The organism is Nocardia nova NBRC 15556, assembly GCF_001613005.1.
In the GTDB taxonomy this organism is placed as follows: Bacteria; Actinomycetota; Actinomycetes; order Mycobacteriales; family Mycobacteriaceae; genus Nocardia; species Nocardia nova.
Genome location: NZ_BDBN01000085.1, coordinates 1 through 42,763, shown reverse-complemented (window position 1 = coordinate 42,763; position 42,763 = coordinate 1). Strand labels below are relative to the sequence as shown.

Here is a 42,763-nt window from a genome sequence, read left to right as displayed (position 1 = left end):
GCGGACACCGGGGCACCGCCGACGTGCCCGCCCGCACAGGTGGCAAACCCGCGCGCGAACGCACGGCGGCGGCCCCCGGCCGGACCGAGCGCGGCTCGTCCGCCCGCTCGACCGGCGGAACGAAACATGTTCAGGCGCATGCTCGTTCGGCCGGATCGCCGCGGCCGGCGCGCGGCAATCGATAAGTAACTTCCACCGACCGGCGGTCCCGGCAGGCGAGCGCTCACCCATCCGGGTGAACGTCGCGGCCGGGACGCCGCCGGCGGGTTCGGTGATCCTCGACCGGCTATCCGGTCAGTTTCAATCCCACGACGCTCGCAACGATCAACAGCAGCAGAGCGATCTTCACCAGCGACGCTTGTTCGGTCCCGGTGACCATCGCGTACAGCACGGTGAGCGCGGCCCCGATGCCTACCCACACCGCGTAGGAGGTGCCCACGGGCAGAGTGCGCATCGCATAGGCGAGACCCGACATCGAGGCCACCAGCGCAGCCGCGAAGACGACCGACGGCACGATGCGGGTGAAGCCGTGTGATTTCCCCAGCGCGGTGGCCCAGACGGCCTCGAAGACTCCGGACAGCACCAATACGATCCAGGCCATAGCCGGCATTCCCTTCGGAAATACCGTCTTGTCGGGGTCCGGGTACGGTTGCGATCGTCCGGTCGGCCGCAGAACGCGGCCTCACAATTCCAGCGCCCACGACCGGGCGAAAATTCCCGGTCGTCCGTGGTCGGGATGACAGGATTTGAACCTGCGACCCTCCGCTCCCAAAGCGGATGCGCTACCAAGCTGCGCTACATCCCGTTTCCGTCCAGCGGCTCCGCTGGCGCCTCCCGATGGACGGGATCCGGCGGCCGGGGATTGCCGACAATCCCCTCATCGGAGCGGGTGACGGGAATCGAACCCGCACCATCAGCTTGGAAGGCTGAGGTTCTACCATTGAACTACACCCGCAGGCATACGACACCAATGGGATCGCCACGATGTCGTCTGCGTGTAGGACTGTACCGAACTTCACTTCCGGAATGCCAATCGCGCACCCGGTTTTCGCACGGCGCGTCCGCCGGACTGCGCACCGGCGCTCCCGGCTCCCTCCGCAGCCGGCCCACAGCGACTGCACAGCAACCGCGTCGGTCGGTCGAGGTGACGCCTTCCGAGCGGTTTACGGCACGACCGCCGTCACCGCCGAAGGCAAGGTCGCCACCGGCGGTCGGGCGCACCCATCCGCCGCCGCCTGTTCCCACACCTGGGCACAACCCGGTGCCGCAGCGACCCCCACACGCAGGCGGAGCATCGAACGTTCACTCCACGACCGAACCTCGCCAGCTCGCTGTGATACTCGTCACCAGCGACTCGCCGCCGCCGCTCGATCCGGTGCGATGTCGAGCCCTCTGGCCTGCGATAAGAACGATTCGCGAAGACGCGCCCACCCGCGGGTGAACGTCGGCGCCAACACACCGGGCGCGACACGCTGGGGCAAGGTGTAACGCCGCAGGCCCGGCGTCGATCACACTGCCGATCGCCATTCGCGACGTATCGGAACAGGTTGTAAAACAGCGTTTTTCGGTGCCGAGTGGCTTGCTAGGATCCTTTTTGCCGGACGGGGGTATCTGGAAAGGGGGCGGTGAGCGTGCGCCGAAGGTGTACTCGACCGCGAAGCAGTGAGCGCGTTCCGGAGGGCGTGACCGGCCGGAGCGCCGGCGTCGACGACGTCTGCGCGAGGTGATCGGCGATGCCTGCCGAACTCGACACGCAGACCGCCGCCATCGTGGCGGCGACGACACGGGACTGGGTTCGTGCCGTCTATCCCGGCAGCGGGCTGACAGTCGGTCCGGAACACCTCGAGCAGGTGTTCGCGGCCATCGTCGACGAATTGTTGAATCTTGCACAGTCCGAACCGTTTCCGGTATCCGCCGCCCGCGCGATCGGGCGACGGCTGGCCGAGGCGCCCCTCGACCGCACCCGCATGCTCGCTCCTGCCACCAGAGCGCTGCTGGGCTTCGCGCCGGGTGATTCCGGCTCCCTGGTGGCGACCCGGTGGCCGTTCGTGGCCAGCCATGCCATCGACAGCTATGCCGAGGCCCTGCAGCAGCGCGCCCTGGCCCAGCAGGAGCGGAATCTGACGGCGGCGGTTTCGGTGCGAGTGCAGGAGATCGCCGCGCTGCAGGACCGGCTGCGGCACGAGGCGACGCACGACGCGCTCACCGACCTCGCCAACCGCTCCCTGCTGCAGGAGCGGGTGCGGCTGATGGCCACCGACCACACCCGCGGTGTCGGCTTGCTGCTGATCGATCTGGACGATTTCAAGCAGATCAACGACGGCTACGGCCATTCCGTCGGCGACGAGGTGCTGGTGGAGATCTCGCGGCGGCTGCGGGCGGCCTGCCCGGACGAAACGGTCGTATGCCGCTACGGCGGCGACGAATTCGTCATCGCCCTGCCCGCCCGCCGCAATACGCTCGCCGAGGTGGCGATGCGCGTGCTGACCGCCCTGCACGATCCGGTGCCGACCGATGCCGGGCCGGTGCCGGTGTCCGCGAGCGTCGGCACGGCGTTCTCCCCGCCCGGACGTCCGTGCGACTTCTCCGATCTGCTGCGCAGCGCGGACCGGGCGATGTACTCGGCCAAGACGGCCGGCAAGCGGCAGTTCGCACTGTCCGAACTGAGCGATTCCGACGGCGAGCCGGGCGGTTACGGCGCCGCCCGACTCGACTACGACGCAGCCGTCGCAGGCTGAGAGCAAGCCTCGGGCAAACCGTCTACGCGTACCCTGGTCGATGTGTGGCTCCTGCTGATTCTTCTGGTCGTCGTGCTGATCGCGTTCGTCGCGATGGCGGTCGCGGGGCGTTCGAACCAACGCACCCGGGAGAACAACCAACTCGCCGACGCGAAGGCCGACGCCCGCCGGTTGACCGAACGCCTCGGCGGCCAGGTCTACAACCTCACGGGGACCGATCAGGCCTCCAAGCAGGCGCTCGCGGATGCGGGTGAACGGCTCAACGCCGCCGGCTCGCAGATCGATCAGGCCACCACCGTCACCCAGGCGCGGCTGGCCAAGGAAACCGCGATCGAGGGCCTGTACTACGTGCGCGCGGCGCGGACCGCGATGAATCTCGACCCCGGCCCACCGGTCCCCGAACTGGACGGGCAGCGGTCCGCCGGACGCGTCACCGAGGACCGCACCGTCGACTTCGACGGCCGCCGCATCGAGGCATCGCCCACACCCTCCCCGCAAACTCCGAACTACTACCCGGGCGGCCGGGTCGCCGGTCGTCCGGTGCCGGCCGGCTGGTACTCCGAGCCGTGGTGGAAGACCGCACTGGTGGCCGGTGCCTGGGGCGTGGGCTCGGTGCTGCTGTTCGACGCGCTGTTCGGCGGCATGCACGGCGTCGGTTACGGCGCGGCCGGCTTCGAAAACGGTTACGGCGAAGGGTATGACGCCGGATTCGACGCGGGGCAGGACGCCGGTCAGGATCCCGGGCAAGGCTTCGACGGCGGTGACCAGGGCGGATACGACACCGCCGGATACGACGGCGGCGGCTACGACCAGGGCGGCGGGTACGACGGCGGCGGCTTCGATGGGGGCGGCTTCTTCGACGGCGGGGGTGGCTTCGACGGGGGCGACTTCGGCGGATTCGACGGAGGTTTTTAGCTTTCCGGTAACCGGAACTTGCGCCTCCGTTTACGTTGTGTTATCGATCTTCAGTGTTGATCGACCACGAGGCGAGGGTAGTTCCCTCGTCGTCGTTATCCGGGGGTGGGAAAAAGCCCCGACTACGGGCCGCTGCCGCATTCGCCGCCGCTGTGGCCCTGCTCACCATCGCCCAGGTGTGGGCATCCGACCACGGCGCCCTCGGGCCCTTTCGTAGTCTCCTCGCCGATTACGCGGCCGATCCGCAGTCGGCGTTCGTCTCCTGGGCGGGGCTGGGCCTGGCCTGTGTCGGTGTGCCCGCGCGCATCCGGGTCGTCAGCCTCGCCTCGGCGGCGGTGCTGGACCTGCTTGTACTCGGCGTGCAGGCGCTGTGCGGCTGGCACCTTTCCATCGGAACCGGACCCACGCTCGTCTTGACCGCGCTGGCACTGACCGTCGCCCGGTGGCATGGCCGGCCACGGCGGATCGCCCTGCGCGCCATCGCCTTCGGCGTGTTGCTGATCATGGCCTCGAAGCTCGCCGATACCTGGCTGCTGGTGAGCATTTCCGCCGGTCCCCGCGTACTGGATCAGTACGTGCAGTATGCCGATCGGGCACTGGGAGATCCGGCGTGGGCGGTGGGCAGCCTGCTCGACGCCGCGGGCCCGATTCCGTCGAATGTATTGCACGCGGTGTACATCCAATTGCCGGCGGCGGCCGTGGTGGTCGCGGTCTGGCAGCTGCGCCACGTGACGACGAGGCCGTGGCCGCGGCACAACCTGCTGCTCACATTCCTGGCACTGGGCATCGTCGGGCCGCTCGTCTACGTACTGTTTCCCGTGGTCGGCCCGGTCTTCGCCTACGGTCCACTGGGCCACGGCCTGCAGATCGGCGACTGGCCGCATACGGTGCCGACGATATCCGGCACCCCGGCGCCGATGCTCTTCGATTCCGCCACCGCTCGCAACTGCATGCCGTCGATGCACACCGCTTGGGCCACAGCGCTGTTCGTTCATTCCCGCTCCGGGCCGCGGTGGCTGCGCTGGGGCGGGGCGGTGTGGCTGGTGTGCACGCTGCTGGCGACGCTGGGCTTCGGCTACCACTACGGCTGCGATCTCGTGGCGGGGGCGGTCCTGTGCCTGACCGTGGAATCCGCACTGCGCGAACCCGAACGCGGCTGGGACGGCCACCGGATCCGGATGGTGACGCTCGGCGCCGGGGTTTTCGCGGGGCTGCTGCTGTCCTATCGTTTCCTCGCGGAGATCATGGCCGCCCACCCGCTGCCGTCCGGACTCGCCGTCCTGGCCGCGCTGGCCGCCGTGATCTCCCTCTTCTACACGACGTGGTTCGCCGCGCCCGAGCGCCGAACGGCGAACATCGAAAGGTCGGTCTCAGCTTCATGATCACGGTGCGGACGGAGCGGCGCCAGCTGCTCCGCCACCAGCATTCGGACGACACGAGATATTTCCCCCGCATTCCGATCGTGATCGGAATTCTGCTCTCGGTGTCGGCCGCCCTGCTCATCTCGGCGCTGCACGGTTTCCTCGATCTGCAGGTCTATCGGGTCGACACCCTGGCCTGGTTGCACCGCGGCGCACTGTACGGTCCGCCGCTCCCGGTGGCCGGCCATACCGACCTGCCGTTCACCTATCCCCCGTCGGCGGCGGTACTGATGGCGCCACTGGCCGTGATGCCGCTCTGGCTGGCGGAGATCGCGGTGACGGCCAGTTCGCTGGCCTGTCTGTCGGTGACCGTCTGGCTCGTGCTCTCCCGGATCCGGCCCGATCTCAGCCCCCGGTCGAAAGCAACCCTGACCACTCCCGTCGTCATCGCGATGGCGGCGCTCGAACCGGTGCACACGACGCTGTGGTTCGGGCAGATCAACATCATCCTGATGGCCGCGGTGGCGCTGGACTGCCTGACCGTGAAACCCCGCTGGCCCCGAGGAGTGCTGATCGGCATCGCGGCCGTCACGAAACTGACTCCGGCGGCCTTCGTGCTGTATCTGCTGATCCGCCGGGACTGGAAGGCGGCGGGAACGGCGGTGGCGACCGCCGCGGGAGTGGTGCTCGCCGGATTCGTGCTGTTCCCGCGGACGTCCACGCAGTACTGGCTGCACGCGATCGTCGAAACCGGGCGCATCGGCGCGCCCTACTACGCCGGTAACCAGTCCCTCAAGGGCATGATCTATCGACTCGGCCTGCCCGAATCCGCGGCCGTGGCGGTTTGGCTCGGACTCGGGCTCGCCGTCGTCGCCGCCGGCGCGGTCGCGATGCACCTGCTCCTGCGCGCCGAGCGCACCGCCGACACCGGCCCGCTCGCATCCGGGAATGCCCCCGCGATCACGAAATTCTCGGTCGCGGCCCTGCTGCTGAATGCCGCAGTGCTGCTACTGGTTTCGCCGGTCTCGTGGACCCATCACTGGGTCTGGGTGGCGCCCGCACTGGTGACCGCCGCCCTGTGGTCCGCGAGCAGATCCGCGGTGGCGGTGGCCGGCGCGATCGCCGCCGTCACCGCCCCGTTCCTGATCGGACAGGTGCTGGTGCCGGGCGGCGGGGACCGGGAGCTCGACTGGAATTGGTGGCAGCACCTGCTGGGCAATACCTACGTCCTCGTCGCCGTCGCGCTGCTCGGACTCGCGCTCACGCGTCTGCTCCGGCGCCGCGCCCCAGCGATACCGGCTGCTCAGTCCGGCTGACAGGTGGGGCACCAGAACAGGTTTCGCCCCTCGAGCACGGCATGGGCGACGGTGGTTCCACAGATCCGGCAGGGCTCTCCGGCACGCCGATAGACGTAGGTGCGGGGTTTGCCGACCGCATAGGACGGCGCGCCGCGGTCGTGTTCGGGGCGCACCACCACGATGGCGCCCCGGCGCACGCCGACCTTCATCAGCGCGACCAGGTCCGCCCACAGCGCCTCCCACTCCCCGGCCGTGATCGCGCGGCCGGGGCGTTGCGGTGACATGCCGTGCCGGAAGAGCACTTCCGCGCGGTAGACATTGCCCACGCCCGCCACCATCGACTGATCCATCAGCAGCGCCGCGATCGACCGGTTCGAGCGGCGGATCCGCTGCGCCGCCCGATCGGGATCGGCATCGCGCCGCAGCGGATCCGGCCCGAGCCGGGCGGTGAGGACGTCGACTTCCGGTCCGTGCAGGACCTCGCACGCGGTCGGCCCGCGCAGATCGGTCCCGTACAGCGTGGTCGCCGACTTCCCGGCGCCGATCATCCGCATCCGCACCTGGCCGACCGGGTCGCTCAGGGGCGCGGGCGATTCGGTGAAGGTGCCGTAGAGACCGAGGTGCACATGGACCACCAGGCCCGAATCGTAATGGTGCAGAAGGTGTTTACCCCACGCCTCGGCCTTGGTCAGCGTGGCTCCGTCGACCAGGGCGGCACCGTCGGCGAAGCGCCCCTGCGGACTGGATACCCGCACGACACCGCCCGCGAAACGCTGCTGATGCAACTTCGCCAGGCGATGCAGCGTATGCCCCTCAGGCATCGACCGAATTCCGTTCCACTCCCACCGGCCCGCGGCCGGACGGGCCGGACGGCGCCGCCCGGCCCGGTTCGGTACCTGCTAGCTCTGCACCGCCGGCGGCTGACCGGTCTTCTCGTATTCGGCGATGATGTCGATGCGCCGCTGATGCCGCGCCTCGTCCGACCACGGCGTCGCCAGGAACGCATCGATGATCGCGAAGGCCTCCTCGGTGCTGTGCATCCGGCCGCCGATGCCCATGAGCTGCGCATTGTTGTGCTCACGAGCCAGTTTCGCGGTCTCCACGCTCCAGGCCAGCGCACAACGCGCGCCCGGAACCTTGTTCGCGGCGATCTGCTCGCCGTTACCGCTGCCACCGAACACGATGCCGAGGCTGCCCGGGTCGGCGACGACGCGACGGGCGGCGTCGATGCAGAAGGCCGGGTAGTCGTCGACGGCGTCGTACTCGTGGGCTCCGCAGTCGACCACGTCGTGACCGGCCTGCGTCAGATGATCCTTCACTTGGTTCTTCAATTCGAAGCCGGCATGGTCGGCACCCAGGTATACGCGCATGGCTGAGATTCTGTCAGGTGGGTGGTTTCGCTCCACATGGGGTCGTTTCCCGATCCTCTATAGAGTTCAGCCCATGCAGTCCGAAGATCAGTGGGCCGATCAGTCACCACAGCAGGGGCGCGGACCGGGGTGGAATCCGGTGACCGGTATGGCGGGGTGGGATCCTCGGCTGGGACCGCCGGGATGGGGTCCGCAGCAAGCGTTTTCGCCGCCGCACATCCCTCCGTACCAACCGACGCGGGGACTGTCCCCGTGGGGTATGCCGGCCCGGCACAGCTGGGAGATCCCGCTGCTGATCGTCGTGATTCTGGCCACCGTCAGCGGATATCTGATCGCGCTGCTGTTCCTGCTCGTCGGTGCGGTGAACTATTACGTCCTGCTGCTGATCCTCGCGCCGCTGCTGCTGTGGTTCGGCCGCGGCACCAATTATTCGATGCAGCGGCTCAATGCCGTGAAGATGTCGCCCACCCAGTTCCCGGAGGGATACCGGATGGTGGTCGAGGCGGCCGCGCGCTTCGGCATGGCGACCGTCCCGGATGCCTACGTGGTGCTGGGCAACGGGCAGATCAACGCCTTCGCCTCGGGACACGGATTCCGACGCTACGTGGTCGTCTACAGCGATCTGTTCGAGGTCGGCGGTCAGGCTCGCGACCCCGACGCGCTGGCCTTCATCATCGGCCACGAGGTCGGACATATCGCGGCCGGCCATGTGTCGTACTGGCGCCAGCTGGGCATGTTCCTCGTGCCGTTCCTGCCGATCATCGGCAACTCGCTGATTCGCGCGCAGGAGTACACCGCCGACAATCACGGTTTCTGCAACCGTCATCTCGGCGCTCCGGGCGCGATGAAAACCCTTGCGGGCGGCAAATACCTGAACTCGCTGGTCGATTTCGACGAGATGGCCGACCGCGCGCCACAGGACAAGGGGTTCTTCGTCTGGATGGTCAACGCCATGTCCTCGCATCCGGTGCTGACCTGGCGGATGTGGGCGCTGCGCGACCGCAGCCGGCACGGGCGGATGTTCCTGCGGCCGAGCGGTCCGCCGGCGGCCCCGCCGCCGCCGATGCCACCGGCCGGACCGCCCGTCCAGATGGGCAGCTACCCCGGATACGGCGAAGTTCCGGGGCTGCCGCCGCGGTAGCCGTGCGCCCGGCACGGGGCGCGCGTCGCCCCGTGCCGTCGATGCACTAGTCGAACTGCGGGTCCTCGGTCCGGGTCCGCTTGAGCTCGAAGAAGTGCGGGTAGGACGCCAGGGCGACCGCCCCGTCCCACACCTTCCCCGCCTCCTCGCCGCGCGGGATCCGCGACAGCACCGGGCCGAAGAACGCGGTGTTGTTGATGTGGATGGTCGGCGTGCCGACATCCGGCCCGACCTTGTCCATGCCGGCGTGGTGGCTCTTGCGCAGCGCCTCGTCGTAGTCGGTGCTCGTGGCGGCCTCGGCCAGTTCGGCGGGCAGCCCCACCTCGGCGAGAGCGTCGGCGACGACCGCGGCCAGGGTGTCGGCCTGGTTCTCGCGCTCGTACTCCTCCCGGCGATTGTGGATGCGGGTGCCCATCGCGGTGTACAGCGGTGAGAGCACCTTCTCACCGTGCTGTTCGGCCGCGGCGATGGCCACCCGGACCGGCCCCCACGCCGATTTCATCATCTCGACGTAGCGCTCGGGGAGGTCCTCACGGCCCTCGTTGAGCACGGCCAGGCTCATGACGTGGAAGTGCGTGTCGATATCGCGGACCTTCCCGACCTCCAGAATCCAGCGCGAGGTGATCCAGCACCACGGGCACAGCGGATCGAACCAGAAATCGACGCGGTCCCTGGAACCGGCGGTGGTCGTCTGATCGCTCACATTTCGTCCCTTCGAAGAAGCAGTGGGGAGGCCGCACGCCACCCGCCCTCAGCATTGGTCAACGCCGCGAAGTTGGCGATATTTCCCGATCGCCGCGGGATCGCACAGTAGGGTCGGATGCGACCCTGGTTGCCCGCTGCCCGGAGGTTTTCCCCAATGCCCACAGATTCCAGGTTCGTCATCGTCGGTGGCGGTCTGGCCGCCGCGAAGCTGGCGGAGTCGTTGCGCGACAACGATTTCGACGGCGCCATCACGTTGATCGGCGAGGAGGCGCAGCTACCCTACGAGCGGCCGCCACTGTCGAAGGAACATCTGCTCGGCAAGAAATCGCTCGCCGATTTCACCGTGCACACCGGGCAGTGGTATCGCGATCACGAGGTCGAACTGCTGCTCGGCACCACCGTGACGGCCATCGACCGCTCGTCGAAAACGGTTGCGCTGCCGGACGGTTCGACCCGGCCCTACGACAAACTCGCCCTCGCCACGGGCTCGCGCTCGCGTCGATTGCCGATCCCCGGCGCCGATGCCGAGGGCGTGCACATGTTGCGCACGATCGGGCAGTCCGATGCGCTGATCTCACTGTTCGGCTCGGCTCGGCGGCTGGTCGTCGTCGGCGCGGGCTGGATCGGCCTGGAGGTCACCGCGGCCGCGCGCACCGCAGGTCTCGAGGTGACCGTCCTGGAGGTCGGCGCGGTCCCGCTGCAGGGCGCGCTCGGCGAGGAGATGGGCGCGGTCTTCGGCGAGTTGCACCGCGCGCACGGCGTCGACCTGCGCTGTGGCGTGAAGGCCGCCGAGATCGTGACCGCCGACGGGAAGGCCACCGGCGTCCGGCTCGACGACGACACGGTCGTGGACGCCGATGCGGTGCTGATCGCGGTCGGCGCCCGGCCGAATATCGAACTGGCCGCCGACGCGGGTCTCGCGGTCGAGGGCGGCGTGCTGGTGGACGAGAGCCTGGCCAGCAGCGATCCCGATATCGTCGCGGTGGGCGATATCGCCGACCAGCAGCATCCGGTGCTCGGGCAGCGAGTGCGGGTCGAACACTGGGCCACCGCCCTCAATCAACCGGTCGTGGCGGCGCTGACGATGCTCGACCGGCCCGCGACCTACGATCGGCTGCCGTACTTCTTCACCGACCAGTACGACCTCGGCATGGAGTACACCGGTTTCGTCGCGCCGGGCGCGACCACGTCCGTGGTGGTGCGCGGCGACACCGCGAGCCGCGAATTCGTCGCCTTCTGGCTGGACCAGGGCAATCGCGTGCTGGCGGGGATGAACGTCAACGTCTGGGACGTCACCGATCGGATCAAGGAACTGATCCTCGGCGGCGCCCCGGTGAATCCGGACGCGCTGGCCGACACGAGCACCACATTGTGACCACAGTCACAGCCGAGGTAGGTCGAGGAGTCGCGGCCGGCTCCGACCCGATCGTGAGCGCGCCGCGGTGGCGCGCCGGCGAGCCGAGGAGATCATCGTGAAGTACATGCTGCTCAAGACCTACCGCCCCGCCGCGCACTGCGATACTCCGATCGGCGAATGGCCGCCCGAGGACATCGCGGCCCATATCGAATTCCAGCGCGCGCTCGGTGCGGCACTGCGCGAATCGGGCGAGCTGGTCGACGCCCAGGGCCTGGCGTTTCCGGATCAGGCCCGCATCGTCAGCGCCGACGGGCGGTCCGCGCCGGTGGTCACCGACGGTCCGTTCCCGGAGACCAAGGAATTCCTGGCGGGCTACTGGATCGTCGATGTGGACAGCGCCGATCGGGCGTTGGAGATCGCCGCGCAGGCATCGGCCGCACCGGGCCCGGGCGGCACACCCATCGGTGAATACATCGAGGTGCGCGCGGTGATGGACGCCCCGGCGACCGAGGCCTGAGCCGCCGAGCCATGCCCGGATCACAGGTACCGGCCGTCCCTGTCGGGCAGCCGTCGGAACGCGATGCGCGGCGCGGCGAGTCCGCACAGGAGGTCGCGCTGCTCCTGCGTGAGGTCGCACCGGTCGTGCTGGGAATTCTGGTGCGCCGATACGGCGATTTCGATGCGGCCGAGGACGCGGTGCAGGAAGCGATGCTCGCCGCGGTCACCCGGTGGCCGGACAAGGGCTACCCGGACAATCCGCGGGCATGGCTGCTCCAGGTCGCGCAGCGGCGATTGATCGACTCGGTGCGCGCGGAGATCGCACGCCGCACTCGCGAGACGACGGTCGCCCTGCGGGACGTGCCACCCGCGGAGACCGATCCGGCCGCCGATGACACATTGACGTTGCTGCTGCTGTGCTGCCACCCGGCATTGTCGCCCGCCAGTGCGATCGCGGTGACGCTGCGCGCGGTGGGCGGTCTCACCACCGAGGAGATCGCCCGGGCCTTCCTGCTGCCGGAAACCACCATGGCCCAGCGTATTTCACGCGCCAAGAAGCGGCTCGCCGCACTGCCGCGCCCGTTCGCCGAGTCCGCTGGGGCCCCGGAAGAATGGGGGCCGCGGCTCGGGCCGGTCCTGCATGTGCTGTACGTGATTTTCACCGAGGGGCATACCGCGACCGGCGGCTCCCGGTTGTACCGCACCGATCTCGCGGCGGAGGCTATCCGCCTGGCCCGCAAGGTCCACCGGCTGCTCCCGGACGATCCGGAGGTCACGGGGCTGCTCGCGCTGATGCTGCTCACCGACGCCCGCCGCGCGGCACGCCTGGGCCCCAGCGGTGAATTGATTCCGCTGGCCGAACAGGACCGCACCCGCTGGGACCGCGAACGTGCCCGGGAGGGAATGCGGCTGGCGACGACGGCGGTCGAGGCGGGATTGGGCGGTCCGTATCGTGTCCAGGCCGCGATCGCCGCACTGCATACCCGGGCGCCGAGCGCCGAGGAGACCGACTGGGAGCGAATTCTGCTGCTGTACAACGTCTTCGAACGGCTGTCGGACAATCCGATGGTGAGCCTGAACCGCGCCGTGGCGGTGGCCATGGTGCACGGGCCCGCCGCCGGACTGGAATCGGCGAACGCGCTGGCGGAGCGCCTGCGAGGCAGCCATCGACTCGAGGCGGTACGGGGACATCTGCACGAGATGGCGGGTGACCGCGCGGCGGCGATCGAGTCCTATACGGCAGCGGCTCACCTGACCACGAGTACGCCCGAGCGCGACTACCTCATGCTGCGAGCGGCCGAGCTGCGCGCATCGTAGCCGGCGGACGCTCGCCGATCATCGAACCCGATGCGACGCAACCGGTTCCGGATGCGAAGCTGACCGAGCTCACGACCAAGTGTTGCCGGTGATGCGCTGGTAGGCATCCATGTACTTCTCGCGGGTCACGGCCACGACATCGGCGGGAATCTCCGGGCCGGGCGGCTCCTTGTCCCAGCCGGTGGAGGTCGCCCAGTCGCGGACGAACTGTTTGTCGAACGAGCGCTGCGCCCGGCCGGGCTCCCATTCGTCGGCCGGCCAGAACCGCGACGAATCGGAGGTCAGGACCTCGTCACCGAGAGTGAGAACATCACCGTCCCAGCCGAATTCGACCTTGGTGTCGGCGATGATCACCCCGCGCCCCGCGGCGTGCTCGGCGCCGCGGGTGTAGATCTGCAAGGTCAGGTCGCGGAGTTTCTCGGCGACCTCGCGACCCTCCTGATTCACCACATCGTCGAAGGTGATCGGCTCGTCGTGTCCCGCGGACGCCTTGGTGGTGGGGGTGAAGATCGGCTCGGGAAGTTTGTCGCCCTCCCGCAGCCCGCCGGGCAGCGCCACCCCGGAGACCGCGCCGGTGCGGCGGTACTCCTGCAGGCCGGAGCCGACCAGGTAGCCGCGGGCGATGCACTCCACCTGAACCATCTTCAGCGGTCGCACGCGCACCGCCCGCCCGGCGAATTCGTCGGGCACGTCGGTGGTCGAGAGCACGTGGTTGGGCACATCGGAGAAGTAGTCGAACCACCAGTTCGACAACTGGGTGAGCAGCGCGCCCTTGTCCGGAATCGGCGTCGGCAGCACCACGTCGTAGACCGAGACCCGATCGGAGGCGACCAGAATCAGCGATTCCCCGTCCTCGTAGAGATCGCGCACCTTACCGGCGTGGATGTGCTTCACCGGCCCTCCTCGCTTCGCTGTCCGCCGCACACGAACGCCCAGCCTACCGAGCGCCCCGGCGGGCCCGGACGCTCGGTGGCGTGGCGCGCGGCGTTTCGTCACGCACGGGGTGCGGATACACGGTCGGCCCAGCCGTGCGGTCGCGAACGTGGCATTCTGGGCACCGTCAGCGACTGCATCCGCAGCGTGGTTCACACGACCGGTCCGAGCGAAGGAGTCTCCTTGTCTGCACCGAACCTCACCCGCGACCAAGCCATCGCGCGGGCCGCGACGATCAGTGTGGAGAACTATCGCGTCGAACTCGACCTCACCGGGCAACCGACCGGTCCCGCGGCCACCGCCGGCGAGACGTTCTTCTCGCGCTCCACCGTCACGTTCACCGCCGCCCCGGGCGCGCAGACCTTCATCGACATCGTTGCCGCGGGTGTGCGTTCGGCCGTACTCAACGGCACCGAACTCGACGTTTCCGGCTACGACGAGTCCGAGGGCCTCACCCTCACCGATCTGGCCGAGAACAACGTCCTGGTGGTCGAGGCCGACTGCGTGTACTCGCACACGGGTGAGGGCCTGCACCGCTTCGTCGATCCGACCGACGACAAGGTCTATCTGTACTCGCAGTTCGAAACCGCCGACGCCAAGCGGATGTTCGCCTGCTTCGACCAGCCCGACCTCAAGGCGACCTACGACATGACGGTCACCGCGCCCGCCGACTGGGAGGTGATCTCCAACGGCGCCGCGACCGCCACCCGCACCGTCGGCGAGGTGGTCGAGCACACCTTCGCCACGACGCCGCGGATGAGCACCTATCTGGTCGCGCTGATCGCCGGGCCGTACGCCAAATGGATCGATGTGTACACCGACGATCAGTCCACGATCCCGCTCGGCATCTACTGCCGCGCCTCGCTCGCCGAATTCATGGACGCGGAACGGCTTTTCACCGAAACCAAGCAGGGCTTCGCGTTCTACCACCGCAATTTCGGTGTCCCCTACGTGTTCGGGAAATACGATCAGCTGTTCGTTCCCGAGTTCAACGCCGGCGCGATGGAGAACGCCGGCGCGGTGACGTTCCTCGAGGACTACGTGTTCCGGTCCAAGGTCACCCGGGCCTCCTACGAGCGTCGCGCCGAGACCGTGCTGCACGAGATGGCGCATATGTGGTTCGGCGATCTCGTCACCATGAAGTGGTGGGACGATCTGTGGCTGAACGAGTCGTTCGCCACGTTCGCCTCGGTGCTGTGCCAGGCCGAGGCCACCGAATACACCGGCGCCTGGACGACTTTCGCCAATGTGGAGAAGTCGTGGGCGTACCGGCAGGATCAGCTGCCCTCCACCCATCCCATCGCCGCCGACATTCCGGACCTGGCGGCCGTGGAGGTCAACTTCGACGGCATCACCTACGCTAAGGGCGCCTCGGTACTCAAGCAGCTGGTGGCCTACGTGGGGCTGGAGCCGTTCCTGGCCGGGCTGCGGGACTACTTCGCCGCACACGCCTTCGGCAACGCCACCTTCGACGATCTGGTCGGCGCGCTCGAAAAGTCCTCCGGGCGTGATCTTTCCGGCTGGGGCGCGCAGTGGCTCAAGACCACCGGCCTCAACACGCTGCGTCCCGACTTCGAGGTCGACGCCGACGGGAAATTCACCCGATTCGCGGTCGTGCAGGGCGGTGCCGAACCCGGCGCCGGCGAACACCGCGTGCATCGCCTCGCCATCGGCGTCTACGACGACCGCGACGGAAAGCTGGTGCGTACCAAGCGGGTCGAACTCGATCTCGACGCCGCCGAGCGCACCGAGGTCGCCGAGCTGGTCGGCGTCGAGCGCGGTCAGCTGGTGCTGGTGAACGACGACGACCTGACCTACTGTTCGCTTCGCCTGGATCCACAATCGCTCGACACCGTGGTCGCGCGCATCGCCGATATCGCCGAATCCCTGCCGCGCACGCTGTGCTGGTCGGCGGCATGGGAGATGACGCGGCAGGCGGAGATGCGGGCACGGGATTTCGTGGCGCTGGTGCAACGCGGGATCGGCGCCGAAACCGAAATCGGTGTGGTGCAACGGCTTCTGATGCAGGCACAGACCGCCCTGGCGAGCTACGCTGACCCGGAGTGGGCCGATCAGACCGGATGGCCGGCCTTCGCCGACCGGCTCCTGGAACTGGCTCGTGCGGCCGAACCGGGTTCGGACCATCAGCTGGCCTTCGTCAACGCCCTCACCGCCGCGCGCCTGTCGCCGTGGCACAGCGAAGTGCTGGGCACGCTGCTGCTGGACTCCGATCCCGCCGCGGTCGAACTGCCCGGGCTCGCGGTGGACACCGATCTGCGCTGGCGGATCGTGCAGGCGCTCGCGGCGGCCGGTCAGCTCGATGCCGAGAGCACCGACACCCCGGTCATCGACGCCGAACTCGAGCGTGATCCCACCGCCGCGGGCCGGCGCCAAGCGGCCGCGGCCGCCACCGCCCGGCCGCAGGCCGAGGTCAAGGAGAAGGCGTGGCGGACGGTGATGGACGACGACTCCGTCCCGAACATCACCGCCCGCGCCATCGTCGGCGGCTTCGCTCCCATCGGCCAGGGCGAACTGCTCGCGCCCTATGTGCAGCGCTACTTCGACGAGATCGCCTCGGTGTGGGAACGCCGCTCCAGCGAGGTCGCGCAGACCGTCGTGGTCGGCCTCTACCCGCACTGGGCCATCAGCGAGGAAGCCGTGGCCGTGGCCGACAAATTCCTCGCCGATGAGCATCCGCCGGCCCTGCGCCGCTTGGTGATCGAGGGCAAGGCGGGAATCGAACGCTCGCTGCGCGCCCGCGCCGCCGACATCGCCTGAGTCCGGTTGCCCGTGGTGGTGCGGTCGCCACCACGGGCCCGAAATCGGGGCGTGCCGGCTCGGCTCGAGATCTGAGGGATGCGCAGCCTCGGCCGCGCATCGACTGCCGCTGCTGTGGGCAGATCTGCTGACAGCAGCATGACGGGCGCGTGCCGGGTCCGCTGCGGCACCGTGGGCGTATGGCTCACGACGACAACAAGATTCCGTTGTTCAGTTGGCGGTCGCGCGAGCAGCTGCTCAGCCGCCGCATCCTCGTCCTCGACGGCGGGCTCGACGACGACAACGGCACGCTGCTCACGACCCAGATGCTCACCCTCGCGGCCGAAGACCCCGACGCCGACATCTCACTGTGGATTCACTCGCCGGGCGGGTCGGTGCCGTCGATGCTCGCGATTCGCGACGTGATGCGACTGGTGCCGTGCCGGGTGTCGACGCTGGCGCTCGGATTGGCCTGCAGCGCAGGACAATTCCTGCTCTCGGCCGGAACTCGCGGCCGCCGCTACGCACTGCCGCACGCCCGCATCCTCATGCATCAGGGGTCGGCGGGCATCGGCGGCAGCGCGGGCGAGGTGGAGGTGCAGGCCGACGATCTGCGCCACACCGTGAACACCGTGCTCGGACTGATCGCCGAGGACACCGGGCAACCGTTCGACCGCATCTACGAGGATTCACTGCACGACCGCTGGTTCACCGCGACCGAGGCCCGGGAGTACGGCTTCATCGACCACATCGTCGACTCCTTCGACCAGGTCATCCCGCAACGCCAGCGCATCGGAATCTCGGCCGGGAACGCATAGGGGGCACGACATGACCAGCTACACCATTCCCAATGTCATCGCGCAGCATCCGCGCGGCGAGCGGATCATGGACGTCTACTCGCACCTGCTCACCGAGCGCATCGTCTACCTCGGCACGCCGATCGATTCCGGGGTGGCGAATGCGCTGATCGCGCAGATGCTGCATCTGGATGCCGAGAGCGCCGGCCAGGAGATCAACCTCTACATCAACTGCGAGGGCGGCGATCTGTCGGCGATGCTGGCGATCTACGACACCATGCAGCACATTTCGTCTCCGGTGGCGACCACGTGTGTCGGCCAGGCCATCGCGGTCGGCGCGGTGCTGCTGGCCGGCGGCGCGGCGGGCCGGCGGGCGATGCTGCCGCATGCGCGCGCCGTCCTGCATCAGCCGGCGACCCGCGGACAGGGAGCGATCCCCGATCTCATCATCCAGGCCGACGAACTCGTCCGGATGCGCGCCGAAATCGAGACGATCCTGTCCCGCCACACGGGCCAGGACGTCGCGACGCTACGACACGACACCGATCGCGACCGGGTGTTCACCGCGCAGGCAGCGGTGGAATACGGTTTGGCCGACACCATCCTCGGCGCCCGGACCTGACCGGATCGCGGTGAGCGCTCGCCGGTCCCCAGTGCGGCGCGGCGCGGACTCAGGCGGCGCGGGCGAACATGGTGGGGCCGGCCGGTGGGCGGGCGGCCAGCGGGCGTACCGGCGCCAGGCGAGTGGCACGCAGCAGGTCGGCGGCGATCTCCGCGGTCAGTTCGCCCAATGTGGTGCCGAGCGCACCGGCGAGCGCGGCGATCATCTCGCTCGAAGGTTCCTTGCGACCGCGTTCGATCTCCGACAGATACTGCGGTGAAATCCCGGCTCGGTTCGCCGTTTCGGTCAACGTCTCGCCGTGGTCGTGGCGCAGTTCGCGCAACCGTTCGCCGAGTACCTCACGCCACAGCGGTTCCCGGGCGGTGCGGGACTCCCGAGGCCGCCCGGGGCGCGACGGCACCGACCGCAGCACGTCTCGCTGCGGTCGAGGATCGGTTTCGGCCGGCGGTGCGGACTCTGCCGCAGTGTCCGCACCGGTCGAGGACGGGGACTCGAGGTCACGTCCGCCGGGGATCGAATGCAGTTGCGGATACTCGGCCATGCGGTGAGCCTACGGCCACCGGCGGGCCGGGACCGCTCGCTTACGCTCACAGCGTATTTCGGGTCGTCCGCATACAGCCGCACCCCTCCCCGGTCGTTCCGGGAAGGGGTGCGTGGCCCTGATGCGAACCGGCGCGAGCGTGCCGATCAGTGCGAACGAATCAGCTCGGGCGGCCGATCGCGGACGCCATCACGCGGACGGCGGAGACGACTCCGTCGATGAGCTGGCCCTGCCGCAGCGACGCGAGCGCCGCGGTGACGCCCAGCTGGCAGACCCGGTCGTTCACGCGGTCGGCGACATCGCGACCGGAACGAACCTCGACCGCCTTGTCGTTGGGCGAGACGGCGATGAGCACCGAACGTGCCGCCTCGGGGGTCGACGGAAACACCGCGTCGGCGCCGGCGGCGGCATCCACGCCCAGATCGCCGATGTAGATGTTGAACCGGACCTTGGTAGTGCGGGTCGCCTCGGTGAGGGTGTTGTCCATCAGCAGCCGCTCATGATCGTTGAACGGCGCTTCCTTGAACACGTCACCGGCTTCGTGCACGCCGGATACCCGGCCGCTGGGGGTGATGGCGTACCCGTGCGGCAGGGTGGACGGGTCCACCACAGGCCAATTAGAAGTTGCCACTTGCCCGGCCTCCGATCAGATCTGCCCCGGTGGATTCGATGGCCGCATGGTGCCCATGCGACGACTCAGCGACACCGTGACCGAATGCGGTCACCTCATCGGTCGCGCTCCACAGCACCGGCTCAGCGGTCCACTTCTTCCCGAGGTCGTAGTGGACCGGCTTCTCGCCGGGCAGCGGTTTGCCGAGGAACGACAGTCCGGCGATCACCGCGTAGATCACCAGCGGGATGCCGAGAAAGATCAGCACTGTTTCGAGAATGCTCACGGATCAACGGTAGACGATCGTGGTTTGCCGCTCCGCGCCGAGCCGTCGTGTCACACCAACCAGGCCGCGGACTCCGGTGCGAGCAGGCCATCGTGCAGCGGCACGCTCGTCAGCAGCACCGTGCCCGGCGGCAGTGCGATCGGGTCCGCGGAGGCGTTGAGCACACAGATCAGTCCGCCCGGCCGGCGGAAGACGAGACAGCCGGGCGGCCCGCCGAGCCAGTCGACGGTATCGCCGTCGAATTCGTCTCGGGTGCGGCGCAGTCCGAGGGCGGTCCGATACAGCGACAGCGTCGAGGCGGGCGATTCGAGTTGCGCCGCCACGGTGCGATCGGCCCACTCCGGCGGAATGGGCAGCCAGGAGGCGGGGCCCTCGGTGAATCCGAAGGGCGGACGCACCCCCTCCCATGGGAGCGGCACCCGGCAGCCGTCACGCCCGCGTTCGGTGTGCCCGGAGCGTTCCCAGACCGGGTCGGCAAGCACGTCCTCGGGCAGGTCGTCGACATTCGGCAGCCCCAGTTCGGCGCCGTTGTAGACGAAAACCGCACCCGGAAGCGCGAGTTCGACCATGATCATCGCCCGGGCGCGAGCGATGCCGGACGCGCCGCCGCCGTAGCGGGTCACCTCCCGCTCGATGTCGTGGTTGGACAGCGTCCAGGTCGGGACGGCGCCGACCTGCGCCACCGAGTCCAGCGAATTCTCCGCTGCCGCACGAATTTTCACCGCGTCGAACGGCGTCTCGGCAAGCCGGAAATTGAAGGCGAGGTGCAGTTCGTCCGGACGCACGTACTCGCCGAAGCGGACGTTGTCCTCGACCCACACCTCGCCGATCGACACCGCGTCCGGATACTCGTCGACCACCTTGCGCAGCCGACGGTGGATGTCGTGGACCCCCGGATTGTTGAAGCGCGGATCGCTGTCGTCGTGCACCAGCAGTTTCGCGTCGGCGTCCGGCGTATGGGCCGCCGACGGGTCGGCGGAGAGGCCGACCGCGGCCACCACGGCCGGATCCATATCGGGCAGTCCGGGCGGTTTGGCCATGCCGTGCGCCACATCGATGCGGAAGCCGTCGACGCCGCGATCGAGCCAGAACCGCATGGTCTGCTCGAAGTCGGCGACCACCTCTGGATTGTCCCAGTTCAGATCCGGTTGTTCCGATGCGAACAGATGCAGATACCACTGTCCCGGCGTCCCGTCGGGCTCGGTGACGCGCGTCCACGCCGGCCCGCCGAAGATGCTGGGCCAGTTGTTGGGCGGTTGCGCACCGCCGGGCCCGCGACCGTCGCGGAAGATGTAGCGGGCTCGCTCGGCACTGCCGGGTGCGGCCGCCACCGCGGCGGCGAACCACGGGTGGCGGTCGCTGGTGTGGTTGGGCACCAGATCCATCGTCAACCGGATACCGCGTTCGTGGGCCTCGGCGATCAGCCGGTCCATCGTCGCCAGGTCACCGAAGAGCGGATCGATATCGCGCGGATCGCTCACGTCGTACCCGCCGTCGGCCATCGGCGACCGCATCACCGGACAGATCCACAGTGCGTCGACGCCGAGCAGTTCCAGATAGCCGAGCCGGTCGCGGATGCCGGCGAGATCGCCGATCCCGTCGCCGGAGGAATCGGCGAACGAGCGCGGATAGATCTGATAGAAGACCGCCGAACGCCACCACGGCGGCGTCGATTCCTCCGCGTGCCCGGCGACGACCCCCGCCGCGTCGAGCTCAGCCTGCTCCCCGGCCGATGACGATGTCACAGTCGTGTCCCCGGCTCGGCTCACATCGGGGAATTCATCAGCGAATTCGCGGCCATCTCCAGGTAGTCGAGCAGCGCACGCCGGTGTTCGTCGTCGAGAACGTCCGGCTCGATTTCGGCAATCGCGATATGCATGCAGCGCAACCACGCATCGCGCTGAAGTGGTCCGATACTGAACGGCATATGCCGCATGCGCAGCCGCGGATGTCCGCGTTCGTCGGAATAGGTGCGCGGGCCGCCCCAGTACTGTTCGAGGAACATGCGCAATCGGCGCTCGGCCGGGCCGAGGTCCTGCTCCGGATACATCGGCCGCAGGATTTCGTCGGCGGCCACCTCCCGATAGAACGCCGCGACGATCCGCCGGAACGTTTCCGCCCCGCCGACCGCCTCGTAGAACGATGTCGCCGTCTGTTCGCCGGAAGTCATCGACCCTCTCGATCTGCTCGCCTGCCCGTATCCGCCCACCATTGTGCCCGCACCGCCCGCGGACGGCCCACCCGTGCGGGAGCCGCCCGACGGTCACCGGCGGATCACGCGACGTTCAGACGACGGTCGCCGGAGGGACGGCAACACGGCAGATAATCGCCTCCGACACCGGTATCCGAGCATCGGATACCGAGCCGCACCGCGTCGACCACCGGCGATCCGCGTACCCGGCCCGAATTTCGGCACCGAAATCACTGTGCACACGGGCACGTTCCGTGGTCAACTTGGTGACAGTGTCTGCCGATCAGCACACGAACCGACCTAGCAGAATTCGGGGTCCATCAATGAAGCAGCGGCACGGCGCCCGGTCACACGAGGCGAGAACGCACCGACAACTCCAGCCCGCCGATGTCCACAATCGTGGGTCGGGGGCTACTCCGCTGCATATCCTCTCCGCATATTCCTCTCCGGGACATCCGTCCTCGTCACCGGGACGTTCGTCCCCGGGTGCGATCGCGCACCGAAATACCGAATCCGCAGCTACCGCCTGGGTGAAGAACCGGGTGCTGCTTCTGAATGCCACCTACGAGCCACTGACCGCACTGCCCGCCCGGCGGGCCATCGTGCTGCTGGTCTGTGACAAGGCCGATACCGTTCATCACAATCCCGAGGGCCCGGTCGTCCACTCCGCCGGCGCCTCGGTCGCGCTGCCGTCGGTCATCCGGCTGCGCAGCTACGTGCGGGTGCCCTACCGCGCCCGGGTCCCGATGACCCGGGCGGCACTGATGCATCGGGATCGTTATCGCTGCGCCTACTGCGGCGGAAAGGCCGAAACCATCGACCATGTCATTCCACGTAGTCGTGGGGGCGCGCATTCCTGGGAGAACTGCGTAGCCTCCTGCGCTCCCTGTAATCACCGCAAGGCCGACAAACTCCTGAGCGAGTTGGGCTGGACGCTCATGCACCCCCTGGTCTCGCCGACCGGGCCGCATTGGCGGTTGCTGTCGACCACGTCGGATCTGGATCCGGTGTGGTTGCAGTACTTGGGCGAGGGCGCTGCCTGACCCTTTCGCGGCGCAACGATCACAATAGTGAGCGCCGCTCTTGATTTCTCTACGGACATAGGGCAGACTCGTCCATGAACTCAAGAGCAGTGCTCACTGAAGTGATTGGAGCCCACAATGTCGGATCTGCATGTGGTCACCGGAGCCGGACCCGTCGGCACCACGATCGCCGAACAACTCGCCGCCACCGGCGTGACGGTCCGCATCCTGACCCGGTCGGGCAGCGGTCCGGATCATCCGCTCATCGAGCGGCGCCCGGTGGACGTCAACGATCGGCACCAGCTCGCCGCCGCGGTCGACGGCGCCACCGCGATCTACCACTGCATCCACGCCTCGCGATACTCCGCACGGACTTGGCGGGCGGAACTGCCCGGCGCCGAACAGACGATCCTGGACGTCGCCGGACGCGCGGGCGCGGTCGTGGTGTTTCCGGAGAGCCTGTACTCCTACGGCCCGGTCGACCGGCCGATGACCGAAGATATGCCGCGCACCGCCGATTTCGGCAAGCCGGCGATCCGCGTGCAACTCCTGCGCGCCCGCGAAGCGTCGCCGACGCCGACGGTCAGTGTGGCGGCCTCCGATTTCATCGGGCCGCATGTGCGGACCTCGCATGCCGGTGACCGCATGGTGCCGAATATCTTGGCGGGCAAGACCGTTCAGATCTTCGGCAAGGCCGATCTGCCGCATTCGTTCACCTATATGCCCGATCTCGCCGCCGCCATGATCCGGGCGGCCGCGGACAGCTCCGTGTGGAACACCTTCCTGCACGCGCCGACCGCCCCGGCCGTCACGATGCGCGAACTGGTCGCCGCACTGGCCGAGGCGGCTCGGATGCCGATGCCGAAAGTTGTTGCGCTGCCCGGCTGGACGCTGCGCACGGCCGGCGTCGTGAGCTCGATGATGCGGGAGCTGGCGGAGATGAACTACCAGTTCGAGCGGCCCTTCCGGCTCGATTCCACGGACAGTGAACGACTGCTCGGCCTGGCACCGACACCGCTGCCGGAGGTCGCGGCCGGAACGGTCGCGTGGTGGAAAACCGCGGTGGCGGAAGGAAAGTGAACGAGGCGGCGCCGGTCACCCGGCCAGCAGCGGCCCGCTGCGACGACGGGCGACCGAGCCGTACCGGGCGTCCAGCCGCAGCCAGGTGCGGGTGGCGCGCACCCGCACGGTCTCGCTGGGCGCGATGCGTCGAGAGTCTGCTTCGCCTCCGGCGTGCGGAATGAAATCCATTGCGGTGAGCGCGAAGACGACTCGCATCGGCACCTCGACCCGCTCGTCGCCGCCGGTGACGGTCAGCACCGTCTGCTCCAGCAGCGAGGCCGGTGGGCCCTGCCCGCCACTGTGTTCGGCGGCCACCTGCGCGCCGCGTTCGGCGAGTTCGACCAGGCTCCGGGCCGGAACATCGTCGATATGGGCGAAGCCCACAGCAGGCGGCAGGGCGGTGCGCCAGGCCGAATCCATCGAATACCCCACCTCGATGCGCCCGTCGGCGCCGGGCCGCTCGAGTCCCGACAACGCGGCGTCGCCGGCGACGGTGACGTCCGCGACGTCCAGTTCGCCGACCACCGTGCGCGCGGCCAGTACCTCGAATCCGGTGGCCGTCCAGGCGGTGACGTAGCGATCGCCGCGGCGATGCAGCCGCACGACGGCAGCCGGATCCAGGCGGATCGCGTGGGTGAGAAAGGTTGCGAGATTCTCCCGCTCGGCGGGATCGGATATGCGCAGCATCGAACCGATGTCGTCCGTGAGTGTCGTCGCCGCTATTCGGCCCGCCACAGGCTCAGATAGTCCCGTTCGTCGTCGGTGAGCCGGCGCAGCCGCTGGGTGTCGATATCGAAGGCCGCGATCTGCGTGGTGGCAACGACGGCCGGCGGTGAATCCAGTGCCACGCCGTTCGCGCGGACCTCGTAGCCGATGGTGAAATCCACCGCGCGCAGCTGTTCGATCCACATCGCCACATCCAGCGGGGTGTCCTCGTGCCGGAGCTGGCCGCGGTAGCGGACGTGCAGATCTGCCAGCACACAGCCGGTACGCAGCCCGGCAGTGGGCCGCTCCCCCTCGAACAGCCACGGAATCCGCGCCTCCTCGAGCAGCGTCACCATGCGGGCATGGTTGATGTGCTGGAAGACGTCCATATCCGACCATCGGACATCGACCTTCGCGTGAAATCGTTTGGGCAGGACGACGGTGCCTCCCGCTCTGGGGGCTCCGTTCACCGAGCCGACACTGGTCACGCTGTTCACCTCCGATCGGATTACCGCCCCGCGCGCATCGTGTGGCGGTGCCGGCGCGGGCGGTCGAGCAAGCCGAAGTGGCGTCCGGCTTCGCGCCGGGACCGCTTCGGCTAACAAGTATGCAGTTCGCGGCGCAACCGCCGATCAGCGAGGCACCTCCGACTGGGCCCCCACCCCGCTGACCATGCTGCGGACCTGCCGCGCCGCCACCGAGAGGGTCGCCAGGTCGTGCGCTCCGGAGGCGAACAATTCCGACAGCGCCGCTCGCGCGCGGCCGAGCCGGGATTGGTTCTTCGACTCCCAGTACGCGATCTTCTCCTCCGCGGTCTCCTCGGGATCGCCGGCGGACAGCACGTCCAGGGTGAGCGACCGCAGTGACCCGTACATATCGTCGCGCAGGGCGAGCCGGGCCAGCGCGTGCCAGCGATCACCGCGCTCGAGGTGGCTGACGGCCTGCAGCAGCCAGTCGATCTTGAGGTGCTCGTTGAGCGCGTAGTAGAGGGCGCCGACCTCCTCGCCACTGCGGTCGGTGATATCCGCGATATCGACGACATCGAGCAGCGGGAACAGGTTGAGCAGACCGAAGACCTCGGTGGCGAGGTCCTCCGGTACGCCACGCGAGACGATCTTGGCCGAAGCTTCGGACAGCGTGTCGAGGTGATGGCCGCGCAACCACCCCGGAACCTTCGGCGCGAGTTCGCGCACCGGACCGCTGTAGCGGTGGATTTCCGCACCGACCGCGACCGGCTGCGGGCGGTTGCTCAGCAGCCAGCGCGACGCACGGTCGAGGGTCCGCTTGGTTTCCAGCTCCAATTCGTCCTTCACCGCCGTCGGCACGTCGGCCGCGCGAATGCGCTCCCACAGCGAATGGAGGTCGAAGATCTGGCTGGTGGCCGCGAAGGCGCGCACCACATCCGTTGCGCTGGCGCCGATTTCCTCGTTGAGCCGGTGCGCGTAGGTGATGCCGCCGAGGTCGACCATCTCGTTCACCACCATGGTGGTGACGATCTCGCGGCGCAGCCGGTGGCGTTTGATGGCACCGCCGAATCGCTGCCGCAGCGCTGCCGGGAAGTACTTCGGCAACCGGGCGGCGAAGTACGCGCTGTCGGGCAGATCGCTGTCGAGCAGATCGGCCTTCAGCGACAACTTCACATGCGCCAGGAGATTCGCCAGTTCCGGCGAGGTGAGACCGGTCCCCGCCTCGGCACGGCGCGCGAGTTCCTTCGTGGAGGGCAGAGCCTCCAGTTCCCGATCCAGACCTCGCCGCTGTTCCAGGTCCTCGATCACCCGCATGTGCACGTTGAGCATGCGCGGCGCCTCGGTGCGCGACATCCCCATCAGGAAGTTCTGGGAGACGTTGTCCCGCAACACCATTTCCGATACGTCGTCGGTCATCGAGGCCAGCAGCGGATTGCGGTCGCCGACCGGCAGTTCGCCGGCGGAGACGACCCCGTCCAGCAGCACCTTGATATTGACCTCGTGGTCCGAGCAGTCGACTCCGGCGGAATTGTCGAGGGCGTCGGTATTGCATTTGCCACCGAGTTTGCAGAATTCGATGCGTCCCAGAGCGGTGACGCCGAGATTGCCGCCCTCCCCGATGACGCGCACGCGCAGATCGCTCGCATTCACGCGCACCGCGTCATTGGACTTGTCGCCGACATCGCCGTTCGATTCCGTACTCGCCTTGATGTAGGTACCGATTCCGCCGTTCCACAGCAATTGCACCGGTGCCCGCAGAATGGCCCGGATCATGTCCGGCGGAGACAGGTATACGACGTCCTCGTCGAGGCCGAGGGCGCGCCGGATCTGCGGGCTCACCGGTACGGCCTTCACGGTGCGATCCCAGACGCCGCCGCCCTCGCTGATCAGCGAGGTGTCGTAATCCGCCCACGACGACCGCGCCAACCCGAACAACCGCTTCCGCTCCGCGAACGACACCCCCGCCACCGGATCCGGATCGATGAAAATATGCCGATGATCGAACGCCGCCACCAACCGAATATGCTCCGACAACAACATCCCGTTACCGAACACATCACCCGACATATCCCCGACACCCACCACCGTGAACTCCTCACGCTGGGTATCGACATTCATCTCCGCGAAATGCCGCTTGACACTCTCCCACGCACCCTTCGCGGTAATCCCCATCGCCTTGTGGTCATACCCCGCCGAACCACCCGACGCGAACGCATCACCCAGCCAGAAACCGTATTTCTTGGCGACGTCGTTGGCGATATCGGAGAATGTCGCAGTCCCCTTGTCCGCCGCGACCACCAGATAGGTGTCGTCACCGTCGCGGCGCACCACCCGCGCCGGCGGAATCACCTCACCGCTGGCGTGATCGACATTGTCGGTCACATCCAGCAGACCGCTGATGAAGGTGCGATAGCACTCCACTCCTTCGCCCTGCAGGGCCTGGCGGTCGGTTGCCGGATCGCCACTGGGCGCCGGCGGGCGTTTCACCACGAACCCGCCCTTGGCGCCGACCGGCACGATCACCGCGTTCTTCACCGCCTGCGCCTTCACCAGACCCAGAATCTCGGTCCGGAAATCCTCCAGGCGATCCGACCACCGCAAACCACCACGCGCCACCGGGCCGAAACGTAGATGGACGCCCTCGACCCGCGGGGAATATACGAAGATCTCGAACTGCGGCCGCGGCCGCGGGAGCTCCGAAATCGCGTGCGGCTCGACCTTCAGCGACAGGTAGTCACGTGGCAACCCGTCGGCGTCGACGACGTAGTAGTTGGTACGCAGCGTGGCGGTGACGACACCGAGGATGGCACGCAGAATGCGGTCGGCATCCAGGCTCACGACCTCGTTGATCCGTTCCCGCACTGCCGCACGCAGCTCGTCCGCACGATCCGCGGAGGCCGAATCGGGATCGAACATGGCCTCGAACAGTCCGACGAACAGCTGCGCGATATCCGGCGAGGCGAGCAGAACGCGAGCGATATTGGCCTGACTGTACGGAAAGTCCGCCTGCTGCAAGTACTTCGAATAGGCGCGCAGAATCGACACCGACCGCCACTGCAGTCCGGCCCGTAACACCAACTCGTTGAGGGGATCGCTTTCCGCCCGGCCGTGCCAGAGGGCGTCGAACGCCTCGGTGAAGCGCTCGCGTAATCCACGTTCCTGCGCGTCGAGGAGATCGAGCCGGTCGGCGGTTTCCACCAGCTCCGCATCCATGTTGCGGTCCAACGACATTCGCAGCAGGTCGGGTCGGGCCTGCAAACCGAAATCGTAGATCCACGCCCTCCGGCCGTCGCCGAATTCGACCTCGTAGGGCCGTTCGTCGACCACCTCGACGCCCAGGCTCTGCAACAGTGGCAACACCTGGCTCAGCGAAATACCGCTGCCGACGTACAGAGTGAATCGCCATGACCCGGGCGCGGCGTCCGGCCTGCGATACAGATGCTGATCGATGGTCTCGCCGGCGAGGCGCTCCAGCCGCACGATGTCGGCCAGCGCCCGGGAAGGTCCGAAATCCTCCTTGTACCCGTCGGGCAGTGCGGCCGCATACCGTTGCACGACAGCGGGATCCAGCACGGTGGACCGAGCCACCTCGTCGCGCAGATGATCGTCCCAGGTGCGGCTGGCCTCGGCGAGCATATTCTGAATCCGCAACCGGTTGGCCTCGGAGGTATCGACCCGAGTGCCCGGTTCGGGCAGATGCACGGTGAAGTACACGCTGGCGAGCTCGTTTTCGGACACGCGCGCCGAGTAGTCGATCGATACACCGCCCAACTCGCGAACCAGGATGTCCTGGATCTCGAGCCGAACCCGGGTGGTGTAGCGGTCGCGCGGCAAATACACCATGGCGGCCACGAAACGACCGTAGGAATCCTGGCGGAGGAACAGCCGCACCTGTCGACGCATGCCCACGCTGAGCACGGCGCTGGCGGTCCGCCGCATCGTGTCGATATCCGAGGAGAACAACTCGGTACGTGGGAAGGACTGGATCACCTCGAGCATCGCCTGGCCCGAGAACGATTCGAGATCGAATCCGCATTGTTCGATCACGGTGCGCACCCGGCGCGCGATCACCGGAATATCGAGCACGTTCTCGTGCAGGGCGGCGACGGTGAACACACCGATGAACAGATGTTCGCCGACGACCGTGCCCGAGGCGTCGGTTTCCGCGACACCGATGAAATACGGATAGACCGAGCGGTGCACCGTCGCCGGGACCAGCCCCTGGGTGAGCATCAGCAGCGGACGCCGGCCGCCGTCGCCCGGAACCTGGAAGTCGGTCCCGACGTTGGGTCGCAGGACACCGAGGCAACTGTCCGGCACGACAACGGATTTCGCTTCCGCACCGGTCGGGGGGCGACGCTGGAAGCGGGCGTAGCCGAGGAGGGTGAAATGCCCGTCTGCCAGCCAGCGGAGCAGATGCGCGCAGTCCACCAGGTCCGTGACCGGGTACGGCGAGGATCCCGCATCCGCGGTCCGGATCAGCTCGCGGGCGAGGCGATCCTGCACCGCCCGCATCGCTTCGGTATCGCCGATGACCTGACGTACGTCGGTGAGCACATCGGGCACCTCGGCCTCGATGCGCTCGAGGACGTCGCGGCTCGTGGACGGATGCAGCTGCACGTGAATCCAGGATTCGCGCAAGCCGGTGACACCGTTGCCGTCGACCTCGTGCGGGGCCGCGGAATGCAGCCGTCCCTCGTCGTCGCGCATCACCTCGAAGATCGGATGGATCACTTCGCTGACGGTGGCGCCGATCCGGGTAAGGGCCGAAGCCACCGATTCGACGAGCAGACGCATATCGTCGGTGACCAGTTGCACCGCCGCCCCGATGCCGCTGCCGTCGTCGGGGTGGTACACCCGCACGCGCGCCGCGCCCGGGGGACGTTGCAAGCCCAGTTCGAGATGCCTTCGGAAGACCAGCGCCGAACTTCCGGTGATCGCACAGTCCACATCGCCGGCATCCACGTGACGGAAGTACGCCGATTCGAGCGTTGCGAGTTCTCCCCGCAGCGGCTCCGGCAGACTCTCCGCCCACGCGTTACTGGACAATTCGGACGAGACCGTCATTTTTTTCGCCAACTCCCTCGGATTCGGTTCCGCAACAAAGTGACGCCGGGGTCGAGAGTAGCTGGGTAGCCGAGGCGCCGGGGTGTATTCCTTCTAAACCCTCGGCGACGCTCAGCTACCTCGAACGGGCCGGTTGGTACGCCCGTGTTCGCAGCCTACGCCGAGACCCGGGTAGGCCGCGATGACGTTGCGCCCCTGAGAGATTGACGCACGTCCGGGTGGTCGGTCGACTGCGCGAGCCGAAAGGTCAGTCGCGAGTCAGCTTACGGTGAGTAACGCGGTGCGGACGGGCCGCCTCCGGGCCCAGGCGCTCGACCTTGTTGGCCTCGTATGCCTCGAAGTTGCCCTCGAACCAGAACCACTTGGCCGGATTCGAGTCGTCGCCCTCCCACGCGAGGATGTGGGTACACGTGCGGTCGAGGAACCACCGGTCGTGGGAGATGACGACGGCGCAGCCGGGGAAGTTCTCCAGCGCGTTCTCCAGCGAGCCGAGAGTCTCCACATCGAGGTCGTTGGTGGGCTCGTCGAGCAGGATCAGGTTGCCGCCCTGCTTGAGGGTCAGCGCCAGGTTCAGGCGGTTGCGTTCACCACCGGACAGCACACCGGCCGGCTTCTGCTGATCCGGGCCCTTGAAGCCGAAGGCGGAAACATAAGCGCGCGAAGGCATCTCCTGATTGCCGACCTCGATGTAGTCGAGCCCGTCGGAGACCACCTGCCAGACCGTCTTCTTCGGGTCGATGCCGGCGCGGTTCTGGTCGACATAGCTCAGCTTCACCGTGTCGCCGACCTTGACCTCGCCGCTGTCGGGCTGCTCGAGTCCGACGATCGTCTTGAACAGCGTCGACTTACCGACACCGTTCGGGCCGATCACGCCGACGATGCCGTTGCGCGGCAGGGTGAACGACAGATCCTTGATCAGCTGCCGGTCGCCGAACCCCTTGTCCAGGTGCTCGACCTCGACCACCACATTGCCCAGGCGCGGGCCGTGCGGAATCTGGATCTCCTCGAAGTCCAGCTTGCGCATCTTCTCCGCTTCGGCGGCCATCTCCTCGTAGCGACCGAGGCGGGCCTTGTTCTTGGCCTGGCGAGCCTTGGCGCCCGAACGCACCCAGGCCAGTTCCTCCTTGAGCCGCTTCTGCAGCTTCTGGTCCTTCTTGCCCTGAACCTCGAGTCGCTCGGCCTTCTTCTCCAGGTAGGTGGAGTAGTTGCCCTCGTAGGGGTAGGCCCGGCCGCGGTCGAGCTCGAGGATCCAGCCGGCGACATTGTCCAGGAAGTACCGGTCGTGCGTGACCGCGAGGACCGCGCCCTGGTACTGGGCCAGATGCTGTTCGAGCCAGTTGACGCTCTCGGCGTCGAGGTGGTTGGTGGGCTCGTCGAGCAGCAGCAGATCAGGCTTGCTCAGCAACAGCTTGCACAGCGCCACCCGGCGGCGCTCACCGCCGGAGAGGTTGCCGACCGGCTCGTCCGGCGGCGGGCAGCGCAGTGCGTCCATGGCCTGCTCGAGCTGGGAGTCGATATCCCACGCGTCGGCGTGGTCCAGGTCCTCCTGCAGCTTGCCCATTTCATCCATGAGCTCGTCGGAGTAGTCGGTGGCCATGAGTTCGGCGATCTCGTTGAAGCGGTCCAGCTTCACCTTGATCTCGCCGAGGCCTTCCTCCACGTTGCCGCGGACGGTCTTCTCCTCGTTCAGCGGCGGCTCCTGCTGCAGGATGCCGACCGTGGCTCCGGGCGCCAGGAAGGCGTCACCGTTGTTCGGCTGGTCCAGTCCGGCCATGATCTTCAGCACGCTCGATTTACCGGCGCCGTTCGGACCGACGACGCCGATTTTGGCGCCCGGAAGGAAGTTCAAGGTCACATCGTCGAGGACGACCTTGTCGCCATGCGCCTTGCGAACTTTCTTCATCTGGTAAATGAACTCAGCCATGTAGGAAAGCCTATCGGTGTCGGAACCAGTGGGTCGAAACGGAGGACCGCGCGAGCGGAGCAGAGGTAACGGTAGTCATCCGGCGTCGGCGGCCGCCGCGGAGACCGGCTCGACCGTAGTCGATCCCTCGCCCGTGGCAGGTCCGGACTCGCCCGGCGGCGCCTGTGGCACCGCGTCGTCCCCTTCGGGGACAACGTGTAGGTCCGGGCCGGAGTTCCGGGCGCCGCCCCGCCGCAGCACCGGAGCGGCACAGCGGCCCAGGTCGGGCCCTAGCGCGGCGGCTCGCATCTCGAGATCGTGGCGTTGCACACCTTCCCTGGTCCGGTACTCGTTGGTGCGCAGCTGACCGTAGGCGATGATCGGATCCCCTCGACGGATGGACGCGTCGACCCCCTCCACCAGGCGGCGCCAGCAGGTCACCGTCAGAAACAGGGTGCCGCTGTCCACCCATCCGCCGGTATCGCGATCGAAGCGGCGAGCATTGCTGGCCATCCGAAAGCTGATCACCTGTTCACCACCCGGCAGGCTCCGCCGTACGGGATGTGTGACGACGGTGCCGATAACGGCGGTATTCGCCTCGTACATGGTTGTCCCCCTTCGCGATTCGACTGCGCCCCCGTCCGCGGCGCCCTCGGCCGACGTGACCTACTCAGCGTCGCCGATGCCGCGACGCCTCACCAGCCCCGGATGCGAATATGTGGACAACTCGCCTGGGTGTGAACAGGCCCCGTTCCGGAGTCCACGTGGTCAGAGGTTGCTCACGTCCGTATTGGCGCCGCACAGCACGATCACCGGCCGCTCGCCGGGCTCCGGGACATAGGCCCCACTCTGTACCGCGGCCAGGGCGACCGCGCCCGCCGGTTCCACGACCAGCCGGAATTCCCGCCACAGATATTCGCGTGCCATCGCGATCGCGTCGTCGCCCACCAGGACCGAGCCGACGCCGTAGCGAATCGCGGTATCGAGCGCGATATCGCCGATCCTGCTGGCGCCCAGCGCATCCGCCGCGATGCTGTCGACCGGCACATCGACCGGGCGCCCCGCCGACAGCGCCGCGTACAGCGTCGGCGCGCCCTTGGGTTCGACGCCTATCACTCGTGAGCGCGGGCCGAGCGCGATCGCGATACCGGCCATCAGGCCCCCGCCGCCGACCGCCATCAGCACCGGCGGCCGTCCGCGCACCTGACGCTCGATCTCGAGCCCCACCACACCGGCCCCGGCAACCACCGCCGGCAGATCGTAGGCGTGCAGTTGCAGCGCGTTCCGCTCCGCGGTCACCGCGTCGGCGTGGCGTTTGGATTCGGCATAGGTCGTTCCGTGCCACAGCACTTCCGCGCCGTATCCCCACATCGCCGCGACCTTGGTGTGCGGTGCGGTTTCCGGGACGACGACGGTACAGGCGCGGCCGCGCAACGCGCAGGCCAGCGCCGCGGCGATCCCCGCATTGCCACCGGAGGCGATCACCACCGGCCGGCCGTCGTCCTCCGACTGCAGCAGCGCGTTGAGGCTGCCCCGCACCTTGAACGTGCCGCCGTACTGCAGATGTTCGAGCTTCAGAGTGACCTTGACCGGCCCCTCGGGACCGGCCACCTCGGTGTGGAATACGGGCGTGACCCGCACGTCGTTACCCAGCCGCTCGCGGGCGGCCCGGATATCGGCGCGAAAAAGGCGCGGAATCTGCGCGGGCGCCTCGGTCACGGTTTCACCTCGCGGTCACGTTTGGCCAGTTCGGCGAACATGGCGTTGTGCGCGGCGAGGGCGGCGTCGTGGTCGCGCTCGGCGGCCCGGTCGAAGCGCTTGGCCGTGCGGTTGTCGCTGCGCGACCACTGCACCAGCAGCGCCAGCATCACCAGGACCAGCGGAATCTCACCGCTGGCCCAGGCCAGCCCGCCGCCGGTGCGCTGATCGCCGAGCAGATCGGTGTTCCAGCTCAATCCGAGCCCGCGATAGAACCACTCGCCCATCACCGTGGTCATGCTCATCAGCGCGACGCCGAAGAAGGCGTGGAACGGAAGCGATCCGAACACCATGCCGACCTTCGTGAGCGGCTGGACCTGGCGCGGTTTGGGGTCGATACCGAGAACGACCCAGTAGAACAGGTAGCCCGACACCAGGAAGTGCAGATTCATGGCCAGATGGGCGCCGTGCTCGCCGACCACCGCATCGAAGATGCCGCCCAGATACAGCGCGTAGAAGCCGAGGATGAACAACGCCGCAGCGACAGCCGGCTGGGTCAGGAAACGCGAGACCGGGTTGTGTACCGCGGCCAGCACCCATTCCCGCGGCCCGGGCGGTGCGTCGCGGCCGGCGGCGGGCAGGGCGCGCAGAGCCAGCAGCACCGGGCCCCCGAGTGCGAACAGCACCGGCGCGAGCATCGACAGCAGCATGTGCTGGGCCATATGCACGCTGAACATGGCCGGGGCGTACCGGCCCACCCCGGAACTCGTCGCGATCAGCAGCACCGCACAACCGCACAGCCACGCCACGGTCCGCCCCACCGGCCAGGCGTCGCCACGTGCGCGCAGGCGCCGCACGCCCACCAGATACAGCACCGCCAGCACGATGGCGAGGGTGCCGAACATGATGTCGAAGCGCCAGTCGAACAGGATGCGGCCGACGGTCGGCGGCCCGGCGAGGTTGTAGCCGAGTTCGACCTCCGCGGGCGAGGGCACCCGTTTGAGATCCGGCGGCGGGGTGCGGCCGAGCCCGACGGCCAGGCCGATCGTGGCCGCGAAGATCAAGATCTCGACTCCGGCGTAACTGATCAAGGCCGAGCGGTCGCGGGGATTGTCCGCCAGCGCCGGAAGGGCGCGGCGGCGCTGGAGGAATCCGGCGACACCGAGCAGGCAGAGTGCGACCGTTTTCGCGATCACCAACCGGCCGTAGGTGGTGGTGAACAATTCGTCCCACGGCACCCGCACCCAGGCGTTGAGCACACCCGACACCGCGACGACCGCGAACGCGCACGTCGCCACCAGGGAGAATCGTCGTGCGGCGAGACCGGTGTACTTTCCACCGCGTATGGCATAGGCGAGGACCGCGAACAGTCCGCCGACCCACACGGCCATGCCGACCAGATGCAGGATCAGGCTGTTCGTCGCCACATCGTGGGCGCCACCCGACGACGAATGTCCGGTCAGCGCAACCGGAATCAGGCACAGCAGCGACCAGGCGAACAATACGGGTGTCCAGCCCCAGCGCAAGGCCAGCCGGCAGCCGATGGCGAGCAGAATCGCCATGATCGCGGTGGCGCGCCAGGATCCCGCGACATCGACCTTGCCGATGGCATGCCAGATCTGATCGGGCCGCAACACCGAGCGCACGGGCTGGCCGGTGGTGTCCGACAGCGTCAACGGCACCAGCAGAGCCGAGGTCACCGCCCAGGCCAGCGCCGCGATCCCGGCGCGACGCAGGGCCCGGTAACCGCCGACATCGAGCAGACCATCGCGCTGCGGTGGGCACAGGAAGGCCGCGAACAGCAGCGACCCGACCGCGATCGCGGCCGAGAAATCGGCCACCGCCCGCACTGCGGGCAGGCCGTAGGTGGTCAGCGGGCCGGGATCGGGAATGCCGAGCAGAGTCAGCGCCTGCGCCGCGGACAGACTCACCACGATCGGCGCGACCAGCGCGGTCAGACCTACCGCCACCACCGCCAGCACCGGGAACGCCGTCGCCTCCGGCCGCACGGCCTGGGGGTCGGCTTCGACGGGCGGGTCCTGCGGTGACGACATACTATTCAGCGTAGTTGGCGGCCCACCTCACAGCCTTCCCGGCCCGAATCCGCCCCGCTCGCTGTGACGAGGGCGACAGTCGTCCACGGCGTTGTCGATGACCAGCACCGATCTGGACGCTCGCTATAATCAACTCGCTGGACACGCTGCCCTAAACCGGGCATGGTGTTTGGTACTGCCATGCCTCCGTAGCTCAGTTGGATAGAGCAAGGGCCTTCTAATCCCTAGGTCGCAGGTTCGATTCCTGCCGGGGGCGCTTTACCACTCTGACCTGCGTATATTCCGGGTTGGACTGTGGTTACCCACTCGCTTCAACGGCTAAACACCCAGGAATTTTTGCGGAAGGTCGGTCGCCGGGCGAGCCTCGCACGCCGACGGGCAGTCAGCACCGCATCCCACACCCCCGAGCCTCCGGCCGCCCTTCGGCCTGTGCGTCCCGCCGGGAAAGCCTGCGTTAGCCAGCCAGTCGATTATTCGTGGTTTCAGGCAGGTATCGGCCGCTCTGTTCCGGTTTCCCACCGGATGCCAGCTGATAGCCTTCCCTCTAGTTGTCGCCGGGCGTTCCACTCGTGGAAGGGGGTGGCGTGCACGATCCCGATCCACCGTTCCGGCCGATCCACCGGAGCGACGGGTATCTCCCGCTGGAGGACTACGGTCTGATCGGAGACGGTACGACGGCCGCGCTGGTCGGGATGGACGGTTCGATCCCGTGGCTGTGCCTGCCGCGCTTCGACACCCAACCGCTGTTCTGCGGGCTGCTCGACCATGCCCGCGGCGGCCACTTCACCGTCGCGCCGGCCGATCCTTTGGAAGGTCGCCAGCGTTATCAGCCGGACACCGGCGTGCTGGAAACCGAATTGCGCAGCGCCACCGGCGTTCTCCGAGTGACCGACGCCATGGTGGTGCGCCCCGGCTCCGATCTCGGCGACGACGCGCCCGCCGATCGCTCGGAACTGGTTCGCTCCGCGATCGTCGTCAGCGGGCACGTCCGGGTGGCGGTCGAGATCGCGCCGCAGGGGGGTGCGCAGTTGCGGCCGGTGCTCAGCGGGCTGGAGATCCGGGTCGCCTCGCAACCGAACCTGCGGCTGCATCTGCGCGCCGACCGGCCGCTGGACGGCGTGCACACCACCTTCGACCTGGTCCAGGGCGAGCGGCTGGAGCTCGTGCTGTCGTGGGGGCGCTTCCACCGCCACCATCGCTTCGACGCCGCGGCGATGCTGCGCCACACCGCCGACGCCTGGCGCTCGTGGATGCGGACGTGTGTCTACGACGGCCCCGAGCAGGCACTGGTCCGGCGCTCCGCGATCACGCTCAAACTCTGCGACCACTGGGTGAGCGGATCCGTCGTGGCGGCACCCACCTCGTCGCTGCCGGCGCCCATCGGCGGCGTCCGCAACTGGGACTATCGCTACGTCTGGATCCGCGACGCGTCGTATGCCGTCTATGCCTTGCGCCGCATCGGTTTCCGCAACGAGGCCGACGCCTTCCTGGGCTGGGTGCTCGACGCGTTCGAGCGCAGCGGCGAGCCACGCATCATGTACGACATCGACGGCGATGCGGTTCCGGACGAGATGGTGGACACCGGCCTGGAGGGCTACCGCGGAAGCGGGCCGGTGCGCTGGGGCAACGGAGCCACCGACCAGCGCCAGCACGACGTCTACGGCGAGATCCTCGACTGCGCCGACCAATGGCTGCGCACCGGCGGTGAGTTGCAGCCGCTGCTGTGGTCGAATCTGTCGGATCTGGCGGAGGCCGCGGGCCGATCGTGGCAGGAGCCGGACCAGGGCATCTGGGAAGTGCGCAGCCCGGGCCGGGTTTTCACTTATTCCGCGGCGCTGTGCCAGGTGGCACTGCACCGCGCCGCGTCGATCGGGGAACGATTCGACCTGCCGGGTCCCGTCGCGATGTGGCGCAGTACCGCGAACGAGATTCGCGAGGCGATCCTCAAGAACTCGTGGGACGAGCGGGCCCACACCCTCAGCGCCCATCTGGACGGTGGCGGCGAGTTGGATGCGAGTTTGCTGGCGCTGCCGCTGCGCCGCGTCGTGCCCGCCGATCATCCACGCATGACGGCGACGACCGAGGCGGTGGCCGATCGGCTCGGAGCCGGCGACGGACTGCTGTATCGCTACCTGCACGACGAATCACCGGACGGCCTGCCCGGCAACGAGGGCGCGTTCGTCCTGTGCAGTTTCTGGATGGTCGACAACCTCACCGCGCAGGGACGGCTCGAGGACGCCGAGCGGCTCTACACCTCCCTGTGTGCCCGCGCGAGCACCGTCGGCCTGCTCGCGGAGCAGATCGACCCGACGACCGGCACGTTCATGGGTAATTTTCCGCAGGCGTTCAGTCATATCGGCATCATTTCCAGCGGGGTGAAACTCGCGCGAGCGAAGGCAGGTGCGACATGATCACGCGTCTGGCCGTCTTCGGCGGCACCGGTGATCTCGCTGGGCGCTACCTCTTGCCGGCCGTGGCCGCCCTGTTCCAGGCCGGGCATCTGGACAGCCGTTTCGAGATGGTGTGCGCCGATCGCAAGGGCCGCAGCGACGAAGAGTTCCACGAGTGGGTGGTAGCCCAACTCGAGGAGCATGCCGCGGAGGCGCCGCCCGACGCCCGGAAGGCGGTCGCCGCCGCGACGCGGTACCGCAGGGCCGACATCCAGAACGCCGACGAGGTGGCGGCGGCGATCGCCGGCGACGGTCCGGTGGCGGTCTACCTCGCCCTGCCCCCGGCGGTGTTTCCCGCCGCGATCACGACCCTGCACGAGGTGGGACTGCCCGCGGGCAGCGGGATCGTGCTCGAGAAACCGTTCGGCGAAGACCTCGACAGTGCCGAGAAACTGAATCGGCTACTGGCCGATCTGGTGCCCGAGCGAGCCGTCTTCCGCGTGGACCACTTCCTCGCCATGACCACGGTGCAGAATCTGCTCGGCAGCAGGCTGGCCAATCGCGTCCTCGAATCCATTTGGAACAGCGCGCATATCGCCAAGGTGGAGATCGTCTGGGACGAAACCCTCACCCTCGAGGGCAGGGCCGGATACTACGACCACGTCGGCGCGCTCAAGGACATGGTGCAGAACCATCTGTTGCAATTGCTGTGCCTGATCGCCATGGAACCCCCGATCACGCTGTCCGAACGGGACCTGCGCGACCGCAAGGTCGATGTGCTGCGCTCGGTGCGTCCGCTGACCGATGCCGATGTCGCCGCCCGCACGCGTCGCGGACGGTATCTCGCGGGACGGATCGGCGATCGCGACGTTCCTTCCTACGTCGACGAGGAGGGCGTCGACCCGCGTCGCCGGACCGAGACCTTCGCCGAGGTCGAACTGACGCTGGACAGCTGGCGGTGGTCGGGAACGACCTTCGTGCTCCGCAGCGGCAAGGCACTCGGGACCGATCGCAACGAGGTCGCCGTCCATTTCCGCCCGGTCCCGCATATGCCCTTCGGCCATCAGGGAACGCCGGAGCCCAATGTGCTGCGGTTCGGGCTCGACCCCGAAAGCCTGTCGCTCGGTCTGACGGCCGTCGGCGCCACCGCCGGGACCCTGGTGCCGCTCACTCTGACCGCTCAGGTGCAACCGCCGGAGTTGCCGGCCTACGGCAGGCTCCTGCTCGACGTACTGAACGGTGACCCGGCCCTCTCGATCCGCGCGGACGAGGCCGAACAGGCCTGGCGCGTGGTGACTCCGATCCTGTCGGCGTGGTCGCGCGATGTGGTGCCGCTCGACGAGTATCCGGCCGGGTCGCAGGGACCGGCCGGCGCCGATCACAGCGAATGATCACCTGTGCCCGCGCAGACGCCCCGCCGGACGGTCCCGCCCTGCGTCGTCGTGACCGGAGTGTCGGGAACCGGCAAGACCACGACGGCCCGGCTGCTCGCCGCACGGCTCGACCTGCCGTTCGCCGACGCGGACGACTTCCATCCGCCGGCCAATATCGCCAAGATGACCGCCGGCATCGCGCTGAGCGACGCCGATCGCGAACCCTGGCTGATGTCGGTGAGCCACTGGCTGCGCGACCGCCATCTCCGCGGAGACGGCGGTGTGGTCGCCTGCTCGGCGCTCAAACGCCGCTACCGCGACATCCTGCGCTCCGCCGCGCCGGAGACCGTCTTCCTGCTCCTGATCGCCGACCGGGAAACCCTCAGCGAACGCATCTCCCACCGCCACGGCCACTACATGCCGGTATCGCTGCTCGAATCTCAGCTCGCGACACTCGAACCGCTCGAACCCGCCGAACGCGGCCTCATCCTGCACGCCGACCGGCCGCCGGACGCCGTCGCCGACCAGGCCGTCGCCTTTCTGACCGGATGATCTCGTCCCGCGCGGTGAGCGATGCTCGAAACTGTCCCCGGAACGCCTGCGGCCCACCACATCCGTGATGTGATGGGCCGGGTTGTGTCGTGATGGGTGGTCAGCCCGCGCTACCGCTGGCCCCCAGCGCAGCCAACATGTCCACGAGCACAGTCAGAAAGTCCATTCGGGTCTTACCTTTCGATTCAGCGGAGGGTGCCAGCATGCATGCCCAACGTTGCCGCAAGGTTATGCGCCGGTGAAGTCGAGTCGCCCGGGCGAGAATGGGATATCCGATAAGTGAGATTGATATTCTTACTCCATGACTGACGATCTCGGTGCGGCGGGGCTGCGATTCGAGCGCGACGGCGTGATCGGATGGTGCGTGATCGACCGGCCCGCAGCACGCAACGCGCTGACGCCGGCGATGTATTTCGGCATCAAACGTGCGGTGCACCTGGTCAATTCGGATCCGGATCTGGCGGCGTTGATCATCACAGGGACCGATGACGTGTTCGCGCCGGGCGGCGACCTGGGCGGGCGCGCCGAGCCCGGGGATGCGTTGCCGCCGGAGCTGTCGGGTCAGGATGTGCTGCCCTTCCTCGCCATCCGTGACAGCCGCGCTCCGGTGGTGTCGGCGGTGAACGGGATCTGTCAGGCGGGCGGTCTGCTCATCGCGATGATGTCCGATATCGCGGTCGCCAGCGAGCGGGCGGTGTTCCGGGTGCCGGAGCTACTGCGCGGCATTCCCGACGCCACCTACGCCGCGGTGCTGCCCGCCCATGTCGGCGTGGCGGTGGCTCGGGATCTGCTGTTGTCGGCGCGGCGATTCGACGCGGACGAAGCGCGGCGACTCGGCGTCATCAGCCGGGTGGTGGCGCACGAGCGGCTGCGCGAGGAGGCCGTCGCGGCCGTCTCCGAAATCCTGCAGACCGCACCGCAGGCCCGCGCCCAAGTGAAACGCATGCTGAACGAGCGCTACGGCAGCATCGACTATCAGACCATGTTCCTCGCCCTGGAAACCTCGCCGGAACCGCGGGAGGGAATGCGCGCCTTCATGGAAAAGCGCGCGCCGCAATGGATTCCCGAGGGGCTGCCCACGTCCGGCGAGCGCAGGCCTCAGGGCAGCATGCCGTAGGCGCGGGTGGGACGCAGACGCGCGATCACCCGGCGGTCGGCGACCATCGCGCGGCGATAGTCCGCCCAGTCCGGGTGCTCGCCGCTGAGCGCCCGGTAGTAGGCGATCAGCTCCTCGACGGTGGCGTCGTCGGCGGTCGCGGCCACCGGGGTCAGTTCGACATCGGCCTCCAGGACGGCGTAGCCCCAGAAGTCGTCACGGGTGACGTGCAGGGCCGCCCACGGCTCCCGGCGCAGATTGGCGTATTTGGCCCGGTCCGCCGTGATGGAGATCCGGATGATGCCGTCGGGGGCGACCCAGTGGGTGACGTTCGACAGCTGCGGACGCCCGTTGCGGCGCAGGGTGGTCAGGACGGACCGCGAGGTCGTACGGGCGAAGTCGAGCGCGGTGTCGAGTTCCATACGCGCTGCAACCCCGGCCGCGCGGACACTGTTCCCGCACAGCCGCAACTCATTCCGACGGCGCGGCGGCCCGTGGCGCCGAGTCGGGCAGATGTACCAGCACCAGGCCGATGCCGGCGATCAGGAAGTTCTGCAACGCCGCCGAGGAGGCGTTGACCTCCTTGTTCGCCCACATCCGGAACCACTCCCCGCCGACGGTCAGGAACGCCCCCGCGAACAGCAGCACCGCCATCGTCCAGCCGATACTGGACAGCTTCGCCGCGGTGCCGGGTCGCACCGGAACCCGGCGTGGCCGCCCGCTCAGCTCCCGCAGCCAGCAGGCCGCGGCGACGAGCAGCACGAGAGCGATCGAGAACTCCCAGATCACCACGAGGATGTAGACGACGAGCGCGATGTCGCCGTTGGTGAGGGCACGCCAGTCGGTGCCCGGATTGTGGATCGTGGCCCGCATCGAGAGCACGGCGGCCACGCCGCGGCGATTGGTGACGGTGTCGGTGCAGTTGGTGATCGCGACGAACAAGTAGTAGAAGCCGGTGATCGTCGCGAGTACCGCCGCCGCCGTCCGTCGGCTACCGAGCACGTCGAGAATTCCCGCACCGCCGATTCGCATGATGCTTACCTAAACGGTTCGGCGAAACCGCGTCAACCGCAGCGGCTTCCCATCAACGACCAAGTGCGAAGGGGCTTTTCGCCGTCGGGAGCCACAGCCGGTGCTAGGTTCGATCGGGTTCGCGGGCGACGAAGGTGATCGGCAGGCTCAGGGGCGAACGGGTGAGACCGGCGTGATACCGAATCTCCGCCCCGTCCCGGACGGCGATGTGATCCATGCGCCGCACGATCTCCTCGAGCGCCACGCGCAGGTTCAAACGGGCCAGGTTGGAGCCCGCACAGCGATGCGGGCCGGCGCCGAAGGCGAAGTGGCGGTTGCGAGTCCGGGTCGGGTCGAATCGGTCCGGATCCGGGAATTCGCCGGCGTCACGATTGGCCGAGGCCCAGTGGATGAGCATCTTGTCACCGGATTCGATGACGTGGCCGGCCAATTCGGTGTCGCGCACCGCGGTGCGGCCCACCGAGACGAACGGCGAATCCAGCCGCAGCAGTTCCTCGACGGCCTTCGGCATGAGCTCGGGGCGTTCGCGCAGCAACTGCGGGATCTCCGGTTCGCGGCAGAACCGCTCCACCATCAGTCCGAGCGCACCGGCGGTGGTTTCGAGCCCACCGAGGATGAGAAGTTGTACCGCTCCGATGGTTTCGTCCTCGGTCAGCGGCACGCCGTCGATCTCGGCGGCCAGCACCGCATCGACCACATCTCCGCGCGGCGGTTGCTCGCGCCGGGCGGCGAGAAAGCCTTTGACCCAGGCGTACAAGCCCTTCCAGCATTCGCGCGATTCGGGATGATTCGGAATCGACGACCGAGAAGCCAGTCGCGACACCGTATCGAGTTCGTCGGCGGGCGCGCCGATGGCGAGTTCGAAGAAGGCCAGACTGGGCAGCGGCCGCGCGAAGGCGTTCATG

General features: G+C 68.0%; 38 protein-coding genes, 3 tRNA genes and 1 riboswitch. Of the genes, 19 read left to right on the top strand and 22 right to left on the bottom strand.

Annotated features, from left to right (window positions below):
* Window positions 1-185 (top strand): hypothetical protein (locus NN2_RS38260; protein WP_218022067.1); only part of this gene is annotated, 185 nt, incomplete at its 5' end.
* 101 nt (window positions 186-286) lie between these two features.
* On the opposite strand, the gene NN2_RS28635 is transcribed toward NN2_RS38260, so the two are convergent.
* From NN2_RS28635 to NN2_RS28625, 3 genes are all read right to left on the bottom strand, one after another.
* A complete protein-coding gene (locus tag NN2_RS28635) occupies window positions 287-601 on the bottom strand; it encodes a DMT family transporter (protein ID WP_063017527.1) in 315 nt (104 codons plus the stop codon).
* A gap of 17 nt (window positions 602-618) precedes the next feature.
* Window positions 619-686, bottom strand: a riboswitch (guanidine-III (ykkC-III) riboswitch).
* A 42-nt stretch (window positions 687-728) separates the two neighbouring features.
* Window positions 729-805, bottom strand: a tRNA-Pro gene (locus tag NN2_RS28630).
* A 79-nt stretch (window positions 806-884) separates the two neighbouring features.
* Window positions 885-955, bottom strand: a tRNA-Gly gene (locus NN2_RS28625).
* 778 nt (window positions 956-1,733) lie between these two features.
* Here NN2_RS28625 and NN2_RS28620 point away from each other — a divergent pair.
* The 4 genes from NN2_RS28620 (at window position 1,734) to NN2_RS28605 (ending at window position 6,330) form a co-directional block, all read left to right on the top strand.
* Window positions 1,734-2,738, top strand: a complete 1,005-nt coding sequence (locus NN2_RS28620) for a GGDEF domain-containing protein (protein WP_063017525.1) — start codon at window positions 1,734-1,736, stop codon at window positions 2,736-2,738.
* Window positions 2,739-2,831: 93 nt separating this feature from the next.
* Window positions 2,832-3,653, top strand: a complete 822-nt coding sequence (locus NN2_RS28615) for a hypothetical protein (RefSeq protein ID WP_063017544.1) — start codon at window positions 2,832-2,834, stop codon at window positions 3,651-3,653.
* A gap of 53 nt (window positions 3,654-3,706) precedes the next feature.
* Window positions 3,707-5,035 carry a phosphatase PAP2 family protein gene (locus tag NN2_RS28610; protein WP_063017523.1) on the top strand — a complete coding sequence of 443 codons (1,329 nt, stop codon included), beginning with the start codon at window positions 3,707-3,709 and terminating at the stop codon, window positions 5,033-5,035.
* The gene (locus NN2_RS28605) at window positions 5,032-6,330 is read left to right on the top strand and encodes a glycosyltransferase family 87 protein (RefSeq protein ID WP_082857346.1); all 1,299 of its coding nucleotides are present in this window, start codon (window positions 5,032-5,034) and stop codon (window positions 6,328-6,330) included. Before NN2_RS28610 ends, NN2_RS28605 begins: the two co-directional genes overlap by 4 nt.
* Here NN2_RS28605 and NN2_RS28600 read toward each other — a convergent pair.
* Together NN2_RS28600 and NN2_RS28595 are read right to left on the bottom strand one after the other, a co-directional pair.
* Entirely contained in the window at window positions 6,318-7,133 is an 816-nt protein-coding gene (locus NN2_RS28600) for an Fpg/Nei family DNA glycosylase (protein WP_063017522.1), read from the bottom strand. The genes NN2_RS28605 and NN2_RS28600 overlap by 13 nt on opposite strands.
* Window positions 7,134-7,211: 78 nt before the next feature.
* Window positions 7,212-7,682, bottom strand: coding sequence for a ribose-5-phosphate isomerase (locus NN2_RS28595; RefSeq protein ID WP_062962784.1), 471 nt, complete (start codon window positions 7,680-7,682; stop codon window positions 7,212-7,214).
* A gap of 73 nt (window positions 7,683-7,755) precedes the next feature.
* Between NN2_RS28595 and NN2_RS28590 the strand changes: the two genes are divergently transcribed.
* On the top strand, window positions 7,756-8,823 hold the full coding sequence (locus tag NN2_RS28590) for a M48 family metallopeptidase (RefSeq protein ID WP_063017519.1): 1,068 nt from the start codon (window positions 7,756-7,758) through the stop codon (window positions 8,821-8,823).
* A 46-nt stretch (window positions 8,824-8,869) separates the two neighbouring features.
* Here the strand turns inward: NN2_RS28590 and NN2_RS28585 are convergent, their stop codons facing one another.
* Window positions 8,870-9,526 carry a mycothiol-dependent nitroreductase Rv2466c family protein gene (locus tag NN2_RS28585; RefSeq protein ID WP_030512703.1) on the bottom strand — a complete coding sequence of 219 codons (657 nt, stop codon included), beginning with the start codon at window positions 9,524-9,526 and terminating at the stop codon, window positions 8,870-8,872.
* Window positions 9,527-9,682: 156 nt separating this feature from the next.
* Here NN2_RS28585 and NN2_RS28580 point away from each other — a divergent pair, with 156 nt between their 5' ends.
* The 3 genes from NN2_RS28580 to NN2_RS28570 all read left to right on the top strand — a co-directional run bounded on the left by NN2_RS28580 (window position 9,683) and on the right by NN2_RS28570 (window position 12,700).
* Entirely contained in the window at window positions 9,683-10,903 is a 1,221-nt protein-coding gene (locus NN2_RS28580; protein WP_063017517.1) for an NAD(P)/FAD-dependent oxidoreductase, read from the top strand.
* Between the two features lie 97 nt (window positions 10,904-11,000).
* The gene (locus tag NN2_RS28575) at window positions 11,001-11,402 is read left to right on the top strand and encodes a YciI family protein (protein ID WP_030512701.1); all 402 of its coding nucleotides are present in this window, start codon (window positions 11,001-11,003) and stop codon (window positions 11,400-11,402) included.
* Between the two features lie 11 nt (window positions 11,403-11,413).
* Window positions 11,414-12,700, top strand: a complete 1,287-nt coding sequence (locus NN2_RS28570; RefSeq protein ID WP_082857345.1) for an RNA polymerase sigma factor — start codon at window positions 11,414-11,416, stop codon at window positions 12,698-12,700.
* A gap of 69 nt (window positions 12,701-12,769) precedes the next feature.
* On the opposite strand, the gene NN2_RS28565 is transcribed toward NN2_RS28570, so the two are convergent.
* Window positions 12,770-13,594: a phosphoribosylaminoimidazolesuccinocarboxamide synthase gene (locus tag NN2_RS28565; RefSeq protein WP_030512699.1), complete on the bottom strand. Its 825-nt coding sequence runs from the start codon at window positions 13,592-13,594 to the stop codon at window positions 12,770-12,772.
* 222 nt (window positions 13,595-13,816) lie between these two features.
* Between NN2_RS28565 and pepN the strand changes: the two genes are divergently transcribed.
* From pepN to NN2_RS28550, 3 genes are all read left to right on the top strand, one after another.
* Complete coding sequence (gene pepN, locus NN2_RS28560; protein ID WP_063017538.1) at window positions 13,817-16,411, top strand: aminopeptidase N; 2,595 nt, start codon at window positions 13,817-13,819, stop codon at window positions 16,409-16,411.
* Between the two features lie 179 nt (window positions 16,412-16,590).
* A complete protein-coding gene (locus tag NN2_RS28555) occupies window positions 16,591-17,208 on the top strand; it encodes a ClpP family protease (RefSeq protein WP_063017515.1) in 618 nt (205 codons plus the stop codon).
* A gap of 10 nt (window positions 17,209-17,218) precedes the next feature.
* Window positions 17,219-17,809: a ClpP family protease gene (locus tag NN2_RS28550; RefSeq protein WP_039777002.1), complete on the top strand. Its 591-nt coding sequence runs from the start codon at window positions 17,219-17,221 to the stop codon at window positions 17,807-17,809.
* A 49-nt stretch (window positions 17,810-17,858) separates the two neighbouring features.
* Here the strand turns inward: NN2_RS28550 and NN2_RS28545 are convergent, their stop codons facing one another.
* From NN2_RS28545 to NN2_RS28525, 5 genes are all read right to left on the bottom strand, one after another.
* Window positions 17,859-18,350 carry a helix-turn-helix domain-containing protein gene (locus tag NN2_RS28545; RefSeq protein ID WP_082857344.1) on the bottom strand — a complete coding sequence of 164 codons (492 nt, stop codon included), beginning with the start codon at window positions 18,348-18,350 and terminating at the stop codon, window positions 17,859-17,861.
* 160 nt (window positions 18,351-18,510) lie between these two features.
* Window positions 18,511-18,957, bottom strand: a complete 447-nt coding sequence (locus tag NN2_RS28540) for a DUF5130 domain-containing protein (protein WP_104364151.1) — start codon at window positions 18,955-18,957, stop codon at window positions 18,511-18,513.
* 10 nt (window positions 18,958-18,967) lie between these two features.
* Window positions 18,968-19,246, bottom strand: coding sequence for an aa3-type cytochrome oxidase subunit CtaJ (gene ctaJ / locus NN2_RS28535; protein WP_030512693.1), 279 nt, complete (start codon window positions 19,244-19,246; stop codon window positions 18,968-18,970).
* A 50-nt stretch (window positions 19,247-19,296) separates the two neighbouring features.
* A complete protein-coding gene (locus NN2_RS28530; protein WP_063017534.1) occupies window positions 19,297-20,880 on the bottom strand; it encodes a glycoside hydrolase family 13 protein in 1,584 nt (527 codons plus the stop codon).
* 131 nt (window positions 20,881-21,011) lie between these two features.
* A complete protein-coding gene (locus tag NN2_RS28525; protein WP_030512691.1) occupies window positions 21,012-21,416 on the bottom strand; it encodes a globin in 405 nt (134 codons plus the stop codon).
* A 344-nt stretch (window positions 21,417-21,760) separates the two neighbouring features.
* On the opposite strand from NN2_RS28525, the gene NN2_RS28520 reads away from it, so the two are divergent.
* Together NN2_RS28520 and NN2_RS28515 are read left to right on the top strand one after the other, a co-directional pair.
* A complete protein-coding gene (locus NN2_RS28520) occupies window positions 21,761-22,480 on the top strand; it encodes an HNH endonuclease (RefSeq protein ID WP_227462928.1) in 720 nt (239 codons plus the stop codon).
* A 117-nt stretch (window positions 22,481-22,597) separates the two neighbouring features.
* Complete coding sequence (locus NN2_RS28515; RefSeq protein WP_063017511.1) at window positions 22,598-23,539, top strand: NAD-dependent epimerase/dehydratase family protein; 942 nt, start codon at window positions 22,598-22,600, stop codon at window positions 23,537-23,539.
* Window positions 23,540-23,554: 15 nt separating this feature from the next.
* Here NN2_RS28515 and NN2_RS28510 read toward each other — a convergent pair whose 3' ends face one another.
* From NN2_RS28510 to NN2_RS28480, 7 genes are all read right to left on the bottom strand, one after another.
* Window positions 23,555-24,208, bottom strand: a complete 654-nt coding sequence (locus NN2_RS28510) for a DUF8185 domain-containing protein (RefSeq protein ID WP_063017531.1) — start codon at window positions 24,206-24,208, stop codon at window positions 23,555-23,557.
* Between the two features lie 32 nt (window positions 24,209-24,240).
* Window positions 24,241-24,660 (bottom strand): acyl-CoA thioesterase, encoded by a 420-nt coding sequence (locus tag NN2_RS28505; protein WP_030512687.1) that lies wholly within the window; start codon window positions 24,658-24,660, stop codon window positions 24,241-24,243.
* A 198-nt stretch (window positions 24,661-24,858) separates the two neighbouring features.
* Window positions 24,859-29,760 (bottom strand): NAD-glutamate dehydrogenase, encoded by a 4,902-nt coding sequence (locus NN2_RS28500; protein WP_063017509.1) that lies wholly within the window; start codon window positions 29,758-29,760, stop codon window positions 24,859-24,861.
* A gap of 247 nt (window positions 29,761-30,007) precedes the next feature.
* Window positions 30,008-31,684 (bottom strand): energy-dependent translational throttle protein EttA, encoded by a 1,677-nt coding sequence (gene ettA / locus NN2_RS28495; protein WP_030517883.1) that lies wholly within the window; start codon window positions 31,682-31,684, stop codon window positions 30,008-30,010.
* A gap of 75 nt (window positions 31,685-31,759) precedes the next feature.
* Complete coding sequence (locus NN2_RS28490; RefSeq protein WP_082857342.1) at window positions 31,760-32,269, bottom strand: single-stranded DNA-binding protein; 510 nt, start codon at window positions 32,267-32,269, stop codon at window positions 31,760-31,762.
* A gap of 162 nt (window positions 32,270-32,431) precedes the next feature.
* Window positions 32,432-33,382 (bottom strand): threonine/serine dehydratase, encoded by a 951-nt coding sequence (locus NN2_RS28485; protein WP_082857341.1) that lies wholly within the window; start codon window positions 33,380-33,382, stop codon window positions 32,432-32,434.
* On the bottom strand, window positions 33,379-35,415 hold the full coding sequence (locus NN2_RS28480; protein WP_063017507.1) for a bifunctional copper resistance protein CopD/cytochrome c oxidase assembly protein: 2,037 nt from the start codon (window positions 35,413-35,415) through the stop codon (window positions 33,379-33,381). The genes NN2_RS28485 and NN2_RS28480 overlap by 4 nt, the downstream gene beginning before the upstream one ends.
* Before the next feature lie 182 nt (window positions 35,416-35,597).
* Between NN2_RS28480 and NN2_RS28475 the strand changes: the two genes are divergently transcribed.
* The 5 genes from NN2_RS28475 to NN2_RS28455 all read left to right on the top strand — a co-directional run bounded on the left by NN2_RS28475 (window position 35,598) and on the right by NN2_RS28455 (window position 40,847).
* A tRNA-Arg gene (locus tag NN2_RS28475) sits at window positions 35,598-35,671 on the top strand.
* A gap of 328 nt (window positions 35,672-35,999) precedes the next feature.
* Window positions 36,000-37,826 (top strand): glycoside hydrolase family 15 protein, encoded by a 1,827-nt coding sequence (locus tag NN2_RS28470; RefSeq protein ID WP_063017505.1) that lies wholly within the window; start codon window positions 36,000-36,002, stop codon window positions 37,824-37,826.
* Window positions 37,823-39,196 (top strand): glucose-6-phosphate dehydrogenase, encoded by a 1,374-nt coding sequence (locus NN2_RS28465; protein WP_063017497.1) that lies wholly within the window; start codon window positions 37,823-37,825, stop codon window positions 39,194-39,196. The genes NN2_RS28470 and NN2_RS28465 overlap by 4 nt, the downstream gene beginning before the upstream one ends.
* Before the next feature lie 6 nt (window positions 39,197-39,202).
* Window positions 39,203-39,730, top strand: coding sequence for a gluconokinase (locus NN2_RS28460; RefSeq protein WP_030517877.1), 528 nt, complete (start codon window positions 39,203-39,205; stop codon window positions 39,728-39,730).
* Between the two features lie 301 nt (window positions 39,731-40,031).
* On the top strand, window positions 40,032-40,847 hold the full coding sequence (locus NN2_RS28455; protein WP_063017495.1) for an enoyl-CoA hydratase/isomerase family protein: 816 nt from the start codon (window positions 40,032-40,034) through the stop codon (window positions 40,845-40,847).
* On the opposite strand, the gene NN2_RS28450 is transcribed toward NN2_RS28455, so the two are convergent.
* From NN2_RS28450 to NN2_RS28440, 3 genes are all read right to left on the bottom strand, one after another.
* A complete protein-coding gene (locus NN2_RS28450) occupies window positions 40,829-41,248 on the bottom strand; it encodes a PPOX class F420-dependent oxidoreductase (protein ID WP_063017493.1) in 420 nt (139 codons plus the stop codon). The genes NN2_RS28455 and NN2_RS28450 overlap by 19 nt on opposite strands.
* Before the next feature lie 49 nt (window positions 41,249-41,297).
* On the bottom strand, window positions 41,298-41,858 hold the full coding sequence (locus NN2_RS28445; protein WP_063017487.1) for a DUF2165 domain-containing protein: 561 nt from the start codon (window positions 41,856-41,858) through the stop codon (window positions 41,298-41,300).
* A gap of 103 nt (window positions 41,859-41,961) precedes the next feature.
* Window positions 41,962-42,763 (bottom strand): cytochrome P450 (locus NN2_RS28440; RefSeq protein WP_082857340.1); only part of this gene is annotated, 802 nt, incomplete at its 5' end.

Excerpts from the sequence above, each read along its gene's own strand:
- NN2_RS28615 (WP_063017544.1), top strand. The coding sequence starts at position 2,832 with ATGGCGGTCGCGGGGCGTTCGAACCAACGCACCCGGGAGAACAACCAA.
- NN2_RS28605 (WP_082857346.1), top strand. The coding sequence starts at position 5,032 with ATGATCACGGTGCGGACGGAGCGGCGCCAGCTGCTCCGCCACCAGCAT.
- NN2_RS28450 (WP_063017493.1), bottom strand. The coding sequence starts at position 41,248 with ATGGAACTCGACACCGCGCTCGACTTCGCCCGTACGACCTCGCGGTCC.
- ettA (WP_030517883.1), bottom strand. The coding sequence starts at position 31,684 with ATGGCTGAGTTCATTTACCAGATGAAGAAAGTTCGCAAGGCGCATGGC.
- NN2_RS28465 (WP_063017497.1), top strand. The coding sequence starts at position 37,823 with ATGATCACGCGTCTGGCCGTCTTCGGCGGCACCGGTGATCTCGCTGGG.
- NN2_RS28580 (WP_063017517.1), top strand. The coding sequence starts at position 9,683 with ATGCCCACAGATTCCAGGTTCGTCATCGTCGGTGGCGGTCTGGCCGCC.
- NN2_RS28545 (WP_082857344.1), bottom strand. The coding sequence starts at position 18,350 with ATGGCCGAGTATCCGCAACTGCATTCGATCCCCGGCGGACGTGACCTC.
- NN2_RS28525 (WP_030512691.1), bottom strand. The coding sequence starts at position 21,416 with ATGACTTCCGGCGAACAGACGGCGACATCGTTCTACGAGGCGGTCGGC.
- NN2_RS28510 (WP_063017531.1), bottom strand. The coding sequence starts at position 24,208 with ATGCTGCGCATATCCGATCCCGCCGAGCGGGAGAATCTCGCAACCTTT.
- NN2_RS28500 (WP_063017509.1), bottom strand. The coding sequence starts at position 29,760 with ATGACGGTCTCGTCCGAATTGTCCAGTAACGCGTGGGCGGAGAGTCTG.
- NN2_RS28520 (WP_227462928.1), top strand. The coding sequence starts at position 21,761 with ATGAAGCAGCGGCACGGCGCCCGGTCACACGAGGCGAGAACGCACCGA.
- NN2_RS28480 (WP_063017507.1), bottom strand. The coding sequence starts at position 35,415 with ATGTCGTCACCGCAGGACCCGCCCGTCGAAGCCGACCCCCAGGCCGTG.
- NN2_RS28445 (WP_063017487.1), bottom strand. The coding sequence starts at position 41,858 with ATGCGAATCGGCGGTGCGGGAATTCTCGACGTGCTCGGTAGCCGACGG.
- NN2_RS28590 (WP_063017519.1), top strand. The coding sequence starts at position 7,756 with ATGCAGTCCGAAGATCAGTGGGCCGATCAGTCACCACAGCAGGGGCGC.
- NN2_RS28635 (WP_063017527.1), bottom strand. The coding sequence starts at position 601 with ATGGCCTGGATCGTATTGGTGCTGTCCGGAGTCTTCGAGGCCGTCTGG.
- NN2_RS28490 (WP_082857342.1), bottom strand. The coding sequence starts at position 32,269 with ATGTACGAGGCGAATACCGCCGTTATCGGCACCGTCGTCACACATCCC.
- NN2_RS28550 (WP_039777002.1), top strand. The coding sequence starts at position 17,219 with ATGACCAGCTACACCATTCCCAATGTCATCGCGCAGCATCCGCGCGGC.
- NN2_RS28555 (WP_063017515.1), top strand. The coding sequence starts at position 16,591 with ATGGCTCACGACGACAACAAGATTCCGTTGTTCAGTTGGCGGTCGCGC.
- NN2_RS28620 (WP_063017525.1), top strand. The coding sequence starts at position 1,734 with ATGCCTGCCGAACTCGACACGCAGACCGCCGCCATCGTGGCGGCGACG.
- NN2_RS28600 (WP_063017522.1), bottom strand. The coding sequence starts at position 7,133 with ATGCCTGAGGGGCATACGCTGCATCGCCTGGCGAAGTTGCATCAGCAG.
- NN2_RS28570 (WP_082857345.1), top strand. The coding sequence starts at position 11,414 with ATGCCCGGATCACAGGTACCGGCCGTCCCTGTCGGGCAGCCGTCGGAA.
- NN2_RS28515 (WP_063017511.1), top strand. The coding sequence starts at position 22,598 with ATGTCGGATCTGCATGTGGTCACCGGAGCCGGACCCGTCGGCACCACG.
- NN2_RS28595 (WP_062962784.1), bottom strand. The coding sequence starts at position 7,682 with ATGCGCGTATACCTGGGTGCCGACCATGCCGGCTTCGAATTGAAGAAC.
- NN2_RS28455 (WP_063017495.1), top strand. The coding sequence starts at position 40,032 with ATGACTGACGATCTCGGTGCGGCGGGGCTGCGATTCGAGCGCGACGGC.